This window comes from Oceanobacillus saliphilus (assembly GCF_023522835.1).
In the GTDB taxonomy this organism is placed as follows: domain Bacteria; phylum Bacillota; class Bacilli; order Bacillales; family Amphibacillaceae; genus Oceanobacillus; species Oceanobacillus saliphilus.
Genome location: NZ_JALCZU010000001.1, coordinates 438,311 through 495,981 on the forward strand (window position 1 = coordinate 438,311; position 57,671 = coordinate 495,981).

Annotated in this window: 49 protein-coding genes and 1 riboswitch (1 of these 50 cut by a window edge); of the genes, 21 read left to right on the forward strand and 28 right to left on the reverse strand. The window is 39.7% G+C overall.

Translation table 11 applies throughout. The features are described from left to right. The first annotated feature begins 36 nt into the window (after positions 1 to 36). Positions 37 to 1,380, forward strand: coding sequence for a YjiH family protein (locus tag MN204_RS01890; RefSeq protein WP_249869369.1), 1,344 nt, complete (start codon positions 37 to 39; stop codon positions 1,378 to 1,380). 107 nt (positions 1,381 to 1,487) lie between these two features. Here the strand turns inward: MN204_RS01890 and MN204_RS01895 are convergent, their stop codons facing one another. Both MN204_RS01895 and ku read right to left on the reverse strand, forming a co-directional pair. Beyond that, positions 1,488 to 2,504, reverse strand: coding sequence for an acyltransferase family protein (locus MN204_RS01895; RefSeq protein ID WP_249869370.1), 1,017 nt, complete (start codon positions 2,502 to 2,504; stop codon positions 1,488 to 1,490). A 260-nt stretch (positions 2,505 to 2,764) separates the two neighbouring features. Continuing rightward, a complete protein-coding gene (gene ku, locus MN204_RS01900) occupies positions 2,765 to 3,610 on the reverse strand; it encodes a non-homologous end joining protein Ku (RefSeq protein WP_249869371.1) in 846 nt (281 codons plus the stop codon). Between the two features lie 105 nt (positions 3,611 to 3,715). Here ku and MN204_RS01905 point away from each other — a divergent pair, with 105 nt between their 5' ends. Beyond that, a complete protein-coding gene (locus tag MN204_RS01905; RefSeq protein ID WP_249869372.1) occupies positions 3,716 to 5,518 on the forward strand; it encodes a DNA ligase D in 1,803 nt (600 codons plus the stop codon). 94 nt (positions 5,519 to 5,612) lie between these two features. Here the strand turns inward: MN204_RS01905 and MN204_RS01910 are convergent, their stop codons facing one another. Further along, positions 5,613 to 6,053, reverse strand: a complete 441-nt coding sequence (locus MN204_RS01910) for an OsmC family protein (RefSeq protein WP_249869373.1) — start codon at positions 6,051 to 6,053, stop codon at positions 5,613 to 5,615. Between the two features lie 37 nt (positions 6,054 to 6,090). Next, on the reverse strand, positions 6,091 to 7,272 hold the full coding sequence (gene chrA / locus MN204_RS01915; RefSeq protein WP_249869374.1) for a chromate efflux transporter: 1,182 nt from the start codon (positions 7,270 to 7,272) through the stop codon (positions 6,091 to 6,093). 419 nt (positions 7,273 to 7,691) lie between these two features. On the opposite strand from chrA, the gene MN204_RS21760 reads away from it, so the two are divergent. After that, positions 7,692 to 7,775 (forward strand): putative holin-like toxin, encoded by an 84-nt coding sequence (locus MN204_RS21760; protein ID WP_368858641.1) that lies wholly within the window; start codon positions 7,692 to 7,694, stop codon positions 7,773 to 7,775. Between the two features lie 432 nt (positions 7,776 to 8,207). On the opposite strand, the gene MN204_RS01920 is transcribed toward MN204_RS21760, so the two are convergent. After that, positions 8,208 to 8,999, reverse strand: a complete 792-nt coding sequence (locus tag MN204_RS01920; protein WP_249869375.1) for a TerC family protein — start codon at positions 8,997 to 8,999, stop codon at positions 8,208 to 8,210. A gap of 259 nt (positions 9,000 to 9,258) precedes the next feature. Continuing rightward, positions 9,259 to 10,992, reverse strand: coding sequence for a phospho-sugar mutase (locus tag MN204_RS01925; protein ID WP_249869376.1), 1,734 nt, complete (start codon positions 10,990 to 10,992; stop codon positions 9,259 to 9,261). A gap of 254 nt (positions 10,993 to 11,246) precedes the next feature. Here MN204_RS01925 and MN204_RS01930 point away from each other — a divergent pair, with 254 nt between their 5' ends. The 3 genes from MN204_RS01930 (at position 11,247) to recQ (ending at position 14,938) form a co-directional block, all read left to right on the forward strand. Then, entirely contained in the window at positions 11,247 to 12,350 is a 1,104-nt protein-coding gene (locus tag MN204_RS01930; RefSeq protein WP_438804677.1) for an AI-2E family transporter, read from the forward strand. 78 nt (positions 12,351 to 12,428) lie between these two features. Further along, the gene (locus MN204_RS01935) at positions 12,429 to 12,614 is read left to right on the forward strand and encodes an SE1832 family protein (RefSeq protein ID WP_249869378.1); all 186 of its coding nucleotides are present in this window, start codon (positions 12,429 to 12,431) and stop codon (positions 12,612 to 12,614) included. Positions 12,615 to 12,790: 176 nt separating this feature from the next. Continuing rightward, positions 12,791 to 14,938: a DNA helicase RecQ gene (gene recQ, locus MN204_RS01940; protein ID WP_249869379.1), complete on the forward strand. Its 2,148-nt coding sequence runs from the start codon at positions 12,791 to 12,793 to the stop codon at positions 14,936 to 14,938. An 82-nt stretch (positions 14,939 to 15,020) separates the two neighbouring features. Here the strand turns inward: recQ and MN204_RS01945 are convergent, their stop codons facing one another. Then, on the reverse strand, positions 15,021 to 16,265 hold the full coding sequence (locus MN204_RS01945; RefSeq protein WP_249869380.1) for an aminopeptidase: 1,245 nt from the start codon (positions 16,263 to 16,265) through the stop codon (positions 15,021 to 15,023). A 297-nt stretch (positions 16,266 to 16,562) separates the two neighbouring features. Here MN204_RS01945 and MN204_RS01950 point away from each other — a divergent pair, with 297 nt between their 5' ends. Beyond that, complete coding sequence (locus MN204_RS01950; protein ID WP_249869381.1) at positions 16,563 to 16,892, forward strand: winged helix-turn-helix transcriptional regulator; 330 nt, start codon at positions 16,563 to 16,565, stop codon at positions 16,890 to 16,892. Positions 16,893 to 17,114: 222 nt separating this feature from the next. Here the strand turns inward: MN204_RS01950 and MN204_RS01955 are convergent, their stop codons facing one another. From MN204_RS01955 to megL, 3 genes are all read right to left on the reverse strand, one after another. Next, positions 17,115 to 17,627, reverse strand: a complete 513-nt coding sequence (locus MN204_RS01955) for an acyl-CoA thioesterase (protein ID WP_249869382.1) — start codon at positions 17,625 to 17,627, stop codon at positions 17,115 to 17,117. Between the two features lie 121 nt (positions 17,628 to 17,748). Next, on the reverse strand, positions 17,749 to 19,188 hold the full coding sequence (cls, locus tag MN204_RS01960; protein WP_249869383.1) for a cardiolipin synthase: 1,440 nt from the start codon (positions 19,186 to 19,188) through the stop codon (positions 17,749 to 17,751). A gap of 220 nt (positions 19,189 to 19,408) precedes the next feature. After that, positions 19,409 to 20,593: a methionine gamma-lyase gene (gene megL / locus MN204_RS01965; RefSeq protein WP_249869384.1), complete on the reverse strand. Its 1,185-nt coding sequence runs from the start codon at positions 20,591 to 20,593 to the stop codon at positions 19,409 to 19,411. A gap of 163 nt (positions 20,594 to 20,756) precedes the next feature. On the opposite strand from megL, the gene rarD reads away from it, so the two are divergent. From rarD to MN204_RS01985, 4 genes are all read left to right on the forward strand, one after another. Further along, the gene (gene rarD / locus MN204_RS01970) at positions 20,757 to 21,662 is read left to right on the forward strand and encodes an EamA family transporter RarD (RefSeq protein ID WP_249869385.1); all 906 of its coding nucleotides are present in this window, start codon (positions 20,757 to 20,759) and stop codon (positions 21,660 to 21,662) included. A gap of 147 nt (positions 21,663 to 21,809) precedes the next feature. Further along, a riboswitch (SAM riboswitch) is annotated at positions 21,810 to 21,929 on the forward strand. 100 nt (positions 21,930 to 22,029) lie between these two features. Then, a complete protein-coding gene (locus MN204_RS01975) occupies positions 22,030 to 23,742 on the forward strand; it encodes an O-acetylhomoserine aminocarboxypropyltransferase/cysteine synthase family protein (protein ID WP_249869386.1) in 1,713 nt (570 codons plus the stop codon). A 673-nt stretch (positions 23,743 to 24,415) separates the two neighbouring features. Beyond that, positions 24,416 to 25,300, forward strand: coding sequence for an SGNH/GDSL hydrolase family protein (locus MN204_RS01980; RefSeq protein ID WP_249869387.1), 885 nt, complete (start codon positions 24,416 to 24,418; stop codon positions 25,298 to 25,300). A gap of 11 nt (positions 25,301 to 25,311) precedes the next feature. After that, positions 25,312 to 25,947, forward strand: coding sequence for a YpmS family protein (locus MN204_RS01985; protein WP_249869388.1), 636 nt, complete (start codon positions 25,312 to 25,314; stop codon positions 25,945 to 25,947). Positions 25,948 to 25,994: 47 nt separating this feature from the next. Here MN204_RS01985 and MN204_RS01990 read toward each other — a convergent pair whose 3' ends face one another. Both MN204_RS01990 and MN204_RS01995 read right to left on the reverse strand, forming a co-directional pair. Continuing rightward, positions 25,995 to 26,975: a helix-turn-helix transcriptional regulator gene (locus tag MN204_RS01990; protein WP_249869389.1), complete on the reverse strand. Its 981-nt coding sequence runs from the start codon at positions 26,973 to 26,975 to the stop codon at positions 25,995 to 25,997. Positions 26,976 to 27,056: 81 nt separating this feature from the next. Then, positions 27,057 to 27,671, reverse strand: coding sequence for a hypothetical protein (locus MN204_RS01995; protein ID WP_249869390.1), 615 nt, complete (start codon positions 27,669 to 27,671; stop codon positions 27,057 to 27,059). Positions 27,672 to 27,931: 260 nt separating this feature from the next. Here MN204_RS01995 and MN204_RS02000 point away from each other — a divergent pair, with 260 nt between their 5' ends. Then, on the forward strand, positions 27,932 to 29,554 hold the full coding sequence (locus MN204_RS02000; protein WP_249869391.1) for an ABC-F family ATP-binding cassette domain-containing protein: 1,623 nt from the start codon (positions 27,932 to 27,934) through the stop codon (positions 29,552 to 29,554). 236 nt (positions 29,555 to 29,790) lie between these two features. Here the strand turns inward: MN204_RS02000 and MN204_RS02005 are convergent, their stop codons facing one another. Then, positions 29,791 to 30,735, reverse strand: a complete 945-nt coding sequence (locus MN204_RS02005) for an L-threonine 3-dehydrogenase (RefSeq protein ID WP_249869392.1) — start codon at positions 30,733 to 30,735, stop codon at positions 29,791 to 29,793. Between the two features lie 31 nt (positions 30,736 to 30,766). Beyond that, positions 30,767 to 31,957 (reverse strand): glycine C-acetyltransferase, encoded by a 1,191-nt coding sequence (locus MN204_RS02010; protein WP_249869393.1) that lies wholly within the window; start codon positions 31,955 to 31,957, stop codon positions 30,767 to 30,769. A gap of 209 nt (positions 31,958 to 32,166) precedes the next feature. On the opposite strand from MN204_RS02010, the gene MN204_RS21225 reads away from it, so the two are divergent. Continuing rightward, complete coding sequence (locus MN204_RS21225; protein ID WP_306798550.1) at positions 32,167 to 32,301, forward strand: hypothetical protein; 135 nt, start codon at positions 32,167 to 32,169, stop codon at positions 32,299 to 32,301. A 107-nt stretch (positions 32,302 to 32,408) separates the two neighbouring features. On the opposite strand, the gene MN204_RS02015 is transcribed toward MN204_RS21225, so the two are convergent. Continuing rightward, positions 32,409 to 33,203, reverse strand: a complete 795-nt coding sequence (locus tag MN204_RS02015) for a 3D domain-containing protein (protein WP_249869394.1) — start codon at positions 33,201 to 33,203, stop codon at positions 32,409 to 32,411. A gap of 500 nt (positions 33,204 to 33,703) precedes the next feature. Then, positions 33,704 to 34,591, reverse strand: coding sequence for a DUF1002 domain-containing protein (locus tag MN204_RS02020; RefSeq protein ID WP_249869395.1), 888 nt, complete (start codon positions 34,589 to 34,591; stop codon positions 33,704 to 33,706). Between the two features lie 261 nt (positions 34,592 to 34,852). Between MN204_RS02020 and MN204_RS02025 the strand changes: the two genes are divergently transcribed. Together MN204_RS02025 and MN204_RS02030 are read left to right on the forward strand one after the other, a co-directional pair. Beyond that, positions 34,853 to 36,052, forward strand: a complete 1,200-nt coding sequence (locus MN204_RS02025) for an MFS transporter (protein ID WP_249869396.1) — start codon at positions 34,853 to 34,855, stop codon at positions 36,050 to 36,052. Positions 36,053 to 36,208: 156 nt separating this feature from the next. Continuing rightward, positions 36,209 to 36,454 carry a YuzB family protein gene (locus MN204_RS02030; protein ID WP_249869397.1) on the forward strand — a complete coding sequence of 82 codons (246 nt, stop codon included), beginning with the start codon at positions 36,209 to 36,211 and terminating at the stop codon, positions 36,452 to 36,454. Between the two features lie 319 nt (positions 36,455 to 36,773). Here MN204_RS02030 and MN204_RS02035 read toward each other — a convergent pair whose 3' ends face one another. The 9 genes from MN204_RS02035 to MN204_RS02075 form a co-directional block, all read right to left on the reverse strand. Further along, on the reverse strand, positions 36,774 to 37,943 hold the full coding sequence (locus tag MN204_RS02035) for an iron-containing alcohol dehydrogenase (RefSeq protein ID WP_249869398.1): 1,170 nt from the start codon (positions 37,941 to 37,943) through the stop codon (positions 36,774 to 36,776). 16 nt (positions 37,944 to 37,959) lie between these two features. Further along, a complete protein-coding gene (locus MN204_RS02040) occupies positions 37,960 to 38,337 on the reverse strand; it encodes a RidA family protein (RefSeq protein WP_249869399.1) in 378 nt (125 codons plus the stop codon). A 64-nt stretch (positions 38,338 to 38,401) separates the two neighbouring features. Continuing rightward, positions 38,402 to 39,037, reverse strand: coding sequence for a lysozyme family protein (locus tag MN204_RS02045; RefSeq protein ID WP_249869400.1), 636 nt, complete (start codon positions 39,035 to 39,037; stop codon positions 38,402 to 38,404). Further along, the gene (locus MN204_RS02050; RefSeq protein WP_249869401.1) at positions 39,015 to 39,473 is read right to left on the reverse strand and encodes a hypothetical protein; all 459 of its coding nucleotides are present in this window, start codon (positions 39,471 to 39,473) and stop codon (positions 39,015 to 39,017) included. Before MN204_RS02050 ends, MN204_RS02045 begins: the two co-directional genes overlap by 23 nt. 31 nt (positions 39,474 to 39,504) lie before the next feature. After that, positions 39,505 to 40,836 carry an MATE family efflux transporter gene (locus MN204_RS02055; protein ID WP_249869402.1) on the reverse strand — a complete coding sequence of 444 codons (1,332 nt, stop codon included), beginning with the start codon at positions 40,834 to 40,836 and terminating at the stop codon, positions 39,505 to 39,507. An 897-nt stretch (positions 40,837 to 41,733) separates the two neighbouring features. Continuing rightward, positions 41,734 to 43,734, reverse strand: a complete 2,001-nt coding sequence (locus MN204_RS02060; protein ID WP_249869403.1) for a TRAP transporter permease — start codon at positions 43,732 to 43,734, stop codon at positions 41,734 to 41,736. Beyond that, the gene (locus MN204_RS02065) at positions 43,670 to 44,278 is read right to left on the reverse strand and encodes a DUF1850 domain-containing protein (protein ID WP_249869404.1); all 609 of its coding nucleotides are present in this window, start codon (positions 44,276 to 44,278) and stop codon (positions 43,670 to 43,672) included. Before MN204_RS02065 ends, MN204_RS02060 begins: the two co-directional genes overlap by 65 nt. A gap of 195 nt (positions 44,279 to 44,473) precedes the next feature. Further along, entirely contained in the window at positions 44,474 to 45,469 is a 996-nt protein-coding gene (locus MN204_RS02070; RefSeq protein WP_249869405.1) for a TAXI family TRAP transporter solute-binding subunit, read from the reverse strand. A gap of 127 nt (positions 45,470 to 45,596) precedes the next feature. After that, positions 45,597 to 46,661, reverse strand: coding sequence for an NAD(P)H-dependent flavin oxidoreductase (locus MN204_RS02075; protein ID WP_249869406.1), 1,065 nt, complete (start codon positions 46,659 to 46,661; stop codon positions 45,597 to 45,599). A gap of 279 nt (positions 46,662 to 46,940) precedes the next feature. On the opposite strand from MN204_RS02075, the gene nikC reads away from it, so the two are divergent. From nikC to MN204_RS02095, 4 genes are read left to right on the forward strand one after another with little or no spacing between them, the layout of a single operon-like run. Next, the gene (gene nikC / locus MN204_RS02080) at positions 46,941 to 47,843 is read left to right on the forward strand and encodes a nickel transporter permease (RefSeq protein ID WP_249869407.1); all 903 of its coding nucleotides are present in this window, start codon (positions 46,941 to 46,943) and stop codon (positions 47,841 to 47,843) included. Positions 47,844 to 47,859: 16 nt separating this feature from the next. After that, positions 47,860 to 48,816 (forward strand): ABC transporter permease, encoded by a 957-nt coding sequence (locus MN204_RS02085; protein WP_249869408.1) that lies wholly within the window; start codon positions 47,860 to 47,862, stop codon positions 48,814 to 48,816. Between the two features lie 38 nt (positions 48,817 to 48,854). After that, complete coding sequence (locus tag MN204_RS02090) at positions 48,855 to 49,898, forward strand: ABC transporter ATP-binding protein (RefSeq protein WP_249869409.1); 1,044 nt, start codon at positions 48,855 to 48,857, stop codon at positions 49,896 to 49,898. Beyond that, a complete protein-coding gene (locus MN204_RS02095) occupies positions 49,873 to 50,892 on the forward strand; it encodes an ABC transporter ATP-binding protein (protein ID WP_249869410.1) in 1,020 nt (339 codons plus the stop codon). Before MN204_RS02090 ends, MN204_RS02095 begins: the two co-directional genes overlap by 26 nt. Positions 50,893 to 51,627: 735 nt before the next feature. Here the strand turns inward: MN204_RS02095 and MN204_RS02100 are convergent. After that, entirely contained in the window at positions 51,628 to 53,256 is a 1,629-nt protein-coding gene (locus MN204_RS02100) for a glutathione ABC transporter substrate-binding protein (RefSeq protein WP_249869411.1), read from the reverse strand. A gap of 383 nt (positions 53,257 to 53,639) precedes the next feature. Between MN204_RS02100 and MN204_RS02105 the strand changes: the two genes are divergently transcribed. Then, positions 53,640 to 54,428: a serine hydrolase gene (locus MN204_RS02105; RefSeq protein WP_249869412.1), complete on the forward strand. Its 789-nt coding sequence runs from the start codon at positions 53,640 to 53,642 to the stop codon at positions 54,426 to 54,428. Between the two features lie 40 nt (positions 54,429 to 54,468). Beyond that, a complete protein-coding gene (locus MN204_RS02110) occupies positions 54,469 to 55,758 on the forward strand; it encodes a hypothetical protein (RefSeq protein WP_249869413.1) in 1,290 nt (429 codons plus the stop codon). Positions 55,759 to 56,046: 288 nt separating this feature from the next. Here MN204_RS02110 and MN204_RS02115 read toward each other — a convergent pair whose 3' ends face one another. Then, positions 56,047 to 56,370 (reverse strand): hypothetical protein, encoded by a 324-nt coding sequence (locus MN204_RS02115; RefSeq protein ID WP_249869414.1) that lies wholly within the window; start codon positions 56,368 to 56,370, stop codon positions 56,047 to 56,049. A 106-nt stretch (positions 56,371 to 56,476) separates the two neighbouring features. Then, positions 56,477 to 57,671, reverse strand: the 3' portion of a protein-coding gene (locus MN204_RS02120; RefSeq protein ID WP_249869415.1) for a DEAD/DEAH box helicase. The gene runs 1,991 nt beyond the window's last position; 1,195 of the gene's 3,186 nt are visible here — the last part of the coding sequence; its start codon lies beyond the right edge, outside the window; the stop codon is at positions 56,477 to 56,479.

A 57,671-nucleotide genomic window follows, 5' to 3' on the forward strand; every position in this document is an offset into this window, starting at 1 on the left:
CGATAATTTTATGGCATATGATTATTGGAGGTTATTATGAGAAATTATACTATTATAGATCATTTAAAGTTTATCATTCCGTCGCTAATCGGCATTTTTCTGTTCATGGTGCCAATTGAATCAGGCGACGGAGTTACGATCCCTATTGCCATTTTGGCGAATTGGATTCAGGATTTGCTTGCTGACCAATTGTCCGCCATCATGATGATCATCATTGTGATAACGGCAATAATGACGTTATTTACGAAGCTCGCCGGAGAAAAGGCATTGGCTAAGACTCCATTTTTTCAGAATTTATTCTACACGAGTACTTTTTGGACAGTAACCCGTGTAATCGCTGCTGTCTTTGCAGTGATGGTTTTTTTCGAGCTAGGACCGGAAGCCGTTTATAGTGAAGATACTGGTGGAATGCTATTACACAGTTTGCTTCATGTACTGTTTGCTGTTTTCCTTTTTGCAGGGCTCTTTTTGCCACTACTGATGAACTTTGGTTTATTGGAACTGTTTGGCACTTTAATGACGAAAATCATGCGCCCTCTATTCCGACTTCCAGGCAGATCTTCTGTTGATGCGCTGGCATCGTGGGTTGGGGACGGAACGATTGGTGTCTTGCTAACGAGCAAGCAATATGAGGAAGGTTATTATACCAAAAGGGAAGCGGCAGTTATCGGTACGACATTTTCGATTGTATCGATTACTTTCTCTCTCGTTGTCCTTACAGAAGTAGGACTTGCGCATATGTTTGTTCCCTTCTATTTGACAGTTGCAATTGCAGGGTTTATAGCAGCATTAATCATGCCACGTATTCCACCTTTGTCAAGGAAAGCAAATACGTATATCCGTGAAGATTCCAAAGGTATTAACGAGACCATACCTGTTGGAGATAATGTTCTTACATTTGGTTACAAAAATGCATTGGATCGTGCAAAAAAAGAAAAGAGTGTATATAAGTTCTTAAAAGAAGGAGCACAAAACATTCTTGACATGTGGATGGGTGTTGCACCTGTCGTCATGGCTTTTGGTCTTGTCGCGCTAATTATTGCGGAATATACACCGGTGTTCTCATGGCTCGGTGCACCATTCATCCCATTACTCGAACTTATGCAGGTTCCATATGCTGCAGAAGCATCTGAAACGATACTGATAGGATTTGCAGACATGTTCCTACCGGCAATCATTGGCTCATCCATCGAGGCTGAGATTACCCGGTTCATCATTGCAGCACTTTCTGTAACACAGTTAATTTACATGTCCGAAGTCGGGGGCTTATTATTGGGGTCCAAGGTACCTGTATCATTTAAAGACTTGATTGTAATTTTCCTACTGCGTACATTAATTACCCTACCTATCATAACGTTGATAGCACATATGATATTTTAATAATAAAAAAACAAAGCAGGCGATCCGAATAAGGGTCGCCTGCTTTGTTTAAATGGTTGTTAATGGATTACACGTCTTACGTTCTATAATGTTTCCTATTTTTGAAATCAAGTTTGTGCAGATTTCTTTTTTCTATCTCCTTTTATTGCCTTTTTGATTATCGAGGCTCTTCCTTCAATTAATGGCTCCCATAGAACAAGGACCGGTTTGCTGGAAAGGATCACTACAATTAAAGCTGAAATGGCGGCAAGTCCGAGGACATCTACTGCATGATTAACCTCGAATAAATCATGCTGTCGGAAGAACTGGATGAAAAAACCATGTAACAAATAAACATATAATGTTCGTTTTCCGAGATCAGTAATCAAACCTAGATTCTTTTTCGGAACCCACGCAAGCACACTGATCACCATTACTCCCGCTGTTACATATACGAGCAGTCTAGCTATTCCACCAAATTGTGCCATTCCTAAATCGCTATAGGATTTGGATGCAAGTAGCCAGCCGGAATTAATATCTGGGAGATAATAGATTGCAACTGCCAAACCCGCCATAACAGCAATTGAAATCATTTTCACTGCTTTATGCTTGATCCACATGATTTGCTTTTCCGTTAACCAAAAACCAATAAGGAAAAATGGAAAGAACACAAATGTCCGCGACAAACTGAATGTATGGCCAATTTCACCGAAATAACCAACGATCAACCCAATCATGACTGCAATGGATATACTTAATAAAGCCGGTATTTTTTTAAACCAATATAGCAGAATATGCCAGCTGAATAAACTGAGGAGAAACCATAATGACCAGTGCGGGTAGAATATACCAGTCTGCCACCCTGACCTGCCAATATAAAAGTAATAGATTGTATAGAGGACCTGGAAAATAAGATATGGCACAAGCAATTTTTTCATTAAATTGAAGATGTATTCTTTATTCCCAGAGCCTTTAGCAAAAAATCCCGCTAGCAGGATAAAAGCTGGCATATGAAACGTGTAAATCCACATATATAATGTATTCATACCAGCTGAGCCTTCAACAAATGGCTGAATAATATGACCAAAAACAACGAGAAAAATCAATAAAACTTTTGCATTATCAAAAAATGAATTCCTTTTCATAGATACGCATCCCTCTTATGTTGTCTGTTTGCTTGTAGTAAACACTTTACCCCTTTTTTATGAAATAATCTTGGTAAATGAAGTGAATTCATCATTTTGTAACTATTTTGTTAGAGGGACGACAAAATGAAGCGCGATTGTAATAATCATGGCTTATATTGGAAGCAATGACTTTTCTGAGATTTGAGCTGGTTTCTTTTAAAGGATGTAGATCAGTGCGCTTTTGACGGAAGAAAAAATGCCTCCATCGTGGAGACATTTCAGGTTGCGGTCTTTTTCTTTTGGGCGGCTGTTTTTGTTTTTCGTTTTGGTTGCTTCGGCTTTGACTTGTCCTTTTTGGCTCGTTCCAAAGATGCTTGGAGAGCATCCATCAGATTGGTTACATTGTCCGGTACTGGCTTGTCTTTGGCAGTCGCTGTCTGTTCCGTGTTTTTCTTTTCTTCAATGAGATCAAGCAAAGCTGTTCGATAATCATCTTTATATTTTTCAGGCTCAAACGCTGCCGTCAGCTGGTCAATTAACATTTTTGCTGTATCCAATTCCTTTTTCACGATGTTAACTTCTTCCGGAATGTTCGGGACATCCTTTACGCTTCGCACTTCATCTGGATAATGAATCGTTTCGACAACCAATGTGTTTTCATAAACCCGAATTACTGCGAGCTGCTCCTTTGAACGAATCATCATTTTGGCAATTCCTATTTTACCCGTATCGGTCAGCGCACTTCTAAGCAATCCATATGCTTTACTGCCTCCTTCATTCGGAGACAGATAATAGCTTTTTTCAAAATAAATCGGGTCAATATCCTCCAATTTGACAAAGTCGACAATCTCAACGGCTTTGTCTTCCTGCTCTTTCTTTAAAGCTTCCAATTCTTCCTCATCTAAGATTACAAATTTATTTTTGGCATATTCGTAGGCTTTTACAATATCTTCATTTTTAATCTCTTCTTCGCAAACTGGGCATGTTTTTTCATATTTAACGGGGGATTTACATTCTTTATGAAGCTGTCTTAATTTTACATCCTTGTTTTCGGTTGCGGCATGCATTTTTACAGGAATATTTACAAGTCCAAAGCTTATCGTGCCTTTCCACATCGTATGCATAGAATAACCTCCTCTTTTCTTTAGTGTGCTGCCTGCCCTTCATTTTATTCAGTACGGTTATTATCTCCGAAACAAGCCATTTTAAAAGTAAGGAGTTGGTTTTAGATGGATATCATGAAGCCAGTTGCAAGTACAGAAATTCCAAAAGGCGATGAATGGGTATATGAAGTGAAATATGACGGTTTCCGTTGTGTTTTGACGTGGGAAAAAGAAGGAAACATTCGTCTGACAAGCAGAAATAGGAAAGACCTTACTGCAAACTTTCCGGAGATTGTTGCGTTTTGTGAGGAACATTATTCGGAGGTTAATTCTTTCCTGCCATTAAAATTGGATGCGGAGCTTGTTGTATTGAATCATGCTTTTCAGGCTAACTTTTCATGGATTCAAAAGCGCGGAAGATTAAAGAATACCGAGTCCATCCATAATGCCGCCACTACCAGACCAGCTGTATTGATGGTGTTTGACTTAGTAGAGATAAAAGGGATCTCATGTAGAGATGAGAAATTAACCATCAGAAAGAAAAAATTAAAGAGCCTTTTCGGTAAACTGGAAACCCAAGATCGTATGCGGTTGGTGGAGTCTTTCAGCAATGCGGGCGAGATTCAGGAGGTGGTCTTTCATGCAATGGGAGAAGGGATTGTTGCCAAGCGTAAAACAGGCATCTACTTATCCGGTAAAAGCCATCGTGATTGGTTTAAAATCAAAAATTGGCGTACGATTCAAGGATTCTTGACAACATATAATCCGGAAAACGGTTATTTTGCGGTCGGTGTTTTTGAGGGTGAACATATAAAAACTATAGGAAAATGCAAGCACGGGCTTGATTCAGAATCTTTTCAGACACTTAAGCAGCTATTTTTGACCAATGGAAAGAAAAAGGCTCACGTTTATTCGCTCCCACCTGCCATTTGTGCTGCCATTCATACACTTGATTTATATAAAAACGAACTGCGGGAACCCGAATTCGCCAAGCTACTGCCAACCGTAAAACCCGAAGAATGTACATCAGACAAATTAAAATTGGATCTCTCCATGTTACCTCATGAGATTAATTTGACCAATACAGATAAATTCCTTTGGCCAAAGGCTTCTTATACAAAAGGTGATTTTCTCACCTATATTCGTGGAATTTCAGCCTATATGCTCCCCTTTTTGCTAAATAGGATGTTAACCGTTATAAGATGTCCGGACGGGGTTGATCAGGAGCATTTTTTTCAAAAACATCTGCCTGACTATGCCCCTGATTTCATTACTGCCATACCTGTAGAGGGTGACAAGGCGTTTGTCTGTGACAATCTTGCATCCCTTGTCTGGTTTGCAAATCACGGATCAGTGGAATACCATATTCCATTTCAGAAAGTTTATCGTTCGGTACCGGCAGAAATTGTCTTTGATCTCGACCCGCCTGACAGAGATCATTTTCACCTGGCCATCCGGGCTGCAAATCTAATCAAAACATTGCTTGATGATCTGCAGTTGGTTTCTTTCGTGAAAACTTCCGGTAATAAAGGACTACAGATTCATATACCTATCCGGGAAGGAAGCATGACCTATGAGGAAACGGCAACCTTTACCCAGGCTATTGCATGGACAATTGAGAACAGCTATCCGGATTTATTTACAACCGAACGAATGAAGAAAAAGCGACATGACAGATTGTATATTGATTATGTACAGCATGGAAAGGATAAAACGATCATCGCACCTTATTCACCAAGGATGACCGATGAAGGGACAATAGCTACTCCCTTATTTTGGAATGAAGTTAAGGAGGGGCTGCTCCCAACCCAATTCACGCTGGAAAATGGAATAGATCGGGTACAGGAGCTTGGATGCCCGTTTGCAGATTATTTTAAGATAGCGGACGTGCAGAAAATGGATAAGGTGTTGCGGTTAGTGCGGGAATAGATGCAGTGGCTAAAATAGCCTTACCAATTGATATGGTAAAGCTATCTCTATTTAATTGATATCCACCGTTCTTATACGCCATCCGACCTTCAAGCTAGTATAAATTTGCCTGGAGTTCCAGTTCTACATTCCCTTGGATAGCACGGGAGATCATACAGCTTTTTTCTGCTTTTTCGACAAGCTTCTTTAATTTACTGTGTTGCTCGTCCGTTGCATTTTCTTTTAGCGAGACGGTTGGACGATGAATGATCTTTTTATAGGTAAAGACACCATTCGTTACATCGACAATACCTTCTGATTCCAATGACATTTCATCGAGTGGCAGGTCTGCCCGCTCAATCATGGCCGCCAATGTGATGATATAGCATGTTGCAGCCGCTCCGAGCAGCATCTCATCAGGATTTGTGCCGACACCAGGGCCATCCATTTCTGGTGGTATAGAGATTTTGGTTTGTAAATTACCCGCTTCAATATACCCTTCACTATTTCGTCCACCAGGCCAGTCTGCTTTTAAATGAAAATGATGTTCCGCCATTTCAATCACCTCTTATTCATTTTAGCGTAACTGACATTTAAACGAAAATGAAAGCGACTATTTCACCCAATAGAATACCGATAATTACAATCATCCATGCAGGTTTTTTCCAGAAATGCAATAAGGCAAAAAGAATTGCCGCAATGGCAAAATCTGCCCCGCTTAGGATACCACTAGTAAAAACCGGATCATAAAATGCAGCAAGTAAAATACCGACAACTGCAGCATTCACTCCTGTCAAAATGCCTTGAAAACTGGACCGATTCCTTAGCTCATTAAGGAAAGGAAGAGCTCCAATAACGAGTAGGAATGAAGGTAAAAACATCCCTACAGTCGCAACTACTCCACCTGCAATTCCTGACATCATCGTTCCCAAATAGCTCGCAAACGTGAATAACGGGCCGGGTACAGCCTGTGCCGCTCCATAACCAGCCAGAAACTCTCCACTCGTTACAAGCCCATTAGGGACAACTTCCTGTTCCAGTAGCGGCAAAACAACATGCCCACCACCAAAAACGATGGCCCCAACGCGGAAGAAGATATCAAAAATCGTTATGTAATCATTTGTGACAACTCGTGATACGATTGGCAGACCAATTAGAAGAACTGCCAAAATGGATAAAGATAGTACACCTTGTGTTTTCGTTACGGTAACACGAAAAGGATTTACCTTTGTTTCCGTCTGTTTAGAAAACATAAAGTATCCTATGATTGCAGCAACGATAATGATAGAAATTTGTATAAAAGCTGATGGAAACAACAGCATAACCAAAGCTGCAGCGAGTGCTATTGCAATTCGCGGCCGGTCTGGCGTGAGATTTTTCCCCATCCCCATAATTGCATGGGCTACTACAGCCACTGCAACAATTTTAAGACTGGAAATCCATGTTGCGTCTCCCAATGAAAATGCCTGATAAAAGACGGCAAATGCGATTAGGACAATAATCGATGGAATAGTAAAGCCAAACCAGGATACGATTCCTCCTAATAAGCCGCCACGTAGCATTCCAATTGCAATACCTACCTGACTGCTTGCGGGTCCCGGAAGAAATTGGCAAAGCGCAATGATATCAGCGTACATTTTATCGTCCAGCCATTTCCTTTTATCTACGTATTCGTCTTTAAAATATCCTAAATGAGCAACAGGTCCACCGAAGGACGTTAACCCAAGCTTTAAGGATGTAAACAGAATTTCAACTAATGATTTGTTCTTTTCCATAATTACCTCCTTGTATATTCCCTTCTAAACTAACATATCCCAAAACTAGCTGCATTGGAATTTACATAAATTTTACATTGTGATAAATAGAACACGCAACTTTCACATCCATAAAATAGGTTCAATTGGTTGAATTGGTTAAACTTAGCAAGCGTTTAATAATCGCCTGGGAACTTAAAAAAAGCAAAGATGGATAAGATTAATGTCAACTATCAAAACTCTGGTAATTTCTTTAAGCATCTATGCCCTACTATTTTAAAACTTACTGGAGATCTATCCTATCAATCGGGAGTTCTAATGTAACATGAATCGGTTGTTGGGGGCATTAATCTTGATGAAATGTTATTATGGAAGGACAATAGTTTGATAAACTCATGGGCGGGTTGGCATTCATCTCCGATAGAAAGGAGGTGGTGCCAATGACAGTATTTGAAGCATTGATCTTAGCTTTAACTTTTGGAATGCTGATTTTAGCAATGCTGTCATTTAACCAAAAAAAATAAGCCCCCGCCACTTGAGTTTACGGCTCCTGTGGGTGCTTATTTTTTAACCTATACAGCCAATCCCCCTTGCAGGGAATCATGCTATTGCATCAGATCGTCAGCGCTGACACGCTGGCGGTCTTTTTATTATTGTATGTTGATGTCTTTATTATACCATAAATAATTAGAATTCAAAGCATTTGTTCCATATCGCGTCTACGCTTCCTTGAAAAGTGGAAGTATCAATAGCTTACATTATTAGGATTTGGCTTTTATATTTATTGGCCTAGTAAATAGCCTAATATGGGGCTACTATAGTTATTATTTTATTTCCAAATTTAGTTGGGCGTTATTGGTGTTTCTAGCTTTAATAAATAATAAAATTATAGAGTTCACTATCTGCTTAGAAAACTTGGCATACGCAAATATTTTGGGCGAATGCATTAGTTGCACTTAAGCCGTTTTTTCTTTTTTAGGTCCAGATCCGAACCAGCCAATCACTGCGATCATCACTAATACAATATAGAAAATAGATTTCCATATCGTTGAATGCGGGAATTCATGAGGTAACCACGCGATATCCTGATGGGCCATGACGAGTACTGCGAGTTTTACGCCTACCCAGCCAACAATCAGAAATGCCGCTACTTCCAGACCTGGTCGATCATGTAATAATCCTACAAATATATTAGCAGCAAACCTCATAACGATAAGACCAATCATCCCACCTGCGAATATAACTGCAAACTGCCCAGCATCAAGGCTTCCGACTGTTCCAAGCCCAGTTGGAGGAAGTGCGACTGCAAGCGCGACTGCTGCGAGGATTGAATCGACAGCAAATGCCAGGTCGGCAAATTCAACCTTCACAACCGTAATCCAGAATTCCTTTTTGGACGCCTGTGGCTCATCTCCATGTTTGATTGGCTGCTTCGCTTTTTCTATTTGATCTTCGACTTGCGGTTTAAATCTGGCATATAAGTTTTTAATGGATATGAAGAGCAGATATGCTGCACCCAACGCCTGAACCTGCCACATCTCCACGAGGAATGAAATAACAAATAAGGACCCGAACCGAAGCACAAACGCACCGGCCAAACCATAAAACAAGGCTCTTTTCCGCTGCTTTTCCGGTAGATGACGCACCATAATTGCCAAAACAAGCGCATTATCTGCAGCCAAAAGCCCTTCGAGTCCGATTAATACTACTAAGACCCATAAATACTCCAAAATTAACTCTGTTCCCATTTGTACTCTCCTTAAAATGATGTCTCACTAGCAGATAAGAGCACAAAAAGAGACCTTTACCTGCTAGTGGTAAAGGTCTCGCAAACAACGTCCGTTGCCAATGAAGCCGGAGATATGATCTCGTAATGACGACTTTTATTGTACAGCTACTCCCCTTTAGGAAATATTAAACTATTAAATAGTAAATACCTTTTAGCTTCATTTGTCAACTTTCCATAGGGTTTTATTCTAAGCCGGAGCTCACATGTAAACTTTTTATCTATTTCATTATTTCAGCGATTTCCCGATCCATCGTTTCCTTCAGGGCTGTCAATAATTTTTCGCTATCGTCATGACTGTTGCCACGTACTCCATAATAGCATTTTATTTTAGGCTCCGTACCGGATGGACGAAGGCAGACCCAGCCATCCTGCTCCAAAATAAATTTCATCATATTTTCTTTTGGAAGTCCAATAGCCTCTTTTTCGTTATTTGCAACGAGCAGACGTTCACCGGATAAATAGTTTTCTACCTTTTCTACTTGCATTCCAGCGATTTCCTCAAATGGATTAGAGCGTATCTCGTCCATGATTTTAGCAATCTTTAAAGAACCTTCTTTTCCCTTAAGAGTGAGTGATGACATTCCTTCCAAGTAATACCCGTGTTTTTCATAAAGTACTTCCAGAGCATCGAACAGGGTTTTCCCTTGCTGTTTCCAATGATAGGCCATTTCCGTTGCCATCATAGCAGCCTGAACGGCATCTTTATCCCGGACAAAGCTGCTGATTAGGTATCCATAACTTTCTTCGAATCCGAAAATAAACGTTTTCCCAGTAGCATCAAACTCGGCAATTTTTTCACCGATAAACTTAAAACCTGTTAATGTATCAATTGTCTCTACCTGATTCTCATTGGCTATCGCCTTCCCAAGTTCCGTAGTTACAACGGTTTTAATCATTCGGGAATTTCGGAATATATTTGGGTCACTGTGTGTCAGTATATAATCAAGAAGCAATGATCCTAACTGATTTCCTGTCAGAACCTGATATTCACCTTCTTTGTTTTTGACCGCAACTCCCAACCTGTCTGCATCAGGATCCGTTCCAAGCAAAATATCTGCATTATTTTCTTTCCCAAGTTCAATAGCCATCGTAAATGCCTGATGTTCCTCAGGGTTTGGTGATGCAACTGTGGAAAACTCCGGATCTGGTGTCGCTTGTTCCTCCACAATTGATACATTGGAGAAGTTCAGCTGTTTCAAACCGTTCGTGACGAGATGATAGGCAGTTCCATGCAAAGGTGTGAAAACAATCTGTAAGTCTTTCTCTTGCCCCTGGACTTCCGGACTCATCTTCGTAATTTGGTTAAGGCGCTCCAAATAGGCATTATCTATTTCTTTTCCCAACCAATTCAGTAGTCCAGTTGATTCCAGTTCCTCCTTTTCCATAATCGGAACGGAAAGCTCGTCTTCTGTCTGCCCAATAGCTTCTATAATCTGATTCGCTTCTTCCGGGATGATTTGTCCGCCACTTTCGTTATATACTTTAAACCCATTGTATTCCGGTGGGTTGTGGCTCGCTGTAATCATGATTCCAGCAGCTGTGCTTAAGTAACGAACTGCGAATGAAAGCAATGGTGTAGGTCGCAGTGATTCAAAGATATGCGTTTTAATTCCATAGGAACCGAGCACCTTTGCAGATTCAAGCGCAAATTCAGGTGACATATATCTGGAATCATATGCGATCACAACACCCCTGTCTTTAACATTAACCCGGTTGGCCAAAAGGTAGTTTGCAAGGCCATTAACCGCTTTTCTAACCGTATATATATTCATTCGGTTGATTCCAGCACCAAGCACACCTCTCATACCACCTGTTCCAAAGGTCAATTCTTTATAAAAGGCATCTTCAAGCAACACGTTGTTATCCTTATTCCTATGTAGCTCTGTTTTCAAAGACTCGTCAAGACTTTCAAATGAATTCCACTTTTCATAAATTTGTTTCCAGTTTCCCATTTCATGGCCCCCCGCACATCTATATGCCAAAATTTTAGCACACTTTTCAGTTTTATACTATAACCCTAGTTTAGTTGATTTATTTTATGGCAATAATTTAATAGATAGACAGACTTTCTATTATTTATATTTACAGGTAATATATATAATGATAAGAGGTTGTTCAAAAAGTCCCGTAAAAAAGACATTTCGAATTTCTCGGTCCTTTTTATCCTCCTTTTTGAACATACACTATAAGATAAAAAGAGAAAGTAGTGATTTTATTGGCGCATAAACGTTGGTTTCAACTAATGATTTTCTTTATTCTATTCTTTTTTCTCGTTCTATTGATTTCTGAAACTACCTTTATATTTTTTCCAGTCATCCAATTACTCGGTGCGGTCGCATTTCCTATTATCGGTGCAGGTATTTTCTATTATCTGACGAAACCGGTTATGCTTTTTTTGGAACGCCGAAAAGTTCCTCGTATCCTTTCTATTATTCTCGTGTTCGTACTGATTATTATTGTTCTATCCCTATTTGTAATCTTTATCTGGCCAATTGCTAGAGATCAGATTACGAATTTTGTAAATACGATTCCGTCGATGATTACAATGGTTGAAGATTTCATTGATTTTTGGCAGAGAAATATTACAGCTATTCCGGATCAAGTAATTACTGCAATTGATGACTTCACAAATAATATTCCGAATATGCTTGAAGGTATATTGGAATATTCATTTGGATTTATCGGTGGATTTATTGGACATGTCATTAGCATCGTTGCCGGAATTGTGCTTATTCCTTTCTTCCTGTTCTTCATGTTAAAGGATGGCGATAAACTTATTCCTTTTATCACAAAGATTTTCAGTAAGAAAAAAGCAAATAACATAAGCAGTCTGCTAAGTAAAATCGATCATATTCTTTCCTCCTTTATACAAGGTCAGCTCCTCGTAAGTTTTGCTGTGGGTGTGCTATTGTTAATCGGTTATCTTATTATCGGGCTTGACTACGCCCTCGCCCTTGCACTATTTGGTATGCTGACAAATGTTATACCTTATCTTGGACCATTTATTGCTGTTACACCAGCCCTGATTGTAGGCGTGTTTCAGGATCCGATGAATCTTTTATGGGTATCGATTATCATGCTTACCGCACAACAGATTGAGAGTAACTTGATTTCGCCAAACGTTATGGGGCAGGCATTGGATATGCATCCCCTTACGATTATTACTGTCATTCTTGCGGCAGGAAGCATCGCCGGATTCATTGGCATCCTGTTCGCTGTACCATTCTATGCTGTACTCCGAACAATTATTGTTCATTTTTACAGTACCTATGTCGATTCGAAGAAAAATAAAGATGACGCATTGATTTAAAGAAAATTAACAACAAAAAAACGAATGCAGGTAGGCATGTTTATGCTTCCCTACCTATCAGCTAAGGGGGATTTATTAATGACAAAGCAGGAACTACAGGCAAGACTGGATGAATTAAAATCCGATTATGTTCGTATCCAAAGTGACATGGATAAATTGGAATATGTAAAAGGAAGAGTGTCCTCTGCTGAAGGACAGTTAATCCGCCTTGAAGGAGAGATTGCTGAAGTAAATCGCCAGCTGGAAGAATTGGAAGAAGCATGATTTCTAAAGTGAGGCGTAAAACAGAAACATGGTTTACGCTTCACTTTTAATATTTCCGTAACAAATTTCTAAAATAAATAACTATTAAATTCCAAAATACTATTTTCAATCAATTACATCCATTCCAGAAAAAATATGTTAGGATTAGCTTATATCTTTTAAGGAGGCACTGTGGCATGTTAGTGAAAGAAGAAAAAATTCTGCAAACCTATTTTGGCTACGAATCCTTTCGTCCAGGACAGCAGGATACGATCGAACATATTTTACAGCTGAATAATACCCTTGCTGTGATGCCAACCGGCGGCGGTAAATCATTATGTTACCAAATCCCCGGTCTATCCATGGACGGAACTGCAATCATCATTTCCCCTTTAATCTCTCTTATGAAAGACCAGGTAGATGCTCTACAGGCTCTGGGTATCCCCGCAACGTTCATCAACAGCTCGCTTTCAACAGATGAACAGCATTCCAGATTGCGCGACTTAGAAAAAGGCCGTTATAAATTTGTTTACGTCGCACCTGAACGTTTTGAATCCGGTTCTTTCGTAAATATAATCAAACGGATCCCCCTTGCACTTGTTGCATTTGACGAAGCACATTGTATCTCCCAATGGGGACATGATTTCAGACCAAGCTACCGTTCGATTGTTCCAAATCTAAAACGGTTGAACAATATACCCGTGTTTGTCGCGCTTACCGCAACAGCGACGGAGGAAGTAATATCAGACATACAGGAATTATTGCATATTACAGATAATCATGTTGTCAATACCGGTTTCGAGCGGGAAAATTTATCATTTCATATTGTGAAAGGAAAAGATAAACCCTCCTACATACGTTCATTTTTGGAAGAACATAAAGAAGAGTCCGGCATTATTTATACCGCTACAAGAAAACAGGCGGATGCTTTGTATGACCAGCTTTCCAAACGGGGAGTCTCCGTTGCCAAATACCATGCCGGATTGTCAGAAGATGAGCGTAAACGGGCACAGTCTGCTTTTATACACGATGAAAAATCGATTATGATTGCGACAAACGCATTTGGTATGGGAATCGATAAATCCAATGTACGGTATGTCATTCATTATGCTATGCCGATGAATATTGAATCCTACTATCAGGAAGCGGGTAGAGCAGGCCGTGATGGTGAACCTAGTGATTGTATATTGCTATTTTCCCCTCAAGATGTGCAGCTGCAAAAGTTTTTAATCGAGCAATCCCAAATGGATGAGGCTTCTAAACAAAATGAATATCGTAAATTACAGGCGATGATTAATTATTGTCACACACATAGCTGCCTTACGTCGTCCATTTTGAATTATTTTGATGATACCATAACGAGAAATACTTGCGGGCGCTGCAGTAACTGTGTCAATCTCCAAGATAAAGTTGATATTACGGAAGAAGCGCAAATGATTTTATCCTGTGTGAAAAGGATGGGTGAGCGCTTTGGTGTCGGAATGACCGCCAAAGTTCTTAAAGGGTCAAAAGATAAAAAAATTCGTGATTTCCGTTTGGACCGGATATCTACATACGGCATCCTCTCAGCCTATACAGAAAAGGAGCTGACAGAACGCATCCATTTTCTTATTGCAGAGCGTCTGATTGGGACCGAGGAAGGCCAGTTTCCCACGCTTCGCCTAAATCAGAACTCTGTTGAAGTGCTGAAAGGAAAGCGTTCGGTGGAAATGTACACCGCTCCAATTCCAACCAATGAAATTGCTGATTACCATGAAGATCTCTTTATAGAGCTGCGCACATTGCGGAAGCAAATTGCAGATGACCGAAATGTGCCACCATATGTGCTATTTTCCGATGCCACCCTAAAAGATTTAAGTCGCTATTTCCCCACATCGAAAGAGGATATGCTTGAAATCAAAGGGATCGGAGAAAAGAAATATGAACAATATGGAGAAGCATTTTTGGCTGTTATCAAGAGTTGGCGTGCCAGCAATCAGGATGTGAAACAGAAAATACGGATTGATGCTTCATCCCCTGCAAGGCCAAAAGCAAAAAAATCTGCCGATAATCGACCGAGCCATCTGATCAGCTACCAGATGTTCCAATCAGGAAAATCCATTAAAGACATTGCAGCAATTCGGGATTTTTCCAAGATGACGATTGAAAATCATATTTTTAAGGCGTTTCAGGAAGGATATCCGCTCTCCTGGGAAATCTTCTTTAACGAAAACGAAGAGGCTGATGTTCTTGCGGCACACGGACAGATTGAAGAGCCAAAACTGAAACCGTTGAAAGAAGCATTACCGGATGAATATGACTATACGAAGATTAAGGCAGTATTGGTTAAAAATCAATTGATGTAGTAGATGCTGTATACATACCATCTTTACAATTTTACAATCAAAAGCGTTGCATCTCATAAGGATGCAACGCTTTTTGGAGTTGTTATTCACCTTTAACATTCAATGACCATGTTCCATTACGGAAAACAGCTTCCGTTGTCCCGTCTGCTTTCACACCATCAATGTCCATTTTATTCGAGCCAATCATGAAATCAACATGAATCAAACTATCGTTCACTCCATGCTTATCAAGCGTTTCTAGATCCATTGCCGATCCACCTTTCAAATTGGTCGGATAGGCTTTCCCTAAAGCAATATGGCAGGATGCATTTTCATCGAATAATGTATTGTAGAAAACCAATCCGGATTGGGATACAGGAGATTCATCCGGTACCAATGCAATCTCTCCAAGTCTGCGTGCACCTTCATCTGAGTCAAGCAGATGCTTTAGCACTTCTTCTCCCTGTTCCGCTTTAAAATCTACTACTTTTCCATCTTTGAAAGTAAGACTGAAATTATCAATCAGGCTTCCGCCATAGTTAAGTGGTTTTGTACTCGCAACAGTACCATTGACACCATACTTATGCGGCATTGAAAAGACTTCTTCTGTCGGCATATTGGGGTTAAATGTTACACCGGTTTCCGCAACAGCAGAGCCACCTTTCCAAAGATGTCCTTGGGGCAACTCCATTTCCAAATTTGTGCCTGGTGCTTTGAAAATAAGCTTTTTATAATTTTTCTCATTGAGCACTTCACGGGCAGTTTTTAATGTTTCGTTATGTGCTTCCCATGCTGCAATTGGATTGTCTTGGTCAACACGGACGATTTTCAAAATCGCCTCCCATAAACTTTCCACAGCTTCCTCTTTTGATTTATCAGGGAAGATTTTCTGTGCCCAATCACCGGATGGGATGGAAATGATCGACCAAGGGATTTTGTCGTTCATCGTATATTTCCGGAAGTTTACCATAGCCTCTGCCGCTGCTTTATTTGCTTTGGCAACACGCGATGGGTCAATATCCTTCAATAAATCTGGGTTTGTGGATCGGATGTTCAGTACAGCCGCACCATCTTCCACGAAAGAGTCATGAAGCTTCACTTTCCATTCTGGATAATCGGTAATTACCTCATCTGGAGCATTCTCATATTTCAACAGGGTTAATTCATCATCTACCCAGTTAATATGTACATCTTTGGCACCTATTTCATATGCTTTACGAACAACCAGTTTTGTGAAATCTGCTCCTTCAATTGGAGCATTGATCATTAATGCCTGCCCTTTCTGCAAATTCACACCTGTACGCAAAGCTAATTCAGCATATTTTTCCTGAGTTTGTTGACTCACCATAATTTAACCTCCAAAAAGATTGTTCATCTAAAGTGTGGCATATTCGTTGATACATATACCTATTTGGTGTTCCAAAACACACACTATATACTCATTATTTCATATCCAATGGAAAATTGCCAAAATTTATTCCATTTACCAACTATTTTCTCACCAATTTTCCTAAAAAAAGCAATCTTATTTACGAAGTGGTCATAATATGATAGGATAAACTAATAAGTTACTTTTTGTAATCATTGGTGATATTACTAATGTTTCATAATAGATACGATATTATATAGGGGTGGGGTGATTTTCATGCAGAACTTATGTCCGCGATTTGAAAAGGCTATGGGGCTTCTTAGTACACGCTGGGTTGGTTTAATACTTTTTGAGCTTTTAAACGGTGCAAAACGCTTTTCTGAGATGGAAGCAGATTTACCGATAAGTGGCAGACTGCTTTCTGATCGATTAAAATTACTCGAAAAAGAGGGGATTGTTGAACGTAATATATACTCCGAATTCCCTGTTCGAATCGAGTATTCCCTTTCTGATAAAGGGAAAACACTGGAACCTGTCATCAAGGAAATTCAACGGTGGGCCAATGACCATATTACACCGGAAGAGTCGGAAAACCAAGAAGCATAATAGGAAAAGGACTGTTTTTTCAGGAAAACAGTCCTTTTTTTATATTTCCAAATGGGCTCCTTCGCTTTTGCTCGGCCAGCTCAGTCGACCAGGGTCTATTGGACTTCCCTCACCTCTGTTCGATAAGTCAACATCAGTTCACTTTCGTTCACTGTGTTTCCTTTATCTCCGACGGCTTAGTCCAATCCATACGCCCCTAACCGGTCTCCTTCGCTTTTGTAACTATTCCATTACATATTTTGTGCCAAAGGTTTTGGCGAGGTCTTTTGATTGGCCTCTTCTTTCTCCCCGGCGTTTTGCCCTTAACGGAGCACTTTCATGTAGCATTTTTTCATGTTCCGTTTCTGGATAAACAGGTGGTACTGGTACTGGTTTCCCATCAGAATCAACCGCTACAAACGTCATAAAGGCCGTCGTACATACCTTTCTTTCCCCTGATACGATATCTTCGGTTATTGCCTTTGCGAAAACTTCCATGGACGTATGATGTGTCCACGTTACAAAAGCCTCAATGGAAATATAGTGCCCTACTTTTACCGGCGCAAGAAAATCAACCGAATCTGTTGATGCAGTTACTACCGGGTGTTTCGCATGTTTTACTGCAGCTATGCCAGCTATATCATCTAAATGCGCCATTAATGCACCACCAAAAAGCGTGCCAAACGCATTTGTTTCCGGCGGAAGTACATGTGTTGTTTTTAATGCCAATGATTTCGAACAAGGTTTTGCGTCCATTTTTATCCTCCTTAAAAAACTCCGTGTCACCATGCCTTTCGGTGACAGAACTTCGGTGCATTGGTGCAGACAGGAAACGTTTATCCCCTATATCTGCGCCTAATAAATCATTTGAATAAACTTATAGTACCGGTGAAATCAATCTCGAGATGGATTCCTTAAAACGTATTCCTAGTGACCTTTGCTCGTATAATTTTTTCGTCATCTGTGTTGATAATTTGATGTCTTTATTGAAATCCTCAACCATTTGTTCGGCTAAATCAGAATCATACAAAAATGCATTTACTTCAAAATTCAGCCGAAAGCTCCTTACGTCTATGTTTGCAGTACCGACAGAAGCGATCTTGCCATCTACAACAATTGACTTGGCATGCAGAAAACCGTTTTGGTAAATGAAAATTTCCGCTCCTGCATTTAACAGATCCCCTGCATTCGATAATGTTGCCCAATAAACGAATGGATGGTCAGGTTTATTCGGGATCATGATTTTCACATCCACACCCGATAATACAGCGATCCGCAATGCATCCCGCAAGCTTTCATCTGGAATGAAATAAGGTGTCTGAATGTATATGTATTTCTTCGCTGACATAATCATTTTGATATAGCCATTTTTGATTTGTTCCCATTCTGAATCCGGTCCACTGGAAACAATCTGCACGCCAACATCCCCACTGTCATGCGTATTATAATAGCAATCATCATATTCGACAGCCTCATGTGATGCCTGGTTCCAGTCAAGAATAAAACGCGTCTGCATGCTTTGGACAGCATCGCCCGTGATACGTAGATGCGTGTCCCGCCAATAGCCAAATTTCTTCTTCTTGCCTAGATATTCGTCACCTACATTAAATCCACCAATATATCCAATTTTCCCATCAATAATTGTCAGTTTACGGTGATTTCTATAGTTTATTTTAAAATTGACAATGAATTTAGATGGAAAAAAAGCCTCCACCATAACACCGGCATTTTTCAAGCGATTGATAAATCGTTTTTTTAAAGAACGCGAACCCATGGCATCATACAATACTCGAACATCCACACCTTCATTGGCCTTCTTGATTAATACTTCAGCAAGTCTTTGACCGAGCTCATCACTGCGCATAATATAATATTGCATGTGGATATGATCTGTCGCCCTTTGCATATCCAAAATTAATGTGTTAAATTTTTCTTCCCCATCTGTCAAAATCTCCACATGGTTATTTTGTGAAAAAATAGCATCGTCATTCCGCAAATGTAAATATATTAAATCTTTATAAGGGTCCAGACCGTTGTGTTTAAAAACAAATTCCCTATCCTCGAGTGCTCGAAGCTGTGCCTGTACCGCAGTTTTGACACCAAGCCGACTTTTATTATCCCATGTAAATATCCGCTTTTTACTTATCGGTTTTCCAAAAATTAAATAAAGGAAAAAGCCAGCAACTGGAATAAACAGCAGAACCATCAGCCATGCCCAAGAAGAAGTGGGGTCTTTTCGTTCCAAGAATACGATAGAAATCCCTAATGCAATATTTAATACAATTATTAGTCCTAATAAAAAAGATAATATTCCCATACAGAAACGGTCCCCCTCTGAACAATATGTAATTCTACTTTATAATATAGCATAGAAATATATTCCAAGTAATAATGACTATTCATGGGTTACCCGAGGCACTGATGCAGTAATTTTTGTAAGTGATATCACTCAAATCACCTACAAAGACAGACACCTGCACCGGGTCTACCGTTGCAGGCATGCAGACAGATCCATATATACCGATGTTGAAGTTACCTTATATTCTGTCCAAAGCTTGTTCCAGATCGGACCATATATCCTGCCAAGCTTCAAGGCCTACTGACAGACGGATCAATTGATCAGTTATCCCCATTTGCTGACGGGTAGCCGCTGGAATGACTGCATGTGTCATAGTGGCGGGATGTTCGATTAAGGTTTCTGCATCGCCCAGACTGACGGCAATTTGTAAAAAGGATAAATGATTCAATACTTGTTGAGCTGTTTTTTTATCGCCCTTTATCTCAAAGGAAATGACTCCGCCACCCCGCTTCATCTGCTTTTCCATTATTGGATAGTCGGGGTTACTTTCATCACTTGGATAGTATACGTTACTTACCTTGTTATTACGCTTCAGTTTTTCGACAATTCTTTCCGCGTTCTCACAGTGTCGATCAAGTCTGACAGGCAACGTTTTCAGACCTCGAAGCAATAACCAGGCATCAAATGGCGATAATACTCCACCAATGTCCTTTTGCGTCGTGGCAGCAACTGAATCGATAAATGCTTCCTTTCCTACGACCAATCCGGCAATAACATCACCATGTCCTCCAATATATTTCGTTGCACTATGGATTACAACATCACATCCAAAATCCAATGGACGTTGTAAATAAGGAGACGAAAATGTATTATCGACTACGACAGGGATATGGAATTCCTTTGCAACTTCAGCGACCATCTGCAAATCAATCAACTTCATTGTCGGATTGATAGGTGTCTCTACATAAATAACGGTAGTTTCTTTTTTAATCCGTTTTCGAAGTTCATCCTTTGATATCATATCTGTATAATCCGTATCTATGTTGTATTTTTCTTTCATCATCGATAACAATCCAAACGTGCATCCATACAATCCCGAGGAACAAACAATATGGTCATTTGCCTTTGTTAATGCAATTAAAACGGCAGAGACTGCTGCCATTCCAGATGCAAATGCAAGTCCCTTTTCACCATTTTCAAGGTCTGCGATACGCTCTTCAAGTATATGGACAGTCGGATTACCAAGTCTGGAATAGATATACCCTTCTTCATCCCCTGCGAAACGCCGCTCCCCTTGCTCAGCTGTTTCAAAAGTATAGGTCGATGTCTGAAAGATCGGTGGAGTGAGACTGCCTAGCATTCTTTTTGTGTCATAGCCTCCATGGATAACTGCAGTTTCAATATAGTCATGTTTCTTTACCATAAATGGACCCCCTTCTTGATTCTTATCAACCTTCATCTCTATCATAATGGAAACGGTTATCTTATGAAACCGGTTTCTTTATTTATTTAGGCTAACCGATTGATTTATTGAACAATTCGATCTACTATTATCATATTGTTGATTTGAAAAGAGGAAAAGATATATGGATCGTCGTCAATCGAAAATAGGTATCCTTTATACATTCAGTGCTTATTTATTATGGGGTTTTATTACGCTGTACTGGAAGCAGATTGATTATGTTCCTGCGGGGCAGATTCTTGCACATCGTATCGTCTGGTCATGTGCTTTCCTGCTAATCCTCATTATCGTATGGGGCAAATGGCGGCCTTTCATACAAGAATGCCGTGCTATTCTTCATGATAAAAAAAGATTATTTGGAATTACAGCCGCCTCCATTGTCATTAGTATGAACTGGTTTTTATTTATATGGGCAGTTGTCAACGGACATGTATTGCAAGCAAGCCTTGGCTATTATATTAATCCATTGATAAGCATTTTGCTTGGCGTTGTTATACTGAAGGAGGCCGTATCCAGGGGGCAGACTATTTCATTTATTCTTGCAGCAGCAGGGGTTATTTACCTTACAATAAGCTACGGGGTCTTTCCGTGGGTTTCACTCCTTCTGGCGATTACATTCGCATTATATGGCCTGCTGAAAAAAACAGTGGACATTGGAGCTGTGTTCGGATTGACGATTGAAACGTTGATTATGATTCCTATTGCACTTATCTATTTATGGACGGTTTCGGAAAATTCATTTACGATACAACCAATTTTCACCGTAACAAATTTATATTTAATTGGTGCAGGGATTGCAACTGCTGTCCCACTACTGTTGTTTTCCAGTGGCGCTAAACAAATACCGCTTGCCATGGTTGGTTTCCTGCAATACATAACACCAACAATGATGCTTGTGCTTGGCGTGTTCCTGTTTAACGAACCCTTCACACAGGCACATCTGATTACTTTTATTCTCATATGGTTTGCACTATTTATCTATATGACTTCCGTATACAGACAGGCGGGGAAAAAACTAAAAATGAGATAGATAGGACTTCTTTGGTTTAACTCAACTTACTTAGGTCTATTGGTCTTTTTCACTATCCGAAAATTGAGCTTTTAAGAAATATTTCCAAAAAGCCGGTTGACAATAATTCGAATAAAATATATAATCGGATTAATTCAATATAGCAATCTCTTATCAAGAGCGGTGGAGGGAATAGGCCCTTTGAAACCCGGCAACCTTAGAGCAGACTTGTTCTGTTTTTAAAAGGTGCTAAATCCTACAGGTCACTATTGATCTGGAAGATAAGAGGAGGTCCGTTTTATACATACGCCCTCTTCTTAGGAAGAGGGCTTTTCATTTTCTCCTCTTCCTCCAGATATTAAACCTAAAATATAAGGAGGAATTTTTCATGTCAAAATTTAATTTCCAAAACCCAGAAACACTATTACTTCATGGTGGTCAGCAGCCCGATCCGTCAACTGGATCTCGTGCGGTGCCAATCTATCAAACGACATCCTATGTATTCCGTGACACGGAGCACGCACAAAATCTGTTTGGTCTGGCAGAATCCGGTAATATATACTCTCGGATTATGAACCCGACAGTTGATGCATTCGAACAACGTGTTGCCCAACTTGAAGATGGAGTCGGTGCAGTTGCCACTTCCTCCGGTATGGCTGCAATCACGCTTGCCATTTTAAATATTGCCGGTTCTGGCGATGAAATCATTGCAGACAGCAACCTATACGGAGGCACATACAACCTCTTTGCGACAACATTGCCAAGATACGGAATTACCGTCAAGTTTGTTGATGGAACAGATCCGAGTGAAATTGAAGCCGCAATTACGAGTAAAACAAAAGCCGTGTTCGGAGAAATCATCACAAATCCAAGCCTATATGTATTCGATGTTGAAAAAGTCGCTGAGGTTGCCCATAAACATGGTGTTCCATTGATTATCGATAACACCTTTGCAACTCCATATATTGCCAAACCTCTTGCATGGGGTGCAGATATTGTTGTCCATTCAGCAACAAAATGGATTGGTGGACATGGTACAACCATTGGCGGCATCGTCGTGGATGGTGGCAAATTCGATTGGAGTAATGGACGTTTCCCAGGATTCACGGAACCTGATGAGAGTTATAACGGATTGAAGTATATTGATCTTGGTGGCGCTGCTTTCATTACAAAATTACGTGTTCAGATCCTTCGCGATATTGGAGCATGTTTAAGTCCACAAAATGCATTTTTGCTTCTGCAGGGCCTTGAAACATTGCATTTGCGTATCGAAAGACATGCAGAAAACGCAGTTAAGGTGGCAGAATACTTACAGGAACATCCTGCTGTTGAATGGGTTAGTTTTCCTGGGTTGGAAGAACATCCTTCCCACCAGCTCGCGAAAAAATATTTTAAATCTGGTTACGGATCGGTTATTACATTTGGAATCAAAGGTGGCCGTGATGCAGGAAGACAGCTGATTGACAATGTAAAACTATGGTCACATGTAGCTAATGTCGGAGATGCAAAATCATTGATTATCCACCCTGCTTCAACGACACATCAGCAATTAAGTGCCGATGATTTGAAGAAAAGTGGTGTAACGGAGGAACTTGTTCGCTTATCTGTTGGTCTGGAGTCGGTTGATGACATACTTGCAGACTTAGATCAGGCAATTGAAACTGCTACAGGTCAAACGGGCCTAACCAATGTGTCTGTTGAGGAAAAAGCAATCAACTGGCTGCTGTCCTCTCCATTTGATCGCAGTAACGGGGTTCGTCCAAAAGTTATTGCAACCATTGGTGTTGACGAAGTTTCAACTCTTCCATTAACTAAACTTGGATATCAGGTAATACCGGTTGGCGGATCTGGAGAATACCAGGAGTTAGCAGATTTGCCTTCGACCGTAGATGCATTATGGGTAAAAGACAGCGAGCTCCCTTCCTCCATTATTGAACAGCTAATCAATAAAGAAGGAAGCATTATATTCGCAGATACGAATGACACGCAAACTCTAAACTATGCTGAAGCAGCAGGTATCATCGTTGTTAAGAGTAAAAATCCAGTTACAGAAGCATTAGCAATCCGCAGCAATTCTGAACAGGAAACGATCAACGCATAAATAATTATCTCTAAAATTCTAGTTTACTTACGCACATTTTCGGGAATTAAATTTAATACAAAAGTAAAAATCACCTTCTCCCCCAAGAAGGTGATTTTTTAATTAGAGAAATGCTGGCGTTTATCTTTTTATTTAATTGATTACACTAAGAACAATAGCGCAAGCGGCCGTTTAGGGACGTACGGACTGGACTGAGGCGTAGGAGATAAAGTAAACACGACGAACGTAGAGAGTCGATGTTGACTTATCGTACGGAGGTGAAGGAAGTCTCGCTAGTCCCTGGGCGCTGGAGCTGGACGTGGCCGTTTAGGTGAAAGAATTAATTGCCGCCAAATTTATCTAAGAACAATGACGCTAAAAGCTGTATGGATGCAATCGTAGCAATCTTCTAACCAGAGCTGGGAATACACGGTGACCGCAATCCGTAAGTGTATTTTCCAGAATGATGGTCTTAGTTGAATATCTAGCTCAGCCCTTTATGCCAAGCTTAAGCGCTGCGCTCCATTCTATTTAAACAGGGTTAAAGAAAGATGTGTGAATTAAGCTGGTAAATTTTTAATCTTGTTCATTTAGGGTATATAATTAGAGAATGATTTACGAATAAGTTATATAAATGGACAAATAGGCATTTATATTCATAATATATAACAGATAACTGCTTAGGTGTGATGACATGAAGAAAAAAAGAATCTCTATTATATTAGCTATAATGATCATTTTTGCAGCAATGATACTAGTTGTAACACAGCGGGAGTCAACTTTGATTCAGCCTGATTTACCACCGGCAGAAGAGGAAAAGGAATCTGCCCTCGAAGAACAGGTAAACATGGAAGAAGAAGCTGAAGCTGAAGAGGAAGAAGATGAACAAAGGTCTTTTCCCCAAATGATAGCCGAAGCAGTACAAAGCACGGTGGACTTCTTCACCAATCAGGAGACACATATTGTTGCCATTGGAGATTCCCTGACACAGGGAGTTGGCGATGAAACGGAACAAAATGGATATGTAGGCATATTGGATCGGACCATTAATGGCCAGGAACAAATCGCTAGAATAGATAACTATGGGAAACGCGGAAATCGGACGGATCATTTGTTGATGCGTTTAGAGGACGAGGAAATTTCCCAGGCGATCCGTGAATCAGATATCGTGCTGATAACCATTGGTGCCAATGATATCATGCAGGTGGCTAAAGAAAATTTCACGAATCTGATAATGGACGATTTTGTCTTTGAAATGGAAAATTACGAGGAAAGACTTCGGGAGATCTTTAATGAAATTCGTCAACTAAACCCAGACACGGAAATTTATCTGCTTGGCTTTTATAATCCGTTTAAAAACTATTTTGAGGACATTGAAGAGTTGGATGTAATTGTCGAAACCTGGAACACTACCGGCAAGGAAGTTGTAAACGAATTTGAAAATACGATGTTTATACCAACAGAGGATTTATTTAACGACCCCGATGCTGACCTTTTCGCTGACGATAACTTCCATCCAAACTATGATGGATATTATTTAATCGCTGAGCGGGTCCTTGAATATATTACAATCAGATAAGGATGAACGCTATGTCAGATAGAAAACAGCGTTTGAAAATACGAAGCAAATGGAAAAATCTTTTTCTCGGATTGCTTGCTTTCAATCTATTTATTATTGTGTTCGTGCTTGCACTGATTTTTTGGCCAGTGTCGGAAAACGAAGTACCGAGCGCTCTTGATCAAGCCGAACAAGATAGCTCGGAATTTGTCATACGAACAACGAAACAAAACCTGAACAATCTCGTTAACGCCTATATTGAAAAACTGCTTGGAGATACGAAACACCATTACCGGATTTCGTTAGACGATGATGTTCATTTGATTGGTGAGCTCCCGGTATTTTCAACGACAGTCCCACTTTCCGTTCACTTTGAACCATTAGTCCAGGAAAATGGAGACCTCATTTTAAAACAGAAATCCATATCTGTTGGGTTATTGGAGCTGCCCAACCAAAAGATCATGGAATATATGGACAGATATTTGCCTATGCCTGACTGGGTGACTGTCAACCCGGCGGATCAGGAAATCTATGTAGCAGTAACAAATATGGATATTGAGAGTAACTTCCAAGTCGCCGTTGAAACGATAGATTTGGAAGCGAATCATCTCGCATTTAAATTAAAAATCCCCTATGAAACGCTTGGCATACGAATGCTGAAGGATTAGCAATCGATTGAGAGGATCGCCTTATCGGTGGGCCTCCCTAACGATTGCTATTCATATACTTCCATCATGCCTTTAATTTGACCTTTCACCTGGCCCACCAGACTTTCCGGTTCAAGTACTTTCGCTTTATTTCCCCACGTAAGAATCCAATTGATCAGTCCATCCGATAATTTCGCCTTTGTTTTCAATATGAAATGTTCATCATCGAGCTCTTTTATATCTGCCTCTTGACCAAATCGATCCAGCACTACATTTACAAGATCTGTGTGAAATTGGATTTTAATCCACATCTCTTCCCCGGCAAACATATGAAAACTTTGATTGACATAATTTTGCAGATTAAAATCTTTTTTAACAAAATGATTGTCACTTATTTCAATATGCCGTATTCGATCAAGGCGATAATGTCTTATTTCGTCATTTTGCTGAAATCGGCCAATCATATAGTAGTAATCATTTTGCCAGATGAGAGCATATGGTTCCACTAAATACCTATCCCCGTTCCTGTTAAATTCAAATTCCTTTCTTACATTGAATTTGCCATACTGATAGGAAAGTACTCGCTTTTCAGAAATAGCACGATGTACAAAATCAATATTCAATTTTACAAGCTCATAATCTATGTTCGAAGACTGGCTGAAAAGGATCGGTTCCGGCAGTGTCTTCGCTATCCGCCTACTGGTCAACATCTTCACTTTATCGATTAGACTATTCTTTTCTTTCTCTGTAATAAAACGTGCCGATAGTATCGCATCAATGATTAGCCTAAGCTCGTACGTTTCAAAAAGACGGGCCTGGTGGCTGTACAAAATCTTCCCGAACTTTCCCGTGTTGCGAACAATCTCAAAATCTGTCTCATCCAGTATATCCATGTCACGCTTGATTGTCCTTTTGTCAAACGTCGTATTTGGTATTTCCCGCTGCAGGTTTTCAATGATTTCTTGTATTCCCATTTCCGTCATTTCATCCGTTTTTTCAAATAGAATTTTTCTTAACTTCAATAAGCGGAAATTACTTTCACGCTCCATAAATACAACCCCTTATCCTGCTCCTAAAAGTATGTGGAGCTTTTATATGTAAAAAGAACCATCTACGGAAGTATATGGCTCTCACTTAATGACCAAGCGTTTAAATCGATTCGATAAAAGAAAAAGAAATGATTGCTTCGGTAAGGTCTGTTCTTCTATTCCATTTTGCTGCTGTTTCTGATAATTTTCAAGTATTCCCTGATATACCAATTGCATTCCGGGATAATTGCGAATATCTGCTGGTGTCATAAAGCATGGCGGTTTTTCAAACTTTAACTTATCCAGATCCCTTAATACCGTGGCGACAAACTGGGAGCAAAATAATGCGGATTTACGATTGATTTCAATATCCAGCATGACACCGAATAATCCTATAAAATTATATTTATAGTAGTTTTTTCTTGCTTCTATTTCTTGGATATTATTGATTATGGACTTGTAATCTTCGGTAGAAACTGTATAACTGTATATTTCACATGAGGATTTCTTTAAGAATTCACTTTGGATATCTTCTTTTATAAATCCCCCAATAAATGGATTCCTTGGCTGCTTTCTTCCAAAACTATATAATTCCTTCAATTGGGCATCAAAACCGATGGAGACATGATTCAGCGATTTTTTAGTGTACAGATTGATCGCTTTCGATAAATAACTCCCTGTGTCCGTAAATAAGAAATAGATCGTTCTTTCACCCATATTCTTTCCCCCTCCCAAGATTGGGTGATCATCAAATTCCATCTTTTTAAAAATATGGCCTTTTGTACTACTATTACAAAAAATCAGCAAATATACAAGATTTATTTTATGAAACTGAAAAATATCTTCCTATTTATATAGTTTATGACATTATTCCATAATTGGAAACAGCAAATATAACAACGATATCTTGCAAAGTTGCGCTAAATGACGTAAGCTTACCTTGATTACTATTTATATTATTGGAGGAAAAGCCAAGAATGATAACAGTTAATAATGTTAGTTTACGGTACGGTGATAAAAAGCTGTTTGAGGATGTAAATCTAAAATTTACTCCTGGAAACTGCTATGGGGTTATTGGAGCAAACGGTGCAGGAAAATCAACTTTCCTTAAAATACTATCTGGTGAAATAGAACCACAGACGGGGAATGTATCGATGTCTCCTGGCGAACGTCTTACTGTATTAAAACAGGATCATTTCGCTTTTGAAGAACACGACGTCATTGACACTGTCTTAATGGGACATGAAAGATTATATAAAGTAAAACAGGAAAAAGATGCGATCTATATGAAAGCTGACTTTTCCGAAGAAGACGGGATGCGTGCAGCTGAACTCGAAGGTGAATTTGCTGAAATGAACGGTTGGGAAGCGGAATCCGATGCTGCCGTATTATTAAAGGGCTTAGGCATTGGAGAGTCTCTCCACTCCATGAAGATGGCGGAGCTTTCTGGAGATCAGAAAGTGAAAGTACTCCTCGCTCAGGCTTTATTCGGTAGCCCTGATATCCTGCTTCTCGATGAGCCTACAAACGGACTTGATATTCAGGCCATCCAGTGGCTTGAGGAGTTTCTGATTAACTTTGAAAATACGGTTATCGTCGTTTCGCATGATAGACACTTTTTAAATAAAGTCTGTACGCATATTGCTGATGTTGACTTCGGAAAAATTCAAGTGTATATCGGAAACTATGATTTCTGGTACGAATCAAGCCAGCTTGCTACACAGATGGCACAGGATACGAACAAAAAGAAGGAAGAAAAAATGAAAGAACTTCAAGCCTTTATCGCTAGATTCAGTGCAAATGCCTCCAAATCAAAACAGGCAACCTCCCGTAAAAAAATGCTGGATAATATTACGCTGGATGACATCAAGCCATCTTCACGTAAATATCCATACATTGCATTCACACCTGAGCGTGAAATTGGGAATGATTTATTGCGTGTAGAAGGGCTATCTAAAACAATCGGCGATGTTAAAGTCCTTGATAATGTCAGCTTTGTCATGAACAAGGATGATAAGATTGCACTTGTAGGTAAAGATGATATTGCAAATACAATGTTATTGAAAATTTTAGCCGGTGAGATGGAACCTGATTCCGGGACATATAGATGGGGCGTAACAACTTCCCAATCTTATTTCCCGAAGGATAATGCCAAATACTTTGAGAACGGTGATTTGACATTAGTCGACTGGCTCCGTCAATATTCTCCTGAAGATGAAACAGAGACATTCCTGCGTGGATTCCTTGGAAGAATGCTGTTCTCAGGTGAAGAAGCCAAGAAAAAGGCGAATGTATTATCAGGGGGAGAAAAAGTACGCTGTATGCTCTCCAAAATGATGTTATCACATGCAAATGTACTCATGCTGGACGAGCCAACAAACCATCTCGATCTTGAATCCATTCAGTCATTGAACAATGGCTTAATTAAATTCAAAGGATCCGTCCTGTTTACATCCCATGACCATCAGTTCGTTAACAGTATTGCAAATCGCCTAATCGAAATTACACCATCCGGTATTATCGATAAGGAAATGAGCTATGATGACTATGTTCAGGACCGCAAACTGCAAAAACAATTAAAAGAAATGTACGCATCATAATGTTAAAGCGGAGGGACCTTGAACAGGTTCCTCCGCTTTTGTTTATGCTTAGGAAATTATAAAATTTTAATGATGTGGATAACTTAGTTACCGAAACAGCCACGTCCAGCTCCAGCGCCCAGGGACTAGCGAGACTTCCCTCACCTCATGACACGATAAGTCAACATCGGCTCCCTTCAGTCGCCGTGTTTCCTTTATCTCCTACGGCTTTCTCAGATTGTAGCCTCCCGATTATTTTATGGTAGCTTTTGCCGAATCTTTTCAAGCATATCTGCTGTCATCCGATCAATGTCATATTCCACTTTAAATCCCCATTCTTCAACTGCTGCTGTAGTATTTATCGAATTCGGCCAGCTGTCTGCAATTTTTTGTCTGATTGGGTCCACTTTATATGTCATTTTGAAGTCTGGGATTTGTTTTTGAATTGCTTTTGCGAAATCCTCCGGTTGTGCCGACATGGCCGATACATTGAATGCATTACGAGTTTTTAGTTTATCCGGGTTTGCTTCCATAAGTTGAACGATTGCATTCAATGCATCCGGCATATACATCATATCCAGATAGGTACCTTTTGCAATATAGGACTCATAACCATTTTTACTAACTGCTTCATAATAGATTTCAACTGCATAATCCGTTGTCCCACCACCTGGTGGCGCTACATAGGAAATTAACCCAGGAAAACGGAGCCCTCTCGTATCCACCCCAAACCGATTATAATAATAATCGCATAACAGTTCCCCCGCTACTTTATTCACGCCATACATTGTTGTTGGACGCTGCAATGTATCCTGAGGTGTGTTATCTCTTGGTGTTGATGGTCCAAAAGCACCAATGGAACTTGGTGTAAAAAATTTCAAGTCAAGTTCTTTGGCAGCTTCGAGTGCATGAATCAGACCACCCATGTTGATATCCCACGCAACGCTTGGAAACGCTTCCGCTTTCGCAGACAGAAGTGCGGCAAGATGCATGATCGTATCCACTTCATTTTTTTTGGCAACATCGAAGAGCCGCTCTGCATCGGTAACATCCATTACTTCAAATGGTCCGTCATCCTCTATCCCATCCACTTTACGTATATCCGTACCGATTATATTGTCAACGCCATATATTCCACGCAGTTTTCCGGTAAGTTCTGAACCGATTTGGCCTAGAGCACCTGTAACCAATATCTTTTTCATACGATACCCCTTAAAAACTGTTTTGCTGCCATTATATGAAACCCATTTCTTTACCTACTTTTTCGTAGATAGCAAGAGCCTCATCGAGCATCTCTTTTGTATGTGCAGCCGTGGGCATATTACGAATCCGCCCTGTGCCCCGCGGTACTGTCGGAAAGACGATAGACTTTGCATAGACTCCTTCTTCATAAAGCCTTTTACTGAAAGTCTGGGCATTTTTCTCATCACCAATCATACAAGGTGTAATCGGTGTTGCACTATTGCCAATATCAAAGCCTAATTTCTTCAGACCCTCTTTTAGATAATTTCCATTCCTCCATAGCTTTTCATTCAATTCCGTGCTGTGCATTAACAATTCGATTGCTCTTGTGCTTGCAATCGCATCGGCTGGGGAAACCGCAGTTGAAAATAGGAATGGACGGGAACGGACTTTGAGCCAGTCAATCAGATTCTGTTTCCCCGCTATATAACCACCGACTACTCCGATCGCTTTTGAAAGCGTTCCCATTTGGAAGTCCACTTTATCCTGCAGATCAAAATGTTTCACCGTCCCTGCACCTTTTCCTGTTACGCCTGATCCATGAGCATCATCCACATACGTAATTAAATCAAATTCTTCTGCAATTGTAACGATTTCTGGAAGTTTTGCAATATCTCCATCCATTGAAAATACACCATCGGTTATGACCATGATTTTATTATAAAGCCCCGACTCAACCGCTTCTTCAGCCTTTTGCCTTAAGTCAACCATATCGGAATGTTCAAAACGAATAATTTTTGCTTTTGATAAGCGGCAGCCGTCAATTATGGAAGCATGATTCAATGAATCTGATAAAATAGCATCGTTTTTATCCATTACTGCCGATATTCCAGCCATATTGCAATTAAACCCAGATTGATAGGATATTGCCGACTCAGTTCCTTTAAATTCGGCAATTTTCTGTTCCAAGTTTATATGAAGGTCAAGTGTACCATTTATCGTACGAACTGCACCTGCACCGACACCATGTGATTCAATAGCATCTTTTGCCAGTATTTTTAAATTCTCATCTGTAGCCAAGCCAAGATAATTGTTGGAAGATAAATTAATGAGTTCTTTTCCATCAATAAGGATTTTAGGACCGTTTGCCCCCTGAACTGTATCGATTTCATTGTAAAGGCCTTTGTCTTTCAGATCAGCAATATTCTCATTTAGAAAATTGTCTAAAGCCTTACTAGTCATAGGATACATCCTCCTTCATTTTTATAATGGATTTTCCCTTAGCATATGTTTCATTTTTAAGTTTATCACAAACGCTTACAAATGTTTAACATGCTGTGATTGTAAAATAGGTGAATTATTTTTGTTCTGACTTTATTTTCCTATGGTGCTTTTTCCTTGTATCTACTATACTATTACTTATAGAAATTATTTGCTGGAGGAAATGTTAAATGAGAAAGGTATTACTTGCTATATTTGCAACAATTATTATCGGAATTAGCATCCTAGGATATAACGATTTGACTGACGAACCAAATGAAGTTATTGAAGAGAAAAAGGGTTATTCTACTCAAATTAAACTATGATTTTCTAATAAATATGTTTCGATTGTACCAAAAAAAGGAAAGCACATAATAGAAGTGCTTTCCTTTTCGTTTATTACTGGCAATTAATTTTGTTAATTCCAATAAATTTATTCGACAATTGTTACGTTAACTGTTCTGACTCCCCATGCAAAAGCTTCATCTTTTGTAGGAACATGAAGATCTATTTTATTTCCTTTGATTGCACTGCCGATATCTGCTGCAGTTGCATAACCATAGCCTTCAACATACACTTCTGAGCCTAAAGGAATAACATTAGGATCTACAGCGATTACTTTTGCATTCGGATTTTTATTCAGGTCGACTCCAGTATACGTAATACCTGAACATCCGTCACATCCTGCTGTATACGCAGTAGCTGCTACGGAAATGGTTTTTCCTTCTGGTGTTTGTTGTGATTGGCTTTCTACTGTTTCTGATTTAACTGCTGCAGTATTTTCTGTTCCTTGACTAGTTGATTTTTTCTCTTCTTTTGCTGGTGCTTGTTCAACTACTTCTACTGTTTCAGCTGGTTTTGTATCTTCTTTAGCAACATTTACACCTTTAATATATAAATCTTGACCGATAACGATTAAATCCGTTTTTAAGTCATTCCATTCTATTAACTCTTCAACTGATATGTTATATTCTTTACCGATACTATTCAATGTATCACCACGTTTTACCGAATAGGTGTCATTAATGAATAACAATTGTTTCGGGTGGATTAAGGTAGACTTTAAGTCATTTATATCTATCAACTCTTCAACAGTAGTGTTATACTCGTTTGCGATCTTCCAAAGACTTTCTCCATTTTGTACTTCATGTTCTTCAGCTGAAACTGTTGTTGCAGCCGTGCCAGTAATAAAAATACCTGCAGCAATTGCTGCTACTAATTTTTTCATCTGATGTACCTCCTTGAATTTCTGACAGTCCCTATCGTATCACAGGCAAATCGGGAATACAGTTACAGGAGGTTTAAGAGTCTATTACAACAATTACCAAAAACACTCATTATGTTACAAACGTAATATAATTGATATATTAGTAGTTTATTTGATCATTTTATTACAAAAAACATCGAAAGTAGTCATTCTGTAATAGTTCTTCGTTTCTATTTCGTACTATTTTTAAGAAAAATAGAGCCTGCTATTACCAAAATTAGAAGCTTCTTTTCGTTATTTATACTTTTTCAATGCTCTGTTCCTCATTCTCCTTTGGAAGGAAATAGATGAATCCATAACAAAAGGACTCCAATAATCAGAGTCCTTTTGCTGTGATATATTAGTAGTTCCCCTTGACAAATAGACTTGGTAGATTGATTTTAGAGATACACTGCTTAAGTTGGCTTTAGATTATTAGTGGTTTTCTAGGTTTAACCTATTTTATTGGTGCCGAAGATAAATTAATTAAACAATCCACTGAGAAAGTCACTTAGTGATGCGAAAATCTCACTGAAGAAATTAGCTACTTTTTCCCAGAATCCTGCGTCTAATCCAAGTTCATCTGCTTTATCTGCAATTGAATTTGCAATATCCTCTAGTTGGCTTCTCACCGCACCAAAGTCAATATCCAAATTACGCATTTTATCAAATAAGTTGATAAGCATTTGGCGGTCTTCTTCATTCAGGTTTATTTCCAGTTTTTCCAATTGTTCGCTCACAATCTGTTCTACATCTTCCCTTGTTGCCGGGTTCTGATCAGCAATCATTTGCTTGATTTCACTGAGTAGTGTGCTTACTTCCTCCTGGGAGATATCTTCATTCTCGGCAAGATCTGTTGCAACATTCAACTCTTCATTAGCGAGTTCCATACGTTCCTTGTCCAGCTCTTCTCCTTCTACATCGTAGGCTTTATAGATTCCTGTCAGAGCAGAATGACCACTCACTCGTACTGGAGAAACAATATCAACAGTCGCATTCTCCGCTCCTGCAGTCAAAAGGGCATTTTCATACATTGCCCCGGTAACTTCTGTAATGTTTTCCGGTGTGACAATAGTTACAGTAAGTCCAGCACCTTCATTCTCAAGGACAATTCTGGCAGAAGAATACATATTAGCATTTGGGTTACCATTAATGAAATCTGCATAATCCTGGCCTGTTACATCATATTCTTCCACTGCTTCATTATCAGAAATATTTAGAATGTCACGTACTTCTGTGCGTTGGGAATCCGTTAATTTTTCCCCGTAAATCAAAATCGTGTTGGAGGCTGCTGAAACGGAAACGGCAAATCCTATAATCAGTGTAAATGCTATAAAAAATAATCCTAGCTTCTTTAAGTTATATTTCATATTTTATTTCCCCTTTTTAAACGATCCTAATTTATATGCTTGTGCACACAAAATAATACTATTTTGTTATTCTATTATAACGTTTTAGACTTCATATGAACATATTTTTCTCAAAACACTTTGCTTACAACTGTCTAAACGAGCAGATACCTTTCCATATATTTCGTGTTAGTGTATATTTAGGGTAACGAAATATATTCAAGAAAGAAGGTCTTTGGAATCAACGATACAGGCCAAACAGCAAAGCGTAATTTAGCGATCATGTGGTTTGCCAACTTTTTTGTAAGTGGCAGTATGACGATGGTTATTCCATTTATCTCATTATATATTGATTCAATGGGGAACTTTTCTGATTCTTATGTTCAGACATGGTCAGGATTAACCTTTGGGGTAACATTCATTGCAGCTTTTATCTTCTCTCCAATTTGGGGAAGAGTCGGAGATAAATATGGAAGAAAGAACATTTTAATTATATCTGCATTTGGGATTGGATTATCAGTTTTTCTAATGGGGTTTGCCACATCAGTATGGCAGCTTTTTTTGTTACGTTTATTTATGGGAATTGTGACAGGATTTATTCCTATGTCACAAGCATTCATTTCGACACAGACACCCAAAGAGGTCGCCGGGAAAGTTCTCGGAACATTACAGACAGGAAGTATCACTGGTGCTTTGATGGGACCCATGCTTGGTGGCGTTCTTGCAGATGCATTCGGGTATACAACTACATTTATATGGGTTTCCATAACTATATTTCTATCCGGATTTCTCGTTATGTTCGGTGTTAAAGAAGTAAAGTTACGATTATCTAATGATAAAAATGATTATAAATCGTACAGCAGTAAAGAAGTTCTTCAGCATATTCTACAAAGACCTGTCCTCCTTGTTGTTATGCTGCTTTCTGCACTCGTACAAATCGCACATTTCAGTATACAACCAATCCTTTCTTTATTTGTGGAGGAAATTCATGGTCCTGTCCATATTGCATTTTTTGCAGGGATGGCCTTCTCTGCCGCTGGTCTGGGAAATCTGTTAATGGCCAGAAGCTGGGGGAAACTGGGAGACCGTATCGGTTATATTAAAATACTGATCACCCTTTTATTCGTTGCAGGAATTGTTTATCTACCTGGAGCATTCGTAACTAATATTTGGCAGCTGATTATCTTAAGATTCCTTCTTGGCGTATCAATTGGAGGAATTGTTCCATTGAGAATCGCCTATATCAGACAAGAAGCACCTTTATCCATGCAGGGAGAAGTACTTGGCTACAACACCAGCCTTCGTTTCCTTGGGAACATTATCGGCCCCGCACTTGGTGGACTTATTGCGGCTGCCTGGGGTTTCTCAGCCGTATTCTTCATCACTAGTATGCTGCTTATTTTAAGTGGGTTTATCATGCTTATTGCCTGGTACAAATATGAATATTCACCAAAGCATTCACATTCTCTTTCCTCACGATAAAAAGATGGGACATTGGGAAGCCTTTTAAATAAAAAACTCCGAGTATATATGTTAGAGTTTTCGGAGATTGTAAAACGGAATGATTGATTTGTTTCCACAAATATGCTAAAACTAACAGAGTCCTAGTAAAACATTAAAAGAAAGAAAGTGATAGCAATGGGTATAGTCGTTGTAGAAGTCTGTGACGGTAATGCAATCACTACATTAGATATAGAAGGTATAATCGAAGCGGAATTTCCAGAAGTCGCAGTACTAATGAATGAATGTCTATCGTTCTGCGGTTTATGTGCTGTAAGACCTTATGCACTTGTTAACAATAATCGAGTCTGGGGTAAAACCCCGGAAGAGTGCCTCGAAAAAATACGTGAAGAAATAAAAAAAGAACTAGCTGTATATCAATAAAACAGCTAGTTCTTTTTTCGACAATATATTTCCTAGGAAATATATTGTCGAATTTTCTTTGTTTAGAATTTGTTCCTTTTCAATCTTCGTAGCGAATGGATACTGAGACACTAGATAAGCATCTTCGGCCATTGCTCTGGAAAATACACTCACGGACCTTAGAGCAGCTAGTGAGCCAATTTGCGCTAAAGTGCAGTGTATTTCTCAGGGCTGGTTAAAAGATTGCAGTCTATCCTGTGTCACATTTTACAACTAGTGCACCATCACCAAGTTAATTATGCAGGAAGGACAGTATAAAAATTACCTTCCTCCCAAAAAATTAAAGACTGGCTTTAAAAATTTCAATAGAATCCTGTTTCGATAATTTCTTATAAACACCGTATTCTGGCCTTGCTATAACCGTCTTTTCAGCCATTAGCTCAACTGTGCTTTCGTCGATGTCATAATCCGCAAGCGTTGCAGGTGCACCGATACTACTCCAGAATTCACGAAGCTTATCAATTCCTTCAAGGGCAATTTCCTTATCCGATTTCCCGGTAGTCGATACATCAAACACCCTGACAGCAAGCTGTTTGAAACGAGGAGCATTTTCTTCATCCAGTACATGCTTCATCCAATTGGGAAACAGGATTGCCAACCCTCCGCCATGTGGAATATCGTGAACTGCTGATACAGCATGCTCCAGGTTATGTGTTGCCCAATCACCCCGATATCCCATATTCAACATATTATTCAATGCCAGGGTTCCACTAAGCATTATAGTGGCGCGATAATCGTAGTTTTCAGGTTCTGCAAGAAGTTTTGGAGCCGTTTCGATTACGGTTAAGAGAATGCCCTCACAAAAACGATCCTGCACGGGTGTGTTTGTTGTTCTATGAAAATAGTGCTCAAGTACATGTGACATCATATCCACAATGCCGTATATTGTTTGATCACGCGGAACGGAAAACGTATGCTCGGGATCCAAAATGGAGAATTTAGGATACGTATGTGCTGTACCCCAACCATGCTTTTCATTCATTTCCCAATTGGTAATTACCGATCCGGCATTCATTTCTGAACCAGTGGCAGCAAGTGTCAAGACTGTACCGAACGGCAATGCACCATCTGCCTGGACTTTCTTCGTAACAACATCCCACATATCTTCTTCGGTTGTTGCCCCAACTGCAATTGCCTTTGTACAGTCAATCGTGCTTCCACCACCGACAGCCAAGAGAAATTCAATTGCTTCATCCTTACAGATTTCCACACCTCTACGTACTGTTGTAATACGGGGATTCGGCTCCACACCTGATAATTCAAATATCTCGGCACCAATTTTGCCCAATTCATTAATAACTTTATCATATATTCCATTTCGCTTGATACTACCGCCGCCGTAGACGATCAGAACACGCTTCCCGTAAAGTTTTACTTCATCTGACAGCTTATCAATCTGACCTTTACCAAAAATTAATTTCGTCGGATTCTGATACGTAAAATTATCCATAAAGAATACCTCCTGATTATTTGGTATATGCTATAACATCCATTTCAATCAATACATCTTTAGGTAAACGACTTACTTCGACAGTTGCCCGTGCTGGATAAGGCTCTGTTAAAAAGCTGCCGTAGATTTCATTGACTGTCACGAAATCATCCATCGATGATAAGTAAATCGTGAATTTAACAACCTGTGAAAAACTGGTATTTGCTTCATCAAGAATTGCTTTTAAATTACCCAACACTTGTTTTGTCTGATTCTCAATACCTTCAACCACTTCACCAGTTTGTGGATCAATCGGAATTTGCCCGGAAACATATACAAAGTCTCCCGCCTGAATCGCCTGGGAATATGGACCAATTGCCGCTGGTGCTTTTTCAGTATAAATTGCTTTTAACATTTCATTTCCTCCTAATAAGATCAGTATGTTTGCTGTAATATGCGCTACTGCGCTTTTCTATATCTTACCAGTTCCTTAATTCCATTGCTATTACATCCCTGTATTCCATAACAGACCGAACATAGTATATATCGCCATAGCATGCTTCGTATTGCTCAGCTTCCTTGCGAAGGCATGTATAGATGGATTGATCTGGTGCATTCTCATACATTTCCCTTGAAAAATCAATGGCTGCTTCTTCTGAATATGTACCCTTTTCTTGCTGGACATAATCAATAAACCCCAGGCCAAAATTATAGGACTGAACTGCAAGGTGCAAGTCGCCATCCGCATCCTCCAATGTTTTGGAAAAATAATAGGCTCCCTGTTTGATAGATAATTCCGGGTCATTGATACATCCCTTTTTGCCACAGTAGCTCTCAGAGGATTGCATCGGGTCAGCACCCCTGCCACCAGACTCCTGCATCATCATTGCGAGCAGAACATCCACGTACCCGGAAACATTGTATTCCCTAGCATATTTTTCTACCATTGGCTTGTAATGAAGAACGTAGTCACTAATCGAAGGTAACGTCTTCTCCGTATCGTTAACATCCTTCTCATATGTCAGGAATGATAGCATAAGGAAAGTCCCGATGAGCAATACAGTTATCAAAATTACCTGTTTTACAGCCTGTTTAACTTTTTTGTTTATTTTCATGATGATCTTTCCCTTTTTCTATTCGTACAACAATGAGTAGCCAAACTACAAATCCATATAGCATATGGCCGACAAGCCAATATGCAAAGGCTGATTGATCGGTAATTTCTGGTGTCCGTTCTGAAAGAGCCGTCGTTAAATAAAGCAGGGCACCGATTAATGTGTTTACTATGATATATGGTGCCATCTTTATATGGATGTCTTTCTTTCTAAATAAAAAGTAGATGACAAATACGAGTGCAACAGAAACGATCATATGCAGAACAAACTCTTCTCCCCCGCTGAGTGTCCAATCTCCTACAATTGGGAAATAATCAATATTCATGAGAAGAACATATACTTTTTTACCTGTTGTCTGTTCAATAAGCTTGAAAAAACCGCCGAGTATCAATCCTGCTATCATTCCAATTATAAAAAGCTTGTTGACTAGTTTCATAGAGTAGCTCCAATAGTTTATGTCATCTCTCCTAAAATAAATCCTTTTGACGCCATTTACCAAAATGATAATAAAGGATGGCAATCAGACTGCTGACGATAAAGCTTATTCCCATGCCGATTGCAATTCCAATTTCACCATAACCTTTGGCAAATAACGCTGTGAGCGGGTAACGCAGAACCCAAAAGGAAATGATATTCAACACCAACACCTGATACATTGCACCTGCAGCTCTGACAATTCCATTTAAAATAAAATTAATGCCCAAAAATGGATAACAGAGTGCGATAATCTGTAAATATCTAGTACCAAATTCAACAGCTTCTTCTTCACGAATAAACAGTCTGATACCGTATTCGGCAAAAAAAGCGACAATGATTCCGACGAGAAACATAACGGAAAAATTATATAGAACGCCATACTTCGCAATGTCTTTTACCCTGTCCCAGTTCCTAACACCTATATTTTGTCCTGCCATACTGCTTACGGCTGTACTAAGAGCATGGGCTGGGAGCATCAAAACACTATCCAAACGTTGTGCAGCACTGAACCCCGCGACAACTCCCCCGCCAAAAACAGTGACAACACTCATGATTGCTGCAGAGCCTGCAGATATGACAGACATTTGTAAACCGGATGGAATTCCGAGATTTAATATGAGTGCAACCTCTCTCCGTTTTGGCAGTTGAGGAATACTGAATGGAGCAAGTTTTTTTCGCAGCATATAGGTGACCCCATATAAAAACGCAATGCCTTGAGAGAGTATTGTTGCATATGCAGCACCCTCCACACCCCAATTAAATCCACTTATCAATAGAGGATCTAAAACAATATTCAGCATAACTGCAAGGGTTACAAAGCGCAGTGGGGTCTTACTGTCTCCCAATGATCGCAGTACGGTACTGATAAAATTATAGCCAAACAAAAACAATATGCCGAGGAAATTAATCTGAAGATAAGCATTTGCCTGCTCCATCATTTCCACAGGTGTACCTAGCAACAATAAGAATTGTTCGGAAAACACGTAACCGATAAGTCCAAGTACAATGGCAATCGTTGTCAACAACACGACAAAGGCATTTAAATAGCTCTTTAACCCTTCTTCATTGTCCTTCCCCTTTTGCTGGGACAAAATAGTCAATGCAGCGTTATTCAATCCGATAATAAATGAGAGTACAATAAAAATAATTGTAGTCGATACACCAATGGCACCCAACGCACTTGCTCCCAGCAAATTACCTACCCAAAGACTGTCAATAAACTGATAGGAAGTTTGCAGCAAGTTTGTCAGAATGATAGGACCAGAAAAAACAAATAACTGTTTCAAAATATTCCCTTGTGTAAAATCATGTTGCTTTTTCATCATAAAACCAGCTTTCCATACATCTTTCTATCTTATTATAAATCTCAACTTTCACTTCAGTAAAATAAGGTCTATCGTTTAACAGGGTAAACTTAACATACCGCTAATAATCCGCCTTTTTTACTTGGAAAAAGTAAGTAATGAAACAAGTTACTTCGGTAACCGCAGCCCGTATACACTCCGCTTTCCACGGGCGGCTGGTGAGCCCTCCTCGTGCTTTCGCACTGCGGGGTCTCTCCTATGCCTTTCCTCCCGTTGGAGTCTACGTGTATACGGGCTGCTAGTATGGAGTTTTTTGAAAACAAATTCTCAGCAAGACTTTTGGATTAACTATGATTTCACCTAACATTTTATAACAATCCACAAAAATCTTTTGTAATCATTAGCTTCACTCGTCATGAATTGCTCTGTTCGGATACGCACACCATAGGGGAATTACTTTAGCTTCCTCGAGAAAAACCGCTCTGCAAATCTTTGGACATGCCTGTTCCCACAGGACAATGAATGCTTCGTCAGCTTCGTTTTGGTTTACATTTTCAAGGAGTCACCTCCCACTGCTCACCCGTACTGGTGTAGCTACTGTATGAAGCAATTTCAGCTATTAGAGCAGTAATCTTCTAACCAGCTCTGGGAAATACACGGAGACTTCTGCGGGAGCAGAGGCATCGGTGAGACAGCGTAGCGCTTTAGCGCAAGTTGGCTCACCAGCCGCCCGCGAAAAGCGCAGTGTATTTCCCAGAGCGACGGCCGAAGATGATTATCTAGCGTCGCAGTGTATCTCCAACCCACTTAATTCTTCCGAGGTCAATTTAAATATACGAAAATAGAGTTCCTCATTACAAAAATTAAGGTGACCTAGTATTCACCATGATCACCTTAATTATAGTATATTTTCTTCTACGCTTCCCTACTTAACCTCTTCATTTGTTCATCTTTATTTTCCCGCTTGATAATTTGAATAACAAGAAGCACGATGAATATTCCAAGACCAAAGAGATCTGTATTTCCTTCAGGATACAATAACATGATCCCTGTTGTAAGCGTAATAATTCTTTCAACCCAGTTAAGTGGTTTATACCAGTAGCCAATCATACAGGCTCCAATGGCTATCATACCAACAAGCGCCGTCACTAAAGACCAGACTATATCAAAGACACTGGCGTCAATCATTAACAGAGTAGGATTCAGCACAAACATATATGGAATGATAAATGCCGCAATCGCAAGTTTTGCTGCATTAAAACCGGTACGTATCGGCTCTCCACCGGATATACCTGTCGCTGCAAATGCTGCCAGAGCAACCGGTGGGGTAATATCCGCCACAATACCAAAATAGAACACGAACATATGTGCAGCCAGGACCGGGATAGCAACTTCAAGATTGTCATTCAATGCCAAAATTGCAGGCAATGCAATTGTTGACGTAATAATGTAGTTTGCTGTTGTTGGTGAGCCCATTCCTAAAATGATGGAAGCAATCATCGTAAAGAATAAGGTTAAAAGCAATTGCGTCTCAACAGAATTGGCAAGTGTACCAGCAACGCTTACAAGGCTGTTTCCCAACTTAAGACCTAAACCAGTTTTCGTTACAACTCCTACGATAATACCCGCACACGCCGTAGCTGCAGCTACTCCCAAAGCAGTTCTTGCACCAGACTGCAATGCGACGATGAACTTACTAGGCGTAATTCGTGTGTCTTTCCTGAACAGACTGACAATAATTGTTGTCAGGATACCGTAAAGTGCCGCCCTTTCCACACTGAATCCAACAAATAAGAAGTACACGATTGCCAGGATTGGAAACAATAAGTGGATTTTCTTGAGCACGGTCGCTTTTGGTGGAATATCTTTGTCCGGCAGACCATGCAGACCAATTCGCTTTGCCTCTAAATGAGTCATAATCCAAATTCCTGCAAAATATAAAATAGCAGGAATCGTTGCTGCTTTCGCGATATTCCAGTAGCTTTCCCCAGCAAATTCAATCATAAGGAATGCTGCTGCCCCCATAATAGGCGGCATGATTTGCCCACCAGTAGATGCCGCTGCTTCTACTGCTCCGGCAAAGTTTTTATGATATCCAAGTTTTTTCATCATTGGAATGGTATAAGAACCAGTTGTTACTGTGTTTGCCACAGAACTACCGGATATTGTCCCATTCAATGCACTTGAGAAAATTGCTACTTTTGCAGGGCCGCCAGTACGTTTTCCAGCTATGGAAATAGCCAAGTCATTAAAGTACTGTCCAACACCCGTCTGAACAAGGAATGCTCCAAATAAAAGGAACAGGAAAATATAGGTTGAAGATACCTGTAGTGGTGTACCTAAAATACCTTCCGTTGTAAAGAACATCGAGCCAACTAATTGGTTCATGCTCAGTCCTCTATGCGCAAGCACGCCTGGCATATAAGGACCAAATAGAGCATATATAAGGAAGATAACTGCAATTACGGTAATCGGGAGGCCCACGGCACGTCTTGCACCCTCAAGGACCAGTAATATGGCCACCCCTCCTATAATAAGCTGCGTATCACTAATGCTTCCAATTTGCTGTACGAGGGAATCATAAAACACAGGCCAATATCCACAGACAATAATGGATAAAAGAACTAGTAGATAGTCATACCACGGTATAGAAGATTTCTTAGTTTTTCTTCTGGCAGGAAACAATAAAAATATGAGCGATAATGCAAAGCCTAAGTGGACGGTTCGCTGTATATATGCCGTATATTGTCCGAATATTCCTGTGTAGATTTGGAATAAAGAAAATGCAATCAATGTAAAAAAGATAACTTTACCAATTATGCCACCTACATTACGTTGATTCGATTCAGCATCATATTTCTCCAATAATTCCTGTTGTTCTTTCGTTAATTGATTCGGATCTTTCGTCTCCGTCATGAATCTTCACTCCTTTCAAATATTCCCATAAGGATAGCTCTTTAACTTTCACGGTAAACCAAGCACCGGGGCTAAAATATTCATTTAACCAAACCAAGTGCGTATCTCCGGAGGTGTTTTTATTAGATGAGGTAGATTCCCATTCGAGCCGATTTTCGGAAACCGTTTTTCCATTTCTGACTTTCAGCGAGGGAAAGTAATTATCAAGATCTTTCACATGATACTTCCCATCTTCGTAGACGAATGTTTGCCCTTCCTCTGCGTTTGAAGGCATACCAATCCCAAACTCCTCATAGACAATTTCATATTGTTTAATTTCATAGTTATCCATCACTTCATATTTTTCAACAACATCTGACAAATGTATAGAATGGGTAAAAACCAAATTGAATTTATCTCCTATAGAGATTGGAAGAAATGCTTCTAGATTATCGGTATTTGTTTCATAAAATACTAATGCAGTATTGAAGGGAAAAAGCAGGGTAAAGCATATCATACTAAGTAAAACGATAAAAATAGCTACAATTCTTATTCTATGTTTCATTTATCATCACCTATGAATCGCGGTCAGTATGGCTTCCTTCTGATTCGGAAACTTGGTTTGTCACCAAGCCTTACGCTGACAGTCTTCGTAGCACTTTATGCAGATAAGGAAGTTTTATACTTTCTTGTGTTAGAAGTCAAAAAATAGCCGACAGCCAAAGATGGACAGTCGGCCATTTTCTATTATTTTATTAATCTATTCAGTGGTAATACCTTCTTCATCAAAATATCTTTTTGCACCCGGGTGTAAATCAATACCGATACCATCCAAAGCTGTTTCCAGCGTGATGAATTCAGCTTTTGCATGGGCCATGCTGGAGGCATTATCATAGATCGCTTTCGTAAGTTCATATACAGTATCTTCCGGAACGCTGTCAGTTACAACAACCATCGCAAGCACTGCTACAGTAGCTACTTCTTCTTCAAGCCCGTATGTTCCAGCCTCAATCGTATCTGCTGCATAATATGGATATTTTTCAATCATTTCATCAATTTTATCTTGATCAATTGGTAAAATTGAAACGTCAATTGTTGCAGATAAACCTTCTACCGCACCAGTTGGGGTGCCTGCAGTAATAAATGCTGCATCAATATTTCCATCCTGAATTCCACCAGTTGATTCACCGAAGTCAAGGTTTTGTGCATTAATATCATCCATACTCATTCCGTGAATTTCAAGAATTTGTTCCGCATTGATGTAAGTTCCAGAACCAGGAGCACCAACAGACACTGTTTTACCTGCTAGGTCTTCAACAGAAGAAATTCCTGAATTAGCTGTTGTAACGATTTGGACTGTTTCCGGGTAAAGTGACCCAACTGCAAGCACATTGTCAACTGGGTTTCCTTCAAAAGCATTAATACCTTCGACAGCGTTAGCTACAACATCTGTTTGCACGAAAGCAAGTTCTGCTTCACCTTCCTGTAAAGCTATAACATTGTCTGCAGATGCATTTGATGAAACTGCATCCGTCTGAATACCTGTTGCTTCTGTAATATTATTAGCCATTTCCCCACCAAGTGGATAGTATGTACCACTGGTTCCACCTGTCAGCAGTTGCAGGAATTGTGGAGCATCTCCATTCCCTTCACCTTCACCCTCTGTAGCTCCATTGTCATCTCCTCCACACGCTGCCAGGAACAACACCATTGCGGAAAGTAAAATCGCTTTTAGAAACAAATTTTTCTTTTTCATAAAAACTCCCCCTTTTTTGTTAATATTATAGTAAGGATATCTTACAATTAAATTAATAATATTGTCAAATAATTGCCAACTTAATAGAGAGGAAAAAAATGGGACTCTATTAAATGAATTCTTATTGCTATACATCTACTTTTTTAGCAGCGTTCTCTTGATGCAAAGAATTGATTATTTCTCTGGCCGTTTCTTCCTTGGTTATTCCTCCTGCTCCCTGACCCGCCCACAGAGATTGCACCTCGGAAATCGCAAAGTCCGATCCAGCTGCACGGATATCTTTTGTCAATTCATTCTGGATGGGAAAAGGTAAAATAGGAATCCCTGATTCTTCCATTTCATCTATAAATTCGTTTCGGAGCGCTCTTGCGGGCCTTCCGGAAAATGCATTTGTAATGACCGTGTCACCATAGTCAGCTTTCAAAATAGCACGTCTGTACGAATCATTGGTACCTGCCTCTTCCGCGACAAGGAATCTAGTCCCCAACTGGACACCTGATGCACCCTGCTTGAGCAACCCTGCAATCTGTTCCCTCGCATAAATTCCTCCTGCAGCGATGATTGGTAGGGAAATATTTTTGATTAGTGACTGAACAAGTACATGGAGGCTGATTTCACAACCACGAGGATACTTTACGGTGTTGAACGTTCCACGATGTCCACCCGCTTCGAAGCCCTGCGCAACAATAAGGTCATATCCTGCATCCTGCAGTAGTAGTGCTTCCTCCAGGTTCGTTGCCATCCCTATAAGCGTAATATTATTTTTCTTCAGGCGATCAATCAAAATAGATGATAGCACGCCAAAAGCGGTGCTGACTATTGGAACCTTCTCTTTTATGATGAGATAGATTTTCTCCTGCAGATAATCCTTCACTTTAACCTGCTTCTTTCCCATTTCTATTCCAAGTTCTTTTCTGTAAGTATTTAATAGCTTCTGCATTTCATTAATATCTGTAGAAAACACTTCTAAATTGACTGCAAATAGATTTACTGCAAATGGTTTGCTTGTCAATTCTTTTACGGTATGTATCGATTTCTTTAAAGAAGTTGGGCTCATATAGCCAGCGCCAATAGTTCCTAGCGCACCGGCATTCGACACTGCTGCTACCAGCTCAGGTGATGTAATCCCTCCGGCCATGCCAGCTTGAATAATAGGAATCTCTATTTTCAATTTTTCCAGCAATTTATTCATGGAGATGCGCTCCTTCTATAATAGTTTACCTCAACATCATACCATACACTGAATTTAATGACTAATGCAATTTATACAAATATTATTATTCGACATTTTTTCCTATCAGAGGAAAAGCCCAGAAATGAAGATTTCTAGGTATTCAGGAGGTGTTTTTCGAAATTACAGATTAATTCCAGTAGGCTTAAACCGTGTTGTAAAACACCTTATTCATGGTATAATCAAAAATAGCGTTTTAAAGTAATTCTATTAGATTTATAGAAAGGAAGTTAGTAGTCTATGAGCCATTCGACAGAACATATCGACAATACTAGAACAGCAGTTAAGTCTCCTAATCCGCGGCTTAAAAATTGGAATATTGTATTCCGTAAACTGAAGAAAAACAAGTCTGCTGTTGTTGGCGGTATTCTTATCATCTTGTTTATAATTATTGCAATAATTGGACCATACATTACACCATATGCTCCACAAACACAAAATCTCGTTAACAAACTTCAACCACCTTCAGGAGATCATTGGTTTGGAACCGATAATTTCGGGCGGGATATTTTCAGCAGAATTATTCATGGTACCGGATTAACTTTAATGGTTGGATTCTTCTCTGTGCTGCTAGGTGCAACAGTTGGTATACTACTTGGAATTGTTGCAGGTTATTACGGAGGACGTACAGACAGTATTATAATGAGACTTATGGATATTCTGCTTGCTTTCCCTGGAATTCTTCTTGCCTTGGCAATTGTTACCGTCCTTGGAGGAAGCTTAGTAAATGTTGTTATCGCAGTAGCTATTTCATCTATTCCAGTCTTCGCACGAATTGTCCGTGGGTCTACTCTTTCTGTTAAAAAACTTGAATATATTGATGCAATGCGGGCTCTTGGTGCTAGTGACGGCCGAATTATCTTCCGGCATATACTGCCAAATATCACATCACCGATTATTGTTCAAGCTACATTAAATATTGCAACTGCCATCTTATCTGCAAGTGGGTTGTCCTTCCTTGGACTCGGTGCCCAGCCACCACAACCCGAATGGGGAGCAATGCTTAGTGAAGGACGCAACTATCTCTATAATGCACCACACGTTGCCCTTTTCCCTGGACTTGCCATTGTCGCAGTAGTTCTTGCATTTAATATGCTAGGTGACGGTTTAAGAGACGCATTTGATCCTAAAACAAAAGAATAGAGAGAGGTGAAAAGTCTTGTTTAAGTTTATAATCAGAAGAATTATACAAACGATACCCGTTTTAATTGGGGTTTCTATATTGGTATTTAGTTTAATGCACCTTGTTCCCGGTGATCCTGCACAAATCATGGCAGGGGAAAGTGCACCAAAGGAACAAGTGGAAAATATTAGAGAAAGATTGGGATTAAATGACCCTCTTCCTGTCCAATATTTTAATTATGTTAGTGATGCTGTCCAAGGTGATCTTGGTAATTCCATGCGTAGTGGACGTGATGTGACTGCGGAAATTGGAGCGCGGTTTTGGGTCACTGTAGAATTAGCATTTTATAGTACAGTTGTAGCCGTATTTATCGGATTAATTGCTGGTGTAGTTTCAGCAACGAAACGCTATACTTTTACAGATACTGCCATAATGATTATCGCCCTGTTTGGCTTATCTATGCCTAACTTTTGGCTTGGGCTCATGCTCATTCAATGGTTTGCAATTGGAATTGATCTTCCAGCCTGGGTACCATTTATCAGTGATACAAGCTGGTTCTCACCATCTGGTTGGGGGAGTTTCAAACAAATTGTCCTACCTGTATTGACGCTCGGAACAGGAAGTGCAGCCATTATTGCGAGAATGACACGTTCAAGCATGCTTGATGTTATTGGACAAGACTATATACGTACAGCAAGAGCAAAAGGGGTAAAAGAACGTGTCGTAATATACAGACATGCGTTGAAAAATGCATTAATCCCAGTTGTAACAGTAGTAGGGCTTCAGTTCGGCGGGTTACTCGGTGGAGCAGTACTTACTGAAACAGTATTCGCTGTTAATGGAATGGGGAAATTGATCATTGACTCGATTCAAGCTCGTGACTTCCCTGTTGTACAAGGTACTATTTTAGTAGTAGCCTTATTATTCGTATTTGTTAACTTACTAGTAGATATTGCTTATCGATATTTAAATAAGCGTATCGATCTTGATTGATAGTTTCAGTGTATTCTTAATAGAAAGGAGCAACTAAGATGACCAGCAAACCAAATAGTTACGATAATATATTAGAAATAAAAGATTTACAGACTTCATTTTTCACGAAAGACTTAGAAGTAAAAGCGGTCGATGGTGTATCTTTTGCAATACCAAAAGGGAAAGTGCTTGGTGTAGTTGGAGAATCGGGTTCTGGAAAAAGTATTACCTCTCTTTCCATTCTACGCTTGGTTGAAGAACCTGGAAAAATAAAGGGCGGAGAAATTCTGTTCAAAGGAGAAAATCTTCTTGAAAAAACAGAAGCAGGGATGCGAAAAATTCGCGGAAACGAAATATCCATGATTTTTCAGGAACCGATGACTTCCCTAAACCCAACATTTACCGTCGGACAACAAATTAGTGAATCTTATATCATACATGAAGGTTTAAACAAGAAACAAGCTAAGCAACGTTCCATAGAAATGTTGAAGCTTGTAGGTATTCCTTCACCGGAGAAACGCATTAATCAATATCCATATGAATTATCCGGAGGTATGAGACAGCGGGTTATGATTGCCATGGCACTTGCATGCAATCCAGAACTTCTGATTGCAGACGAACCAACAACAGCACTCGATGTTACGATTCAGGCTCAAATTCTCGATCTGTTTAAAAATTTACAGCAGGAACTAGGAATGGGCGTTCTCTTAATCACCCATGATCTCGGTGTTGTTGCCGAAACTTGTGATTATGTTGCTGTGATGTACGGTGGACAAGTTGTTGAATATACAGATGCAGATACGTTGTTTAAATCTCCAAAACACCCATATACCGTGGGACTGATGCAATCCATTCCACCGCATGACCACGATATTGAAGGTGATCTATCTGTAATTAAAGGGTCTGTACCAAGCCCAGCAGAAATGCCAATCGGATGCCGCTTTGCACCCCGTTGTCCTTTCGCTACAGATCTATGCCGTACGAAATTACCGGCTTTGGAAACAGATGAAGAAGGAAAACAAATTCGTTGCTGGATCTATTCAGATGAATGGGATGGCGCTCCGGAGGTGAATATACATGCAAACAAAGAAAGAACTACTTAAAGTAACCGACTTAAAGCAATACTTCCCGATCAAGGGGGGAATTTTGGGTCGTACGGTCAATCATGTCAAAGCTGTAGATGGCGTATCTTTTACAGTCTATGAAGGTGAAACACTCAGTATTGTAGGTGAATCAGGTTGTGGTAAATCTACTACTGGCAGATCTATTCTAAGACTGGATGAACCAACGGATGGACAAGTGGAATTTAACGGTACAAACTTACTTGCTTATAATAAAAAAGAGATGAACAGTGTCCGGAAAAACATGCAAATCATCTTCCAAGATCCCTATGCTTCGATAAACCCAAGACAAACCGTCAGACAGGTTTTAACCGAAGCAATGGAAATTCAAAACTCTGTGCCAAAAAGCGAAAGAAATGATCGCGTCCTGGAATTGATGGAAACGGTTGGACTAGGTCCCCATCAGGCAGATAGACTTCCACATGAGTTTAGTGGAGGGCAACGCCAACGTATTGGTATCGCACGTGCATTATCTGTCGATCCCCAGCTAATTATCGCTGATGAAGCTGTTTCTGCCTTAGACGTATCCATTCAGGCCCAAGTTATAAATTTATTAATGAAACTTCAGCGTGAGTTTAAACTTACTTATCTATTTATCTCTCATGATTTAGGTGTAGTAAGACATATTTCCGATCGTATAATTGTTATGTATCTTGGTAAGATTGTTGAAATTGCAGATAAAAAATCACTTTTTGAAAATCAAATGCATCCTTATACACGTGCATTGCTATCAGCTATTCCAAGCACAAATAAGGAAAATAAAAAAGAGCGCATCATTTTAAAAGGGGATGTTCCATCTCCAATCGATCCGCCTAAGGGCTGTCGCTTCCATACACGTTGTCCTTTCGCAACGGATCTATGCAGAACAGAGGAACCAGTGCTCCGAACTGCAGACGGCATGCTGGAAGGTCATCAGGCTGCATGTCACTATATGGAAGAAATTAAGACAGGCGAGCATCAACCGACTACCGTTTAAAGTCTTCTCATGATGGTTATGTAAGTCAATAAAAAATTACTCAATCGAAAGAGGCTCCTCTTACAAGACGAGGAGCTTCTTTTTTTATTTGGCTGTTTTTTAATGGAATGTTTTATTGGTACAATATCTGTTAACTGCGACATTAGAGATTAACATCTTCGGCGACCGCTCTGGGAAATACACTGCGCTTTTCCACGGGCGGCTGGTGAGCCCCTTCATGCTTTCGCATTTCAGTGTCTCACCGATGCCTCTCTTCCCGTAGGAGTCTCCGTGTATTTCCCAGAGCTGGTTTTAGCTTGTTGACAGTTAACTGTATTCATAAGAGCGATAAAAACTTATCATACAGTTTCACAAGTCCAGGATCGGTCAGGACTTGTAAAGCTGATGTTTACGGTAGGATTTTTAATCACCTGTTATAGAAAACCACCATACCAGCAGCCCGTATACACGTAGATTCCAACGGGAGGAAAGACATCGGTGAGACCCCCTAAAGACGAGAAAGCACGAGGAGGGCTCAACAGCCGCCCGAAAACCGCAAGTGTATACGTGCTGCGGTTGCCTGAGTAACTATATTCCATTATCAGCGCTGAAAATTTAACATAAAAGAAGTTATGTCACAGTTTATATCTACTCTGATAATTATAAAGCAACAAAACTTACAAATAGAGCCTTTCGTTTCAAACAAAAAGTCTGTACCCTTTCTGTTAGAAAAGGTACAGACTTTTATTTTATGATTTATTCTTCAATATATACTTCATGCAATTGTAGAATTCCGGTTGGATCCTGAGAGAATCCTTTAACAGAACTGCTGACACCTACAAGGAAATCCTGGTGATGGATATTCAAGAATGGTGCAACTTCTACAAGAAGTTCTTGAATTTCACTATATAATTCAAGACGAGTGTCTGGGTCTGGCTCTTGACGTGCTTCATCCAGAAGTGCATCGATGTTCTCATCGCGGACGAAGGTACGGTTACCCGGTTCCCCAACCATGTCAGAATGCAATAATGCATACAAGCCATAGTCAGCGTCACCTGTAACAGTAGACCAGCCTAGGATAAACATCTCATGCTCTCCGTTAGCAGTTTGCTCTAAGTAAGCACCCCACTCAAGCACCTCAATTTGTACATCAATACCAAATTCCGCTAGTTGCGCTTGAACAACTGTAGCTGTATCAATACGCTCTTGGCTATCATTTGTCCATAGAGTCGTTGAGAAGCCATCTTCATAGCCAGCTTCAGCCAATAACTCTCTAGCAGTTTCCCGATCATATTCAAGTCCCTCTGCATTTTCATCAAAACCAAATACATCTGGAGCTAAAGGTCCAATAGCAGGTGTACCAATTCCGTCATAAACACCATTGATGATAGATTCTCTATCAATCGCCATGTTTACTGCCTGACGTACTAATGGATCATCAAATGGTTCTTTTTCTAGGTTAAACCCAATATATGATAAACCTACACTACTTTGCTGATTAACGTCAGCATTAGGCATTCCTTCTACACGAGGAACGTCATTCGGACTAAGATTATTAGCGATATGTGAATCTCCTGTTTCTAATTCAGCAACACGAGTACCACCCTCACTAACAACTTTAAATGTTACAGAATCAAGCTTTGCAGGTTCTCCCCAGTAATCATCGTTTTTAACGACAACAACTGAATCACCAGGATTCCAGCTGTCAAATTTGAAGTAACCTGTTCCGATAGGGTGTTGGTTAATCACACTACCTGGCTCTCCTCCGTCTTCCATTGCAGCATAATCTTCTTCAATCTGATCTAGAGAAACCATTGCACCACCATTATGCGCTAAATGTGCAGGCAGTGGAGCGAAAGGATATTCTGTTACAAACTGTACGGTGTAATCATCGACTACAACAACTTCCGTTACCATATCATAAAGGAATGCACGTGGTGATGCTACTGCAGAATCCAGGATACGGTCAATGTTAGCCTTAACTACATCGGCATTGAACTCTGTACCATCATGGAAAGTAACACCTTCACGTAACTTAAATTCCCAAACATTATCTTCCACAGCTTCCCAGCTTTCAGCCAGTGCCGGTTGTACTTCCATATTCTCATCTTGTGACGTCAATGACTCAAAGATATTGGATTGGATATCACTGGAAGCCGTATCGTTTGAACCAACTGGATCCAAAGATACTGCATCTGACAAGTTGGCAATTATCAGGTTGCCACCAGAGCCATCTCCAGCTTCTGTTCCTTCTGTTCCCTCAGTTTCTTCTCCACTGTCATCTGTTGTTCCTGATTCATCCGGCTCGCTTGCACAAGCAACAAGCACAACACTCAACAGTAAACCGAAAACTAATAATAAAAGTGACTTTTTGGATAACTTCATGTTTTCTAACCCCCTATTTCTGTTAATAGCCAGTAAGTATGTACGGTAAGGCTATACTATACTATATTACTCTATAATTCTAAAAAATTCAATTAAGACTACCTTTTATATCTAGTAAATTTTGGAGATATTTGTTATGTATGTTTGAATCTATCATGTAAGTGCTTTTTTACGTATGTAGTATTTACCCTACTATATTAAAAACCGAGCTTTCTTGACAATATTGGGAAAATTCAATATGATAGTTGCTAATAATACCTTTTTATTAATTTCGGCAAATAGAAAAGTATAAAACTTGCCTATCTGTATCAGTACAATGAAGGCTGTCACTGAAAGACTTGGTGACAACCAAGTTTTCTAATTAATGTGACAGGGGGAATGAAATGAGTCTAGCACAATTGGAATCGGACCTACTTTCCTTAATTAGCGATAGTATTGAAAATTTTTCCTTATCCATCCATACTGATGAGGGAATGATTAACATGAACGCCGACATGCCAAGAAAGGCCGCGAGTCTTGCTAAATTATTCATATTGGCTGAAACGTACCAGCAAGTAGAGAACAGTTCCCTTTCATTGAATAAACTCGTTTACATTGATCGAAAAGAAATGGTTGGAGGGTCAGGGGTCATTCAATATCTGACAAATTCACATGTGTACAGTTATCAGAATCTTGTTGAGCTAATGACGATTGTTTCCGATAATACCGCTTCTAACATCCTGCTTGAAACAATAGGAATGGATGAAACAAATGCCTTTGCGAGTAGAATTGGTTGTAAAAATACGATCGTTGCAAGGAAATTCATGGATTATACAGCTCAAATAAACGAAATTGAAAACGTTACCACAGCAAAAGATATCGTTCGTCTACTCAAGCTTTTTTCGAGAACAAATGCGTATTTTACTGAGAAAAGTCGCAGGGAAATATTGGAGATACTTGGCAATCAGCAATTTAACTCGAAGCTCTCAAGTTTCCAGCATAACAATCCATCCATTAAAATTTTCCATAAAACAGGTGAATTACAAGGTGTTGAACATGATGCGGCTATCATCGTCGCTAACGGAAAAATAATGGAGGTTGCCGTACTTACCGAAGGATGGAAAAATAATGGCACAGCACAACGATACATAGCTGAAATTGGTCGCCTGCTAATAAATCATTTAGTTAACTGATTTTTAGCAATAGATACTAAAAAGATTGGAGTGGAATCGTTTGAATACTAAAATTGCAGTCATTGGTCACGCAGAAACGGTGGAACGCGTGAACGCTTTAGCAGCCGAATATGATCATATAGAAATTCTGCCCTTTATATATGCTCATTCCCGAGAAGTTCCAGAATTAATTGAAAGGGCTTTCATGTGTGATGTTTACCTTTTCACTGGTGCCCTCTCCTACATGTATGCACAGGAAAAGATTAAAAGGAAAAGTCTTCCTACGGTAAAAATTGCTTATGATGAATATACAATCCTCACTTCTTTCTACCGTTTAAGAAATATATACAATCAGGAGCTTGATAGAATTTCAATAGATGTTTATAACGGCAATCATATGGAAGAAGTAGAAAAAGAACTCGGCTTCAAAAATAAACAAATTTATTCGTATAGCTTCGGTAAAGATGCTCATCCGGATATTGATAAAATTGCTAATTTCCACAAGAAGCTTTGGGATGAGGGAAAAATAGATAATGTTCTCACTTCCTGTAAAGAAGTGGAGTCACATATGAAAGATTATGGGATACCTGTCATATACATGTCCATTCCCGAAATTAATATAAGACATGCAATTGAACAGGCTAAGTCCATGACAGATTTGAATAAAAACACAGGCACGCAGATTGTAACAGGTTATGTAAGAATAAAAGAAACAGAATCTTTACAAGATGAAAGTCAACAAGCATATGAGGAAAATCTTTATCAGTTAAAGCAAATTTTAAACGAATTTGCAGAACGTACAGATTCCTTTCTTACGCATAGCAGAGATGATCAGTTTGTTATTGTTGGAACGAAGAAGATGCTCGATCATCTACAGAAGCATTATCGCGACTTTCCTCTCATCAGGGAAATTGAATCCGCTCTAGAAATGCCTATCGATATTGGGTTCGGTCTTGGACTGACTACAAAAGAATCCGAAGCACACGCTCTTCTTGCAGTGGATAAATGCAGCAAAGACAAGAGAAGTCTAAGTTACATTGTTAATGAAAGAAAAGAAATCATTGGTCCTATTGGCATCAAACGCGACATTGACACATCCCGCTTGTTTTATGAGCTAATCCATAAAGCCCGTTTGAATAATGAGCTTTCCTATAATTTTATAGACTTTATTACCGACAGAAATAACGAACCTTTTTCTTCGAATGATATCGCCACTTTTTATAAGGTTACAAAGCGCAGTGCAGAGCGGACTGTAAATAAACTTCTTTCGGGTAATGTCATTAAGGTTTCAGGGGAAGAACGTCCCTATTTAAAAGGGAGACCACGCAAGCTGTTCACATTGAATCAATAATAAATGCACGATGAACTTCATCTATGCCCAAGTGGACATAAAAGACTTCAGGAGAAGGTATTTTTACCTTTTCCTGAAGTCTTTTACAAATAGCAAAGTATAAATTTTTGGCAGCAATTAATTCTAACACATAATCGGCCACGTCCAGCTCCAGCGCCCAGGGACTAGCGAGACTTCCTTCACCTCCGTACGATAAGTCAACATCGGCTCCCTCCGGTCACCGTGTTTCCTTTATCTCCTGCGGCTCAATCCAGTCCGTACGTCCCTAAACGAGCGCTTGCGCTTTTGTTACCTTTCCAATTCAAATGCATTATTTCTCACTAATATTTCCAATGCATCCTCAATATCTTCTTCTACTATTTGCCCTTCAATCAAATGCGTTACTGGTGCATCACTATTCTGTGATGCTTCTTCCCCTACTTTATTGAGGCCGACTGTGCCGGTAACTCCCCAAGTCGGTCCTAAAGGAGCAATCGGTATATATCTCGGGTTCTCATCAGCTGCAGGAATTTTATCGACAATCAAATTGGTTACTTTAAGGGTTTGGAGAGCCGAACGGGCTGACTCAGCATCGTTTTCAGACCGGAAATAAGCGAGTATGTTTCTTGTCATAGAAACCAACATTCCTTTCCATCGCTATTTTTAGTTTATATTTCCCCTATTTTTAGAAATACAAACAACCAAAAGCGAAAGTGCCTTCATCGTTGCTGACCAATTCCTACAGATTGAGCAATTCTCTGACATCATCTTCACTCAGACTGGAGAGCATTGTTTCACCAGGCTGAATGACCTGATCAATCAGTTCACGCTTCTTCTGCTGTAGGTCATAAATTTTTTCTTCTATTGTTCCTTCTGTCACGAGTCTGATTACTTGAACGACATTTTTCTGGCCAAATCGATGTGCCCGGCCTGTTGCCTGATCTTCCACCGCTGGATTCCACCATAAATCATAAAGGATGACTGTATCTGCACCTGTCAGGTTAAGGCCAGTTCCTCCAGCTTTAAGGGAAATCAGGAATATATTGTTCTCACCGTTATTGAATCGTTCCGTCATCTCCACCCTTTCCTTGGAAGGAGTCTGACCATGAAGGTAGAAATAACCATAGCCCGCTTTTTCCAAACGTTTTTTTATAATCTCATGCATGCTTGTAAACTGTGAAAAAATCAACATGCGCTTGCCATTTTCCATGGCTGTTTGGACTGTGTCCATCAATTGCTCTAACTTGCCTGAATGCCCCTCGTAATTTTCAATAAATAGACTAGGATGACAGCAAATTTGACGAAGTCGTGTTAAACCAGCAAGGATTTTCATCCGGTTTTGGTTGAAGCCACTGCCTTTCATCGATTTCACTGTTTCCTGTTGAACCTGACGCAAATAACCAACATATAGGTCCTTTTGCTCCTTAGTAAGCTCCGAAACATGAACAGACTCAATCTTGTCAGGAAGCTCTTTCAATACATCCTTTTTCAGTCGTCTTAAAATAAATGGACGTGTCATCATCGCTATTTTTTCATTTGACAATTGTTTAAATTTTCGATGGTTCGGCATTAATCCAGGTAAAACGACTTGGAAGATTGCCCATAACTCATCAATTGAATTCTCAATCGGTGTTCCGCTCAATGCAAAACGGCGGGTTGCTTTTATCTCACGAATTGCCCTTGATGTTTTAGTCGCATAATTTTTAATATATTGTGCCTCATCCAGAGTCATCGTTTGAAAAGTCATTTCCCGATAGTATTCAATATCCTGTCTTAACGTAGCATAAGAAGTTATCCACACGTTCGTGCCCTGTGATTTTTCTATTAGTTGATGACGATCTTCCGGCACTCCGGTCAGCACTACTACGGAAAGATCTGGTGCAAATTTTTCAAATTCATTTTTCCAATTGTAGACGACAGATGACGGAGCGACG

What these genes read in the sequence shown, in the direction of transcription:
- MN204_RS02075 (WP_249869406.1), bottom strand. Translation starts at nt 46,661, where the DNA reads ATGAATAAATTGCTGGAAAAATTGAAAATAGAGATTCCTATTATTCAA.
- MN204_RS01985 (WP_249869388.1), top strand. Translation starts at nt 25,312, where the DNA reads ATGTCAGATAGAAAACAGCGTTTGAAAATACGAAGCAAATGGAAAAAT.
- MN204_RS02000 (WP_249869391.1), top strand. Translation starts at nt 27,932, where the DNA reads ATGATAACAGTTAATAATGTTAGTTTACGGTACGGTGATAAAAAGCTG.
- megL (WP_249869384.1), bottom strand. Translation starts at nt 20,593, where the DNA reads ATGGTAAAGAAACATGACTATATTGAAACTGCAGTTATCCATGGAGGC.
- MN204_RS01920 (WP_249869375.1), bottom strand. Translation starts at nt 8,999, where the DNA reads ATGGGAACAGAGTTAATTTTGGAGTATTTATGGGTCTTAGTAGTATTA.
- MN204_RS02020 (WP_249869395.1), bottom strand. Translation starts at nt 34,591, where the DNA reads ATGAAATATAACTTAAAGAAGCTAGGATTATTTTTTATAGCATTTACA.
- MN204_RS02005 (WP_249869392.1), bottom strand. Translation starts at nt 30,735, where the DNA reads ATGAAAAAGATATTGGTTACAGGTGCTCTAGGCCAAATCGGTTCAGAA.
- cls (WP_249869383.1), bottom strand. Translation starts at nt 19,188, where the DNA reads ATGGGAATATTATCTTTTTTATTAGGACTAATAATTGTATTAAATATT.
- MN204_RS02010 (WP_249869393.1), bottom strand. Translation starts at nt 31,957, where the DNA reads ATGACTAGTAAGGCTTTAGACAATTTTCTAAATGAGAATATTGCTGAT.
- MN204_RS02095 (WP_249869410.1), top strand. Translation starts at nt 49,873, where the DNA reads ATGCAAACAAAGAAAGAACTACTTAAAGTAACCGACTTAAAGCAATAC.
- MN204_RS02025 (WP_249869396.1), top strand. Translation starts at nt 34,853, where the DNA reads ATGTGGTTTGCCAACTTTTTTGTAAGTGGCAGTATGACGATGGTTATT.
- MN204_RS02055 (WP_249869402.1), bottom strand. Translation starts at nt 40,836, where the DNA reads ATGAAAAAGCAACATGATTTTACACAAGGGAATATTTTGAAACAGTTA.
- MN204_RS02115 (WP_249869414.1), bottom strand. Translation starts at nt 56,370, where the DNA reads ATGACAAGAAACATACTCGCTTATTTCCGGTCTGAAAACGATGCTGAG.
- chrA (WP_249869374.1), bottom strand. Translation starts at nt 7,272, where the DNA reads ATGGAAAAGAACAAATCATTAGTTGAAATTCTGTTTACATCCTTAAAG.
- MN204_RS01975 (WP_249869386.1), top strand. Translation starts at nt 22,030, where the DNA reads ATGTCAAAATTTAATTTCCAAAACCCAGAAACACTATTACTTCATGGT.
- MN204_RS01890 (WP_249869369.1), top strand. Translation starts at nt 37, where the DNA reads ATGAGAAATTATACTATTATAGATCATTTAAAGTTTATCATTCCGTCG.
- nikC (WP_249869407.1), top strand. Translation starts at nt 46,941, where the DNA reads ATGAGCCATTCGACAGAACATATCGACAATACTAGAACAGCAGTTAAG.
- MN204_RS02070 (WP_249869405.1), bottom strand. Translation starts at nt 45,469, where the DNA reads ATGAAAAAGAAAAATTTGTTTCTAAAAGCGATTTTACTTTCCGCAATG.
- MN204_RS01980 (WP_249869387.1), top strand. Translation starts at nt 24,416, where the DNA reads ATGAAGAAAAAAAGAATCTCTATTATATTAGCTATAATGATCATTTTT.
- MN204_RS01905 (WP_249869372.1), top strand. Translation starts at nt 3,716, where the DNA reads ATGGATATCATGAAGCCAGTTGCAAGTACAGAAATTCCAAAAGGCGAT.
- MN204_RS02035 (WP_249869398.1), bottom strand. Translation starts at nt 37,943, where the DNA reads ATGGATAATTTTACGTATCAGAATCCGACGAAATTAATTTTTGGTAAA.
- rarD (WP_249869385.1), top strand. Translation starts at nt 20,757, where the DNA reads ATGGATCGTCGTCAATCGAAAATAGGTATCCTTTATACATTCAGTGCT.
- MN204_RS02090 (WP_249869409.1), top strand. Translation starts at nt 48,855, where the DNA reads ATGACCAGCAAACCAAATAGTTACGATAATATATTAGAAATAAAAGAT.
- MN204_RS02015 (WP_249869394.1), bottom strand. Translation starts at nt 33,203, where the DNA reads ATGAAAAAATTAGTAGCAGCAATTGCTGCAGGTATTTTTATTACTGGC.
- MN204_RS02105 (WP_249869412.1), top strand. Translation starts at nt 53,640, where the DNA reads ATGAGTCTAGCACAATTGGAATCGGACCTACTTTCCTTAATTAGCGAT.
- MN204_RS01895 (WP_249869370.1), bottom strand. Translation starts at nt 2,504, where the DNA reads ATGAAAAGGAATTCATTTTTTGATAATGCAAAAGTTTTATTGATTTTT.
- MN204_RS02060 (WP_249869403.1), bottom strand. Translation starts at nt 43,734, where the DNA reads ATGACGGAGACGAAAGATCCGAATCAATTAACGAAAGAACAACAGGAA.
- MN204_RS02100 (WP_249869411.1), bottom strand. Translation starts at nt 53,256, where the DNA reads ATGAAGTTATCCAAAAAGTCACTTTTATTATTAGTTTTCGGTTTACTG.
- MN204_RS01945 (WP_249869380.1), bottom strand. Translation starts at nt 16,265, where the DNA reads ATGGTGAGTCAACAAACTCAGGAAAAATATGCTGAATTAGCTTTGCGT.
- recQ (WP_249869379.1), top strand. Translation starts at nt 12,791, where the DNA reads ATGTTAGTGAAAGAAGAAAAAATTCTGCAAACCTATTTTGGCTACGAA.
- MN204_RS02045 (WP_249869400.1), bottom strand. Translation starts at nt 39,037, where the DNA reads ATGAAAATAAACAAAAAAGTTAAACAGGCTGTAAAACAGGTAATTTTG.
- MN204_RS01995 (WP_249869390.1), bottom strand. Translation starts at nt 27,671, where the DNA reads ATGGGTGAAAGAACGATCTATTTCTTATTTACGGACACAGGGAGTTAT.
- MN204_RS02030 (WP_249869397.1), top strand. Translation starts at nt 36,209, where the DNA reads ATGGGTATAGTCGTTGTAGAAGTCTGTGACGGTAATGCAATCACTACA.
- MN204_RS01990 (WP_249869389.1), bottom strand. Translation starts at nt 26,975, where the DNA reads ATGGAGCGTGAAAGTAATTTCCGCTTATTGAAGTTAAGAAAAATTCTA.
- MN204_RS02040 (WP_249869399.1), bottom strand. Translation starts at nt 38,337, where the DNA reads ATGTTAAAAGCAATTTATACTGAAAAAGCACCAGCGGCAATTGGTCCA.
- MN204_RS01910 (WP_249869373.1), bottom strand. Translation starts at nt 6,053, where the DNA reads ATGGCGGAACATCATTTTCATTTAAAAGCAGACTGGCCTGGTGGACGA.
- MN204_RS01955 (WP_249869382.1), bottom strand. Translation starts at nt 17,627, where the DNA reads ATGGACGCAAAACCTTGTTCGAAATCATTGGCATTAAAAACAACACAT.
- MN204_RS02065 (WP_249869404.1), bottom strand. Translation starts at nt 44,278, where the DNA reads ATGAAACATAGAATAAGAATTGTAGCTATTTTTATCGTTTTACTTAGT.
- MN204_RS01925 (WP_249869376.1), bottom strand. Translation starts at nt 10,992, where the DNA reads ATGGGAAACTGGAAACAAATTTATGAAAAGTGGAATTCATTTGAAAGT.
- ku (WP_249869371.1), bottom strand. Translation starts at nt 3,610, where the DNA reads ATGCATACGATGTGGAAAGGCACGATAAGCTTTGGACTTGTAAATATT.
- MN204_RS21225 (WP_306798550.1), top strand. Translation starts at nt 32,167, where the DNA reads ATGAGAAAGGTATTACTTGCTATATTTGCAACAATTATTATCGGAATT.
- MN204_RS01935 (WP_249869378.1), top strand. Translation starts at nt 12,429, where the DNA reads ATGACAAAGCAGGAACTACAGGCAAGACTGGATGAATTAAAATCCGAT.
- MN204_RS02050 (WP_249869401.1), bottom strand. Translation starts at nt 39,473, where the DNA reads ATGAAACTAGTCAACAAGCTTTTTATAATTGGAATGATAGCAGGATTG.
- MN204_RS21760 (WP_368858641.1), top strand. Translation starts at nt 7,692, where the DNA reads ATGACAGTATTTGAAGCATTGATCTTAGCTTTAACTTTTGGAATGCTG.
- MN204_RS01950 (WP_249869381.1), top strand. Translation starts at nt 16,563, where the DNA reads ATGCAGAACTTATGTCCGCGATTTGAAAAGGCTATGGGGCTTCTTAGT.